Origin of the sequence: Exiguobacterium sp. s133 (assembly GCF_018618595.1) — a bacterium.
Lineage (GTDB): Bacteria > Bacillota > Bacilli > Exiguobacteriales > Exiguobacteriaceae > Exiguobacterium_A > Exiguobacterium_A oxidotolerans.
The window spans coordinates 115,343-173,013 of sequence record NZ_JACSMK010000001.1 but is presented as its reverse complement, the minus strand read 5'-3'; the positions used below and the strand labels follow the sequence as shown (position 1 = coordinate 173,013).

The window sequence follows — 57,671 nt, the reverse complement described above, 5'->3', positions numbered from 1 at the left end:
AACAAATGTTATCCGTCGTTCTCGGACCACAAAAAGCGCTCGTGTCAGTCACGGCAGACGTCGATGTCACACAGCGCCAAGAAGAACAAAAACTAGTCGAACCCGTTGACCCTGATAAAATCGAGGGGATTGTAACTTCGGCAGAAAAGGTTGCCGAAGCCTACACGGGTGCAGCGAATGAAGGAACAGCCGGTACTGGTGAAAATGAGACCATCAACTTCCCGGCCGGTACAGGAACGACAGGTGATACGAGTGAGAAAACGCACGATATCATCAATTATGAAGTAAACCGGATTACGAAACAGATTACGGGAGCACCTTATGAAATACGTGATTTAGGTATTCAAGTCATCGTTGAACCACCAAAAGGTCAAGCTCAAATCGATCCGCAACTTCAAACGGACCTTCAAACGATGCTCTACTCGATTATTCGGACGTCCATCACGAAAACGGATGCAAAAGCGACGTTGACGGATGCCGAATTGACGAACAAGGTCGTCGTCATGTCCCGACCGTTCGCTGAAACACCAACACAAAAAGCGACGACTACAGTCACGCCGATGTGGGTTTGGTTCGCGCTTGGTGCAGCAGCACTGATCGTCATCGGCGCCATCTTCATGATGATGCGACGACGTCGTACGACGGAAGTCGAAGAATTAGAAGAATGGACACCAATCGAAACAGAGATTCCAGAACTATCGACAGAAGATACGAGTGGCGGAGCAGTCAAACGGAAACAGCTTGAAAAATTAGCATCCTCAAATCCAGATGAATTTGCGAAGTTATTACGCACATGGTTAGCGGAGGATTGATGAGATGAAGAAACTAGATATGAATAGTCGTGAGAAAGCAGCGATCTTGATGATTTCGTTAGGTCCAGAAGTGGCGGCGAACGTCTACAAACATTTGACTGAAGAAGAAATGGAATGGTTGACACTCCAAATTTCGAGCATGAAACGAATTGATCCTGAAGAAAAACTAGAAGTACTCGAAGAATTTCATGAGTTGGCAACGGCGCAAAACTACATTACGCAAGGTGGTATCGGCTTTGCGAAAAATGTGCTTGAAAAAGCATTAGGTGAAGAAAAAGCGATGGAATTGATTCATCGATTAACTTCGACCTTGCAAGTCCGGCCGTTCGAGTTTGCCCGTAAAGCAGATCCGAAGCAATTACTGAACTTCATTCAAAACGAACATCCACAGACGATTGCACTCGTCTTGGCACATCTCGACCCGGGAAAGTCCGGTCAGATTCTTTCGGAGCTTCCAGCTGAGGCGCAATCGGATGTAGCACGACGAATTGCAACGATGGACCGAATGAACCCGGAAATCATCAGCGAAGTCGAACAGATTCTTGAGCGGAACTTATCTCAAGCCGGTATGCAAGATTATGCGCAGTCTGGTGGTATCGAGGCAGTCGTTCAAGTATTGAACGGTGTCGATCGGACGACGGAACGGACAATCCTCGATACGCTCGAAATTCAGGATCCGGAACTCGCCGAAGAAATCAAAAAACGAATGTTTGTCTTCGAAGATATTGTCACACTCGATGCACGAGCAATCCAACGAATCATCCGCGAAGTTTCAAACGAAGATTTGTTGCTTGCGCTTAAAGTCTCGTCGGACGATGTCAAAGAAATGGTGTACCGAAACATGTCTCAGCGAATGGTCGAATCGTTCAAAGAAGATATGGAATTCATGGGACCCGTCAGATTGCGCGATGTCGAAGAAGCTCAAAGCCGAATCGTTGGAATCATTCGTCGCCTAGAGGATATGGGTGAAATCGTCGTCGCACGTGGTGGAGGAGATGATATCGTTGTCTAACGTCATTAAACGACAAATTGTCATCGAAGGTCATCAGCGCACAATTCTTCATCAAGAAGAGCGAGCGATTGAACGGGATGCCGAGCCGAGTATTTCTTATGAGGCGTTGATGGCAAAAGGTCAAAATGAGCTCGACGAGCAACTTCAGCTGATGCGTCAACAAGAAGAAGCGCGTCGACAGGCTTTTGAACAGGAACGTGAAATGGCTTTACAGGAAGCGAAGGAACAAGGCTATCAAGCGGGTTATGAGCGAGGGCAGCAAGACGGACTAGACGCTTATGCACGAAAACTCGAGGAAACGAATCAATTTGCAATGCGTCTTGAGCAGATGCAGACGGACCGCTTGTTAGCGATGGAAGATGAATTATGTGTATTGTCACTGCAAGTGACCCATCATTTTTTAGAAAAATTACATGATACAGATGAGGAAGCACTCTATCAATCGATTCACCAATTGATTATTCAGTTCCGTGACCGTGAAAAGATCATTGTTTACACGTCTGCAGAAGATTTTGAACGGGTTGTATTACTGGATGAACGTCTACATACGATTTTAGGTGGTGCTGCGACAATCAGCTTACGAATTGATCCGGAACTCGCGCCTCGCGATTTCCGTATCGATTCAGAAAATGGAGCGATTACGGGCGGGCTTACTTCTAGTTATGAGGCATTGATTAACCAGGTGACTGAGGTGCTACAAGATGTATAACGTGAAGCAGTTGCAAGCGGCCGTTCGAGATATTCGGACGGATGACTTAGTCCGGCATTCCGGTAAAGTCGTGCAAGTAATCGGTTTAATGATTGAATCACGAGGACCGACGGCAGTCGCAATCGGGGAACGGTGTTTGATTCAACTGCACCGAGGTCAAGAAATCGAAGCAGAGGTTGTCGGCTTCCGAGAAGGGCACGTCTTATTGATGCCTTACGGTGAAACGACAGCGATTGCACCAGGATCAATCGTCATCGCAACAGGAAAACCACTTCACGTACCCGTCGGTGAGGAACTGATCGGGAAAGTATTAGATGGATTAGGTCGAGCACTTGATGGTGAGGAGTTGACTCACCTCCGGACAACATCAATCGTGCGAAAACCACCGAGTCCACTTGAACGACCACGTATCAATGAAGTGTTGTCGACAGGTATCCGCGCCATTGATGGTCTGTTGACAGTCGGTCAAGGGCAACGCGTCGGTTTGTTTGCCGGGTCTGGTGTCGGGAAATCAACACTGCTCGGAATGATTGCAAAACGTTCGACTGCTGACATCAATGTGATCGCCTTGATTGGAGAGCGAGGGCGGGAAGTGAAAGAGTTCATCGAAGCGGAGTTGGGCGAAGAAGGGATGAAGCGTTCCATCATCGTCGTCGCGACGAGTGACCAACCACCGCTTGTCCGTTTAAAAGGAGCCTATACGGCGACAGCAATCGCAGAATACTTTCGGGATCAAGGTAAGAATGTCGTCTTGATGATGGACTCCGTTACGCGGTTCGCGATGGCGCAACGTGAAATCGGTCTAGCGACAGGAGAACCGCCTGCTTCAAAAGGATACACGCCGAGTGTATTCGCTCTACTACCTCAGTTACTCGAACGAAGCGGAAAGACGACAGCCGGGTCGATTACAGCTTTTTATACCGTACTCGTCGATGGAGACGACATGAACGAACCGATTGCGGATGCAGTCCGCGGGATTTTAGATGGTCACTTTGTCCTTGATCGAAGTTTGGCGAACAAAGGGCAGTATCCGGCGATTCATGTTTTACGTTCGATTAGCCGGGTTATGAATCAAATCACATCGACGGAACATAAAGACAGTGCGATCGTCTTTCGGCAATTGCTCTCGACATACTTAGATGCAGAAGACTTGATCAATATCGGTGCATATAAAAGTGGGACAAACCCTGAAATCGATCGTGCCGTCGAAAAATATCCGGAATTAATCGGCTTTTTGAAGCAACGTGTTGAAGAAGGAAGTCAATTTGAAGAAGCCATGAACCGTTTAATCACGACGATTCGCTAAGGAGGAAAAGGCATGAAAACAATATATGAGCGAATCATTCCTTTAGCCGAGGCGGAGAAAGATCGTGTATCGAAACAAACGGCTGAAAAAAAGAAACGCTACGAGATTGAAGTCGAAAAGTTGTATCACCTGCTCGTTCGTTACGAAACATTTTTGAAGGCACAAAATGAGACGGGTACCGTCGAATTACTCGCTTCTCAATACCGTGAACGTGCGCGTGACGTCGTCAAACAGCAAATCGAACGTCAACAATTATATGTCACTCAAGCAAAAAATCAGTATGAACGCGCACAAGTCGATTTAAAAGAAGCGATGATTGAGGAAAAGAAGTTCACGCGTCTTCAGGCGAATCAACTAGAAGAAGCACGGCAAATCAATGCACTACTCGAACAAAATCAATTAGATGAACTGGCACTGTTACAGTTTGGAAGAGGGCGGACATCATAAGTAATTCAAAATCATCGAAACAATGGATTTTACCGTTGTTGATCATTCCCTTGATCTTAATCTTAGGTACAGCCTATCTCGTGCTCAATTATGCTAACGGTCGTCCGATGCTTGCACTCCCGTTTTCGACAGAGGAAACGTCGAAACAAACGAAGGGAACGCCTGGTAAGGAAACGTCTGATTTAGAAAATCGATTAAAAATAGCGAATCAAGAAATTAAAAAATTGCGAAATGAAGCGACGGAACAAGCGGATACACTCAAAGTGAAAGAACAAGAGATTACGCGATTAATCGCGGAGCGCGATCAATTAAAACAAACGCCTTTCCCGGATAAAACAACCGAGGAAGACAAGAAGACAACAAAAACGGCAAGTGTGACCGATGTTTATGCAGAGATGTCGCCTAAGGAAGCAGCGACAATCTTAAATGAACTCAGTCCGACAGAGGTCGTTCCTATCATCGAGACTATCGATGCGGAACAACAAGCAGCCATCATCGCAAAAATGGATGCGAAAAAGGCTGCGGCATTGACGCAACTACTCGCGACGAAATAGAGGTGAGCGAACACGATGAATTTGACAGATGTGCAACAAAATCAAACAGTCAAAGGTACGGCGAAATCAGTCGGTCAAAGTGCTCCTTCGGCTGAAGGCATGGGGAGTTTTGCTTCTTTGCTACAACTGTTCACGACGCCAGAACCAAGTCTTCTGCCTGAGAACACCGTCCCTAGCACGACGATGCCACAATCAAATGAAGGTCAGCTGGTGAAGATGCTCACAGCACAACCCGAACAAGCCTTGCTTTTACTGGATCATCCACAATTAGAAGCACTAGAGCAGGATCCAAAAGGAATGACGGAGCTCGTACAACTCGTAAAAACGATCCAAGAAGGAGATGCGGAACAAGCGACGGCGATGTTGCAACAATTACCGGCGTCCGTCGGTCAATTGATTACGGCGACAATCGTGTCGATTCTTGGTGTTACAAAACCGGTAGCAGGTCAACTGCAACCAGTAGCAGATATGCCCGTCGGAAAAGGTGTTAAGACAGCGGAAGGTGAATTGAAGACGGGGAGGGTCGTGCAGACGGTTCTTCCGGTGACACGACAAGTCGCCATGGCTCAAACCTTACCGGCTTCGATGAAGTTAGGCGAAGGCTTGACGCGTAGTGAGCCGTTGAAAGGAACAGTTGATTCGGAAGGGACGGCGTTACCGCTCGCCTTTTCTTCGACACTGTTCGTGAAAAGCGATCGTACCGTTACGATGCCTCCCCTCGTTCCGCAAAGTAATGTCGATGAACAATTGGCAAAACGAATCGAAGCAGCACTCCAACAAGCCCCGTTCTTAAAAGGAGCAGACGGTTCGACACGAATGTCGATTCGTTTATACCCAGAACAGCTAGGTGAAGTCGTCGTTCAACTCGAGCGCAAAGAAGGTGTGTTGACAGTGAAGTTGTTTGCGGGCACCGAGCAGGCAAAACAACTGATTGAGCAACAGCTAGGTAAATTACAAGGTTCGCTGCAACATCAAGCGCCGCTCGTTAAAATCGAGACGGGATTACTTGCCTCGACCGTAAAAGAGTTTGATACATCGACACCACAAGAGCGGCAAGAGACAGCGCAAGAGGAACAACCGAAACCTCAAGATGAGGAGTTAGAGGAGGAAGAAGATGACTGATTCCATTAATGCGGCATCGTCCTACCAGTTGCCGGATAAAACGACAGCTGTCCCGAATAATTCGATGGACAAAGACATGTTCATGAAAATCTTGATTGCCCAGTTATCGAATCAAGATCCGACTGCACCGATGGAAGATAAAGAGTTCATCTCACAAATGGCACAATTTTCTTCCCTTGAACAAATGCAAGCGATTGGAAAAGGGATGGACACGATGGTCTTGAATCAACATGCGAATTCCTTGCTGACATACAGTAATTTAATCGGGAAATCAGTTAGTTACGAAACAGATGGAACGGTTGAGGATGCGACGGGAACGGCGACGGGCGCGACGGTCAAGGAGACAGCGAATGTTATAAGCGTCAAGCGAGACGGAATTGACGTCATCGCGGAACTCTCGAACGGGAAGCAAGTCAGTGTCTATGAATTAACGGAGATTAAAACAAAGGAGGAAAAATAATGTTACGTTCAATGTATTCAGGAATCAGTGGGTTAAAGAACTTCCAGACAAAGCTTGACGTCGTCGGGAATAACATCGCAAACGTCAATACGTTCGGTTACAAAAAGGGGCGGGTTACCTTTAAAGATCTCGTTAACCAATCAGTCGGTTCAGCTTCAGGAGCAGGTGGCGGTGTCGGTGGTACAAACCCGAAACAAGTCGGACTCGGGGCATCAATGTCGACGGTCGATAACGTCTACAACCAAGGCGCACTTCAAAACACGGGACGGACACTCGATGTCGGGATTTCAGGCGAAGGGTTCTATCAAGTGCTTACAGCAGATGGCGTTCGTTACTCGCGTTCAGGAAACTTTTACACGGACTTGCAAGGGAATATCGTCACGGGAGACGGGAACTACCTCGTCGGACTATCTGATCCGCCACCAGCGAATCCAGGACAGCCACCAGCGAACCAAGCAAACTTACCGGCAAACCAGTACGATGCACAAGGACAAATTACGACAAAAGTGAATGATGGCTACATGAAACTCCAAATTCCGACTGGCGCGCAGAACTTAGCAATCGGAAAAGATGGATTGGTCACATTCGTTGATGCGACAGGTGCGTTGCAACGCGTCGGTTACGTCTCGATGGCAAACTTTGCGAACCCGGGTGGACTTGAAAAATCAGGGGTGAACCTCTTTTCAGCCTCACAGAACTCAGGGATTCCAGCAACAGGGACGCCAAGCACGAACGGACTTGGGCAACTGACGTCTGGGACGCTCGAAATGTCGAACGTCGACTTATCGGAAGAGTTTACGGAAATGATTATCGCGCAACGTGGATTCCAGGCAAATACACGGATTATTACGACATCCGACCAAATCTTAGAAGAACTCGTTAACTTGAAACGATGATTACACTGACGACGTTACGTCAAGCACCGCTCGTATTGAATGCTATATTAATCGAATCGATTCGATCGACACCAGATACGACGATTCAACTCGTTGGAGGGCAGACATACATCGTCAAAGAATCGTTAGAAGAGGTAAAAGCGGCAACAATCGATTTTTACCGACAAGTCGGACTAGCGGGCTTGAACAGCATTAGGAGGCTCGAAGATGGCAGAAGAAAAGAAGAAGAGTAAGTTAAAAATACCGTTGATCATGGTTATCGTGGCCCTCATGATGATCGGCGCAGGGTATATGCTCACGAAGTATTGGTTAGTCGGAGATGAAACGGAAGCAAAAGTTGAACAACCGACAGGTGCCGAGCTCGAAGAACGAAGTTTTCAAACAGATGACTTGACGACGAACATCGCAGACGAACGGTTTTTGAATGTTCAGTTTACGATTGTCACGGATGATGTGAAAACGAAGGAAGAGTTAGAACTACGTAAGTTTCAAATCAACAACATCATTCTTGGTGATTTAGCATCGATGAAAAAGCAGGACTTGGATTCAAAACAAGATATGGCAAAGCTTGAAGAAAAATTACGTGGTCAATTCAAAAAACTTCTTCAAGAAGGCGATGTTCAACGCGTCTATACGACGAAAAAAATCATCCAGTGAGGTGGCAGCATGAGCGAAGTATTATCACAACATGAAATTGACGCCTTGCTATCAGCCATTTCGAGCGGAGATATGGAAGTCGAGGAGATACGAAGTCAAGAAGAGGAACGGCGTGTCAAAGTGTATGATTTCAAACGGGCACTTCGTTTCTCAAAAGATCAAATGCGGAACTTGACTCGAATTCATGAGCAATTCGCACGTGTACTGACAACACACTTTTCAGCGCAGCTGAGAACGTACGTCCAGTTCACGGTCAATACGGTCGAACAGTTGCCATACGATGAATTCATCCATTCCATTCCGAACATGACCTTAATCAATCTAGTTAACCTGAAACCGCTCGATGGTAAAGTTATCTTTGAAGTCAACCCGAACATCGCCTATGCAATGCTCGATCGTCTCCTCGGTGGTCCTGGCGAAGGGATGAATAAGATTGAAAATTTGACTGAAATCGAGACACGCATTTTGACACAATTGTTTAAGCGGGCATTCGTACAATATGGCGAAGCTTGGGAGTCAATCACAGAACTAGAAGCAGAGTATGACGATTTAGAAATCAATCCGCAATTCCTTCAACTCGTTTCGCCGAATGAGACGGTAATCCTCGTCTCGATTTATGTGACGGTTGGAGAAGTCAGTGGGACGCTCAATGTCTGTCTTCCGTTCGTCACACTCGAACCGATCATTCCGAAGCTATCGAGTCATTTTTGGATGCAACAAGAAAAACGTAAAGCGGTCGATAACCAAGAATCTGAACAGATGCAAACTCAGTTGATGGGGTCAATCGTCGATTTAAAAGCTGTGCTCGGCCAAACGGAATTGTCGTTTGGAGAATTGTTACACCTCGAGGTAGGCGACTGCCTGTCCCTGAAGACACGTACATCCGACCCGGTTGAATTGTTTGTTGATGATCGGAAAATGTTCAAAGCGCGACCTGGTCTGAATGGGAAGCATCTCGCTTTACAAGTCATACAACGAATTGAGGAGGAATAACATGAGCGATATGCTTTCGCAAGATGAAATCGATGCGTTATTACGCGGGACCCCGTCGGACGACGAGCCGACTGATACAAGTTCGGATGATGGATTAGAAGAATTAGACGAGATGGAAATTGATGCCTTAGGTGAAGTAGGAAATATTTCACTCGGGAATTCAGCAACAGCGTTATCTGCATTACTCAACCAAAAGGTCGAGATCACGACGCCACATGTGCGGATGATCACGATGGACGAATTACGCAGTCGCTATCCGATTCCGCACGTTGCTTTGCGCGTCGGGTACACAGAAGGCTTCAAAGGTGAAAACGTCTTAATCTTGACGCAACGTGACGCATCTGTCATCGCGAACTTGATGATGGGCGGCGACGGGATGGTCGAGGAAAACCATGAAATGGAGCCAATCGCCCTTTCTGCCGTTCAAGAAGCGATGAACCAAATGATGGGAGCAGCGGCGACGTCGATGTCAACGGTCTTCTCGATGCGAATCGATATTTCGCCACCAGCCGTTGAAATTTTCGACTTTTCGCAAGAGAAAAGTATTGTCGACAGCTTTTCTTTATGGGAAAGCATGGTCATCATCGAATTCGATTTAAAAATCGGGACGTTGATCGATTCGAAAATCGTTCAGCTTGCACCACTCGAATTTTCAAAGCAGTTGATTCAGAAATTATTCAGCGCAAGTACGACGACGACTGAAGAAGCAAAAGGTGCGACGCATGAACCGGTTCAACCGTCGCCACAAGTAGCACCGCAACAAACGCAACAAACGCAACAAATGCCACAGCAGGAACAACGTTATGAAACGCCTGTTGCACCGAAGAAGGAACCGGTAGGTGTCAGCCCGGTCCAGTTTGGTCAATTTGAAGAAGTGCAACAAGAAGGCGTACCGGGTAACATCGGGATGTTGTATGATGTACCACTGAATGTAACCGTCGAACTCGGCAGAACACGTCGCTCTGTACGCGACATATTGGAATTGACACAAGGTTCAATCATCGAACTCGATAAGTTGGCTGGAGAGCCGGTTGATGTTTTTGTCAACAATACATTGATTGCGACAGGTGAAGTCGTAGTCATTGAAGAAAACTTTGGAGTACGAATTACAGAAATCGTAAATACAAAAGAACGTCTTCGGATGTTCTAAGGAGGAAATAAGATGAGTGCAAAAGTATTGATCGTAGATGATGCAGCTTTCATGCGAATGATGATTAAGGAAATTTTATCGAAGAATGGGTATGACGTCGTCGGTGAAGCAGAAAATGGTCGCGAAGCCGTAGCGAAATACAAAGAATTAACACCGGATCTCGTCACGCTCGATATCACGATGCCAGAAATGGACGGCATTTCAGCACTAAAAGAAATCAAAGCCTTTAACCCAGCAGCAAAAGTCATCATGTGTTCGGCAATGGGACAACAGTCGATGGTTATCGATGCGATTCAAGCCGGTGCAAAAGACTTCATCGTTAAACCGTTCCAAGCAGACCGTGTGCTTGAAGCCGTTTCGAAAACTGTTTCGTCATGAAAAGACTGACCTTTTTGACCTGTCTCCTGTTGTTCCTGCTCTCAGCACAAGTTGGGGCAGAAACAGTGGAAGAGAATTTGAATCCATCTAAGAAGAGTGAACCAACAACTCAACAGGTCGATGGGTCGTCGACGATTGTGACGGTCATTAAAGTCATCGTCACGCTCGTGGTCTTAATCGGGGGATTTCTCCTGGCTGTCCGATTGATCAATGATCGGACGCGAGGTGTCCGCCAATCCAATCAACTTTCCCATCTCGGAGGTGTGCCGCTCGGAAAAGATCGATCGGTGCAACTCGTACGCGTCCACGATAAAGTTTACGTCGTCGGTGTCGGGCAAAACATTGAGCTACTCGACACGCTCGAAGCGGATACGGAATGGTCGACTGAAGAGATGCATGACATGAAACAGTCGACGAGCGAATCGCCTTTCTTGGAGTCGTTCAAGCAACAACTTGATCAATTCCAGAAGAAACGAGGTCGTTCATGACAACGATTGAAAGTCTGATTTCTTTAGACACACCATCAGGAACAGCGACATCAGTTAAGTTACTTGTCTTGTTGACTTTATTATCCTTAGCACCCTCGTTATTGATTTTGATGACATGTTTTACGCGCGTTGTCGTCGTCTTATCCTTTGTACGTTCGGCGCTCGGGACACAACAGACACCACCGAACCAGTTGCTAGTCGGTCTTGCCTTATTCATTACATTATTCGTCATGTCACCGGTGCTGACGGAACTCAACACGACGGCACTTCAACCATACATGGGTGAAAAAATTAGTCAGGACGAAGCGTTTGATCGAGCAGGTGGAACGATGAAACGTTTTATGTCAAAACATACACGTACCAATGACTTAGAATTATTTTTGAAGTATGGAAATTACGACAAGCCGGAAAAAGTCGAAGACATTCCGCTTGTCGCGTTAGTTCCTGCTTATGCCATCAGTGAGTTGAAAACGGCTTTTCAGATTGGGTTCATGATTTTCATTCCATTTCTCGTCATCGACATGGTCGTCTCAAGTGTGTTGATGTCGATGGGGATGATGATGTTACCGCCTGTCATGATTGCTTTACCGTTTAAATTATTACTATTCATCCTCGTCGATGGTTGGCATTTAATTGTCGAGTCATTGCTTGTCAGCATGAAGTAGGGAGGAACGATATGACGCAGGAAATGATTATTCAACTAGCGAGTTCGGCCGTCTGGACCTTGTTAAAGGTATCGGCACCGCTCTTGCTCGTCTCACTCGTTGTTGGTCTGCTCGTCAGTATTTTACAAGCGACGACACAAATTCAAGAGCAGACCCTCTCGTTCGTCCCGAAAATCGTTGCTGTATTTTTAGCACTCGTCTTTTTCGGACCATGGATCATGGAAGAATTAAAAACGTTTACGATTGAAATCTTTAAACAGATTGCTGAGGTTTCAAGGAAATGACGTTATTGTCTTTTGTCAGCGTATTTTTACTCGTATTTGGTCGCATCGTCGGATTTTTGGTCGCGGCACCGTTGTTTTCATCAAAACAACTGCCGGCCCAACATAAATTAGCCTTAGCTGCCGGTCTTGCCTATTTTGCGAGCTATGCCGTCAAAACGACCGTTGAAGTCGATGATTTCAATTTTTTCTTTCGGATGGGTACGGAAGTCATTGTTGGATTATCGCTTGGCTTGTTAGCTAGCTTCCTTTTATTTGCCCCACAAATCGCCGGTTCCATCATCGATTTACAGATGGGACTCGCAATGGCATCAGCTTATGATCCGATGTTCGGTGGTCAATCACCAATCATTGGCCGGTTTTATTACATGTTGACACTACTCGTGTTACTTGCCTCCGACATGCATTTGATTTTACTCGATGGCATTTACACCAGTTTTCAAATCTTTCCACCCGGCAGTTCGATTGCAGTTTCAGGCGAGGCGGGTATGAGTCTTGTCGTTCGAGTCGTCGGTCTGGCGATGTTAACGGCACTTCAAATGGCGATGCCGCTCATCGTGTCCTTGTTCCTGGTCGATCTTGCACTTGGATTTTTAGCAAAGACAGCACCGCAATTCAATATTTTTGCGATTGGTTTTTCAGTCAAATTACTAATGGGCTATGCGATTTTATTTTTACTTGCCGGTTCGACGATTACCGGGATTTCAAAGTTCATTCCGCTACTGCAAGATGTTTTAGCGGATGCCATTCGATTACTGGGAGGTTGAGATGAATACATATCGTTTAAAACTCGACCTCCAGTACTTCGCTGGTGAAAAAACAGAGAAAGCCTCACCGCGTAAGCGGGATGATTCGAGAAAAAAAGGGCAAGTCGCAAAATCTGCTGATTTAACGAGTAGTTTAATGTTATTCGCGATGTTCCTCGTCTTGTTTTTCTTTGGACCGTTTCTCGGCAAACGTTTCGTCTTGGTTTTAGAAAATGGATTGAGTGCAAGGACCGTCCTTGTTTCAGTAGAGGAAGGGCGTGTCGAGCAGATATTAATTGAGATGTTAGGGCAAATGGCGATTCTCGTCGCCCCGTTTTTTTTAACGGCTGTCACCATCGGGATTTTAGGAAACTTCGTCCAGATTGGTGCTTTACTCAGTGCAGAATCGATTCAACCAAAGTTAGATCGAATCAATCCACTCCAAGGGGTCAAGCGCATCGTCAGTATGAAAGCACTGATCGAATTTTTAAAGTCTGTTTTTAAGTTACTTGTCATTGGGATGACGAGCGGGACGATCTTATGGAACAACAAGGTCGAAATCTCACGGTTGACGTCTGAGCCGATTGGAGATGCGTTAGCCATCATTGGTCATTTGACCTTTTTACTGGGTCTCTCGGTCAGCATCGCGTTGATTGCACTTGCCGTTTTAGATTTTGCCTATCAAAAGTTTGATTTCGAAAAATCGATTCGGATGAGTAAACAGGACTTAAAAGACGAACATAAGAACACGGAGGGTGACCCTCAAATCAAAGGTAAAATCAAACAGCAACAACGGGAGATGGCGATGCGGCGGATGATGCAAGAAATACCGAATGCAGACGTCGTCATTACGAACCCGACCCACTATGCAGTTGCCATTCAATACGATGATGGAAAACACACGGCACCAATCGTCGTCGCAAAAGGTGTGGATGCTGTCGCATTCCGTATTCGGGAGAAGGCGACAGCAGCTGACATCCCAATCATCGAAAACCGTCCGCTCGCGCGGGCCTTGTTCGCAAAATCAGAGATAGGTATGGCAGTGGATGAATCATTTTATCAGGCACTCGCTGAAACACTCGCCTTTGTCTACCAAATGAAACAAGCAAAATGAAAGGATGAAGCATCATGACTATTTCAACAAGAGATCTTTCCGTACTGCTAGGCGTCATCATGATCGTCTTCATGCTGGTCATTCCACTGCCAGGCTTTTTACTCGACTTTTTAATCATCATCAACATCTTGATTGCTTTGATGGTCTTACTCGTTTCGATGAATGCCAAAGAAGCATTGGAATTTTCAGTTTTCCCAACTTTATTGTTAATCGTCACCCTGTTTCGTCTCGCATTAAATGTCTCGACGACCCGCTCGATTCTCTCGAACGGGAATGGGGGCGAAGTGATTGAAGCATTTGGGAGCTTCGTCGTCGGCGGGAACGCACTCGTCGGGTTCGTCGTCTTCTTGATTCTCGTCTTGATCCAGTTTCTCGTCATTACAAAGGGGTCGGAACGGGTTTCGGAAGTATCGGCCCGATTTACACTGGATGCGATGCCAGGGAAACAGATGGCGATTGATGCCGATTTGAACTCTGGCATGATTGATGAACTCCAGGCACGGACACGCCGGCAAAAAATTCAATCCGAAGCCGACTTTTACGGGGCGATGGATGGGGCGTCAAAGTTTGTAAAAGGAGACGCAATCGCCGGCATCATCATCGTCATCATTAACTTGATTTTCGGGATGGTCATCGGAGTCGTCCAACAAGGGTTACCGATGACAGAATCAATCAACTTATATACGCTCTTGACAGTCGGAGATGGATTAGTCAGTCAGATTCCAGCGCTGTTGATTTCTGTCGCAACCGGGATTATCGTCACACGCTCGACGTCGGACGGCAATCTAGGTGAAGACATCATCGGTCAGTTAACGCGGACGCCATTGCTCGTCATGATTGGTGCAGGCGCGATTTTCCTACTCGGTCTGTTCACGGCGATTCCAGACTATGTGACAATTCCTGTCGCAGCAGCAGCCGGCTTCTTTGCTTGGCAAATGAGACGGACGCCAAAAGCGACCACGGAAGAAGTCGCCGTCGAAGAAGAATCGACGGAAAACCTACGCTCAAGTGAATCGGTCATTTCGCTTTTAAATGTCGATACGATTGAGTTTGAATTCGGTTATGGATTGATTCCACTTGCTGACGAAGCACAAGGTGGCGATTTACTCGACCGTGTCGTCATGATTCGTCGCCAGTTAGCATTGGAACTTGGTTTCGTCCTCCCGACCGTTCGGATTCGCGACCACTTACAACTCCCGCCGAATCATTATCGGATTAAGATTCGCGGCAGTGAGATGGCGACGGGAGAACTCTTGCTCGATCATTATTTAGCAATGAGTCCCGGAGTCGATGATCCTGAAATCCAAGGCATCGAAACGGTCGAACCAGCATTTGGAATGCCGGCGCTTTGGATTGATGAAAAGACGAGAAGTCGGGCAGAAATGTCTGGTTATACGGTCGTCGATCCACCATCGGTCGTCGCAACGCATTTAACGGAGCTGCTTAAAAAACATGCTGCAGACTTGCTGGGACGAGAAGAGACGAAGCAACTCGTTGATCACTTGAAAGAAACACATCCAATTTTAGTCGATGAAGTCACGCCGCAACTCTTAACGATTGGAGAACTGCAAAAAGTCTTCGTTCAATTACTAAAAGAAAAAATATCGATTCGCAATTTGCCATTGATTTTTGAAACACTAGCTGATTATGCGGCCGTGACGAAAGATAGCGAATTGCTTGCTGAATACGTCCGCCAAGCCTTATCACGGCAAATTACGGAACAGGTGCTGCAAGGGGATGTCTTACACGTCGTGACAGTATCGAGTGAAATGGAAATCGATATTCAGTCCGCGATTCAAAAAACAGAGTTCGGAAATTATCTTGCGCTTGACCCGGAAAAAGCGACACGGTTCATCGAGTCGTTTAATGAACTGTCGTCAGAGTTCGAACGTTACGGAGTACAACCGATCATCTTGGCTTCACCAAGCATTCGGATGTTTGTTCGTCAGTTGACGGAGCGCTATTTCCCAGATGTACCTGTCCTGTCATACAACGAATTAATTCCGACGATTGAAGTCAAGAGCATTGGGGTGATTTAACACATGATGGTTAAAAAAATTATTGCAAATTCAGTCAGTGAAGCAATGGAACTTGTCAAACGTGATTTAGGCGAAGAGGCGATTATTTTAAACACACGACATATCAAAGTGGGTGGACTCTTCGGATTGTTTGCACAAAAAAAGGTCGAACTCGTTGCTTCTGTTGACGAACATCCAATCATTCATGAAAAAGATGTCCAGCAACCGGCTCCTAAACGGACCCCGCAGCTTAAGAAAACGATTGAAATGCCAGTCCCGAAAATCATTTCGTTTTCCTCTCGACGTTTACCGGAAGAGTTAGGGGCATATGAAGCGATTTTGTCCGAACCGGCTTTACAGGCACGGGTGGAGCAATTGCACGACGTTTTGTTATCGACGTATTACAAAACAGACGATCTTGAACAAGTTCAACAAGCGTTCGCCCAAACGATTGAACATGAGTTACAAGTAACGACCGTGACATCACGTTACGTGATGTTGACAGGACCGACAGGGGTCGGCAAGACGACGACAATCGCTAAACTTGCTGCTTACTACCGATTGACGGAAGGTAAGGCGGTTGGATTGATTACAACGGATACGTACCGGATTTCGGCAATCGAACAGTTGCAAACCTATGCTGAAATCATCGATGTTCCGCTACATATCGCCTACGATTTAGCAGAGTTTGAACGAGCGAAAGAACAATTAGCAGATTGTGACATCGTTTTGATTGATACAGCTGGACGGAACTTCTTGGACGCAGGTTATATCACACAGCTTGAATCACGTCATGATTTTTCAAATACGGATGTTTTTCTTGTTTTAAGCTTAACGGCAAAATACCGGGACTTAGAGCAGATTAGACGACGTTTTGAACAAGTTCCACTCAACGGGTTTATCTTTACGAAAGCAGATGAAACGACGGAGTTTTGGTCCATCTACGGTCTAGCCGTGGAAGCGAAGCTGCCGGTGCTCTGCATCACGACGGGTCAAGAAGTACCAGAAGATATCACGTGGGTCGATCAATCCGACATGTCTCGAATGATTGTAGAAAGAGGGGGCAGGTGATGCGAGATGATCAAGCGCGTGTCTTACGTTCAAAAGTGTCAGTCAAAGAAACAAAAACGATTGCGATCGTCAGTGGTAAAGGGGGCGTTGGAAAAACGAATGTCGCCGTAAACTTGGGTGTCGCCTTATCGCTTCAAGAAAAACGTGTCCTCATCATCGATCTTGATATCGGGATGGCGAACGTCGGGGTGCTGTTAGGAAAATCATCGAAGACGTCGCTCATGGATTGTGTCAAGCGTCGTGAATCCTTGGCAGATGCAGTGGTTGAAGTTTCACCAACCTTACATTTCATCCATGGTGGAAGTGGTTTTACTGAATTAACGAATTTAACGGATCCGGATGTTGCGTTCATGATGAAAGAATTTCGTTTTTTCTATGAATACGACTTTGTCATCCTCGACCTGGGTGCTGGAGCAACACACCAGACATTCGATTTCATTAGTAGTGCCGATGAAGCCTGGCTCGTTGTTACACCAGAGCCAACATCGATCATGGATGGTTATGCGTTCGTTAAATTGTCGCACCATCATGCAACGGAGTTACCGATCGGGGTCATCGTCAATCGTGCTATGAACGGTGAAGAGGCACTCGAAACATTTGATCGTCTCGAACTGGTCAGTAAACAATTTTTGAACAAACCTTTACGATTCGCTGGGTTTTTACCAGATGACCCAACAGTCGTCAGAGCCGTCAAAGCACAAAAACCGTTCTATCTTTTTGATCGGACGAGTGATGTTAGCTGGCGACTCGATCATATTACCACCGCATTAACAGGTCTTCGCGTGCAGGAACGGAAATTTTTAGATCGATTGGTAAGTCGCTTGAAAAATCGAAACAATCGTGTGCGCTAATCATGAAGGAGGGTATCACCAATGGATTTAAATGAATATTTAGGATTGTTTCTAGACGAATCGATTGAACATTTGCAAGCTATCAATTCAAGTCTGCTCATTTTTGAACAGCGTCTCGATGATGAAGCCGTCATCGATCAGATTTTCCGCTCTGCCCATACATTAAAAGGAATGTCCGGTACGATGGGGTACGATGCCATCGCGGATTTAACACACGAAATGGAGAGTGCGCTTGACTTAGTGCGCTCAAAGACGCAACCTGCTACACCAGAGCTGATTGATGTTTTGTTCATCGCGGCGGAACAACTCGAAACGATGGTTGAGGACATCAGTCAAGGTGGAACCGGAAAGCTCGACGTGAAAGAAACGGTCGTACGATTAAAACGATTCATTCAAGCAGAAGAAACTGCTGTAGAGACGACTGAAGAAGCGACGGCTGTGGCGACGAAACGTAATTTTGAATGTGATGTCTATTCAGAGTCTGTCGTTAAACAATCGATTGCGTCCGGTTACCATGCATACGTCATCACGGTCGAACTATCGGCAGATGTCATTTTAAAAGCGGCGCGTGTCTACATGGTGTTCGACCGTCTTCAAAGTCTAGGCGATGTCATCCTTTCGAATCCGACTTCAGATGAATTAGAGCAAGAACAATTCGAAACAAGCTTCGATGTCTTGTTCGTCACGATGAAATCAGAGGAAGAAGTGACTGAAGGCATCCAGTCAGTGTCGGAAGTGGCACACGTCTCGATTCAGCCTTTTGAAACAACGATAGAAGCCGAAGTTGCGACATCCACGTTAGTTGAACCTAAATCAACAGTCGAGTCAGAAACGAAAGTCGTCAGCGAAACAACAGACGTAACAGCACCGGTCGCCTCGAAAACGATTCGTGTCAACTTGGAACGAATTGACCGTTTGATGAACTTATTCGAAGAATTCATCATTGATCGTGGTCGTTTAGAACGAATTGCTGCCGAAGTCGGTTCATCTGAATTGACGGAAACCGTCGAACGCATTAAACGCGGCACGAATGAATTACAATCGCTGGTCTTGACGTTACGCATGATGCCGATTGAACAGGTCTTCAATCGTTTCCCACGGATGGTCCGATCGGTTTCAAAAGATGTCGGTAAAAATATTAAATTGCATATCACGGGTGCAGAGACGGAGCTTGATCGAACAGTGATTGACGAGATTGGTGATCCCCTCGTTCACTTAATCCGTAATGCCGTCGATCATGGCATTGAAAGCAAGACGGATCGAATTTTAGCCGGGAAACCAGTCGAAGGCAATCTGTCGTTACGTGCTTATCATTCTGGAAACCGGGTCTTCATTGAGATTGAAGATGACGGGGCAGGAATCAACCATGAGCGGGTCACACGGATTGCGATTGAGAAAGAGTTGCTAACGGAAGAAGAAGCTGCTGTCTTAACACCGGAAGAAGCGTCGATGCTACTATTTGCACCAGGCTTCTCAACGGCAGAAACAGTAACCGATTTGTCGGGACGTGGCGTAGGTCTTGACGTCGTCAAATCGAAGATTGAGTCGCTCGGTGGCGAAGTTTTCGTCGAGACGAAACGTGGCGAAGGGACAATCTTTAGAATCAGTCTTCCATTGACGCTCTCAATCATTTCCGCGATGCTTGTTGAGCTCGGTCAAGAAACGTATGCGATTCCGCTGACGGCAATCATCGAAACGACATCGCTTCGACAAGATGCCATCTTACAAGCGCATCGTGAAAAGGTGTTTGATTTCCGTGGACAACTCGTTCCATTGATTTCGTTGAATGAAGTGTATGGTCTTCCACAAGTAGAAGCAGAAGCCTACTCAGTTGTCGTCGTTCGAAGTGGTGAAAAATTAGCCGGATTGATGGTCACTGAATTAATTGGTCAACAGGAAATCGTCATGAAGCCGCTCGGAAGTTATTTAGAAGGAATTCGCGCGATTTCTGGCGCGACGATTCTTGGGGACGGCCAAGTCGCGTTAATCATCGATAGCAATGCACTGCTACGAAAGTGAGGGAATAGATAATGGAACAAAAATGGGTCGTTTTTCAACTGGAACAAAATGCTTACGGGATTGATGTTCAATCGGTCCGCTCCATCGAACGCGTGATTCCGATTACACGAATCCCGAACGCTGCACCTTACGTAAAAGGCGTCATCAATTTGCGCGGGGTCGTGACACCGGTGATTGACTTACGGACACGTCTTGGTTTTGAGGAAATCGAAGGAACGGAAGAAACACGAATCATCATCGCGACGCTCGAACATGGAGATGCCGGGTTCATCGTCGATCGGGCGAATGAAGTCGTCGAAGCAATCGATGTCCGGATTGAACCGTTGACTGATCAAAAACAAGAAGAAACCAATTATTTGACAGCAATCGCTAAAGGGGAAGATCAATTGTTCTCCTTACTTGAGCCGAACCGTTTATTCGAGGACATCGTTCATGCTTAATCGGATGGAACAGGACATTTTCAAGGAAGTCGGAAACATCGGGGCAGCGCATGCAGCTACGGCATTATCGACACTTCTTGGACAGCCTGTTGAAATTGAAGTACCGTCAGCAGAACTCGAACACTTTTCGACGATTATTGATCGTGTAGGCGGAGCGGAAGCTTACACTGCCGGAGCCTTACTTCGCTTTACAGGAGATATCAAGGCGTCTCTACTCTTTTTGATGCCGCTCCAAGATGCGGAAAAACTGATTTCTCAGTTGATGCAACAGCCGTTTCAGTTTTTTTCGGAACATCATGCGATCGGTGTTTCCGCTTGGGAAGAAATCGGCAATATCTTAATCGGCGCTTACGCTCGCGCGATTTCTGACTGGCTGGATTTATCCGTTCATGTGACGGTTCCTGCCTCCGCTTTTGATATGGTTGGAGCAATTTTGGAAGTTGCCTTACTTGAGTCGACAAAATTTGGTAACATGGCAGTATACATCGATACGCGTCTTTCAAGTTTAGGCAACGACTTAAACGGTCATTTATTATTATTGCCAGAAGCAGATGCTTTTGCAGCGGTCTTTCAACGATTGGGTGTGGAAGTTGATGGATGAAGTCATTCGGATTGGAATAGCGGAATATGCCGTTAGTCGAAAACCGGTCGTCCTTCGTACTGCAGGATTAGGTTCCTGTGTCGGCGTCATCATTTATGATCAAGAACGTGGTCTATCGAGCATGGCACATGTCATGCTCCCAGACTCGGCAATCAGTCGCGATATCACCGTTGAAGTCGGGAAATTCGCAGATACTGCAGTAACTGAGCTTGTAAAGCGCTTACGACAAGGTGGCGCGATTCGGTTACGGGCAAAGATTGCCGGGGGAGCGCAAATGTTTCAATTCAAATATGAACATGAATCGATGCGTATCGGTGAACGGAACATCGCTGCTGTTAAAGCAGCATTGCAACAAGCGAAAATCCCACTCGTCGCGGAAGATGTTGGTGGAACGAACGGTCGGACGATCGAGTTCCATTCAAGCTCTGGTCGTCTCGTCATTCGGACGGTCAACGTCGGAACGCTGGAAATTTAGAGGAGGAATGGTCATGCGTGAGGAACTACAACAACTTTGGGATAAATGGCTATCGACGCGCGATATAGCGGTAGCTGACCTATTACTTCTGAATTATGAACCTCTAGTTCAATACCACGTTCAACGTCTTAGTGCGACACTTCCGAAAAGTGTCGATCGTGATGAGTTAAAAAGTCTAGGTATGATGGGTCTTTACGACGCACTGCAAAAGTTCGATCAAAATCATAACAATAAATTCGATACATACGCGGCCTTTCGAATTCGTGGAGCCATTTTAGATGGATTAAGAAAAATTGACTGGCTGCCACGCTCTTTGCGTGAAAAATCGAAACGTGTCGAGGCGGCCGTCGAAATTCTCGAGCAGAGCTTACAACGGACGCCGACGCTTGATGAAGTATCGTCCATCGTCGAAATGAGTCCGGACGAAGTCAAGACGGCGCTTGCAGAAAGTTACTTTGCGAATGTCCTCTCGATCGACGAGGCGGTGACGCTCCAAGATGAGGGAAAAGCAATGGCTGTATCGTATCTCGACCCGGAAGCAGCGACGCCGGAAGATACGTTACTGATGCGTGAATTGATTTCGAAGCTTGCAGAAGAAGTCGAGCAACTATCGGAAAAAGAGCAATATGTTGTGTCCCTTTTCTACTTTGAAGAACTGACGTTAACGGAAATCGGAGAAGTGCTAGGATTGTCGACTTCACGAATCTCACAAATCCACTCGAAGGCGTTACGTAAATTAAAGCAAGCGCTAGGAAGTGCCTATTTGTCTGATCGTGTCGCGATGTGAAAGGAACTACTATGACAATTTTTTATATTTTACTGGCGGCGGTCGTTAGTTATGGTCTGTTGCTTCTATTTAAACAACAAGCATTGCTAAAAGATCGTGTGACTGATCTTGAACGTCAAAAACAAGAGACGGAAGAAATCTTGCTTCGCTTCATGGAACAAGTGAACGGATTGGCAGAACGCGAGGAGCAACCGACTGCTGAGGCTGCTCCTACCCAGTCCTCATATGAAACGGTCGTCAGTCCTGATGTAACAGAACTCCCACAGTTCGAACAGGCGCAGGAAGAATCGGCTGAATCCGTTCAGCCAGTACTGACAGATGTGAAAGATCAACTTGCGGCAGGGGCCGATCTGGATCAACTCGCGCGTTCTTTAAATCGAGGAACGGGTGAAGTGGCATTGATTGCGAAACTTTCTTCAAAAACGAAGGTTGCCCGACGGTAAAGTTTATGCTATATTAGTCTACGGTGTTAATTACGCACGCATGTATCGCCGGCTGCGGTGCCTTTAATAGGTTAGCTGGGACAACGATCATCGCGGAGGACATCCAAAACCCAAAAGGAGGAATTCATCATGGCAGTAATCTCGATGAAACAATTGTTAGAAGCTGGTGTACACTTCGGTCACCAAACACGCCGTTGGAACCCAAAAATGGCAAAATACATCTTCACAGAACGTAACGGAATCTACATCATTGACCTACAAAAAACGGTTAAAAAAGTAGACGAAGCTTACAACTTCATCCGTGAAGTAGCGTCTGAAGGCGGAAACGTTCTTTTCGTTGGTACGAAAAAACAAGCTCAAGACACTGTGAAAGAAGAAGCGATCCGTGCTGGTCAATACTTCATCAACGAACGTTGGTTAGGTGGAACACTCACGAACTTCTCTACAATCAAAAAACGGATTAACCGTTTGAAACAACTCGAAAAAATGGAAGAGAACGGTACGTTCGAAGTTCTTCCTAAAAAAGAAGTCATCATTCTTAAAAAAGAAATGACTCGTCTTGAGAAATTCCTCGGCGGTATCAAAGATATGCCAGGCGTTCCAGATGCACTCTTCATCGTTGACCCACGCAAAGAGCGTATCGCGATTGCAGAAGCACACAAACTCAACATCCCAATCGTTGCGATCGTTGATACTAACTGTGATCCAGACGAAATCGACTACGTCATCCCAGCGAACGACGATGCGATCCGTGCAGTCAAATTGCTCACTGGTAAAATGGCTGACGCAATCCTCGAAGTTAAACAAGGCGAAGATAACGTAGCACCTGAAACTACTGAAGAAGTAGTAGCAGACGCTGAGTAATTCGTGATGCCAGGTGATAAAGGGAATTGACCTTTTATCACCTTTTTTTTGAAAATAAGGACGTTATAAGGAGGAATATCGAATGGCTATTACAGCAGCAATGGTAAAAGAACTTCGTGAAAAAACAGGTGCAGGTATGCTCGACTGCAAAAAAGCGCTCGTTGAAACGGATGGGGATATGAACGCGGCAGTTGATTTCTTGCGTGAAAAAGGGATCGCAAAAGCAGCAGCTAAAGGCGATCGTATCGCAGCAGAAGGTTTGACAGCAGTCGCAGTTGACGGAAACAAAGCAGCACTCGTCGAAATCAACTCAGAAACAGACTTCGTTGCAAAAAACGAACGTTTCCAATCACTCGTTCAAAACATCGCGGATGCAGTTCTCCGTAACGGTTCTGAAACGGCTGAAGCAGCTCTTGCTTCTGAATACGAAGCGGGTAAAACAATCGAAACGTATATTTCTGAAGAAGCTTCTACAATCGGAGAGAAAATTTCACTCCGCCGTGTAGCACTCTTCACGAAAGAAGACAACGCAGCGTTCGGTTCTTACCTCCACATGGGTGGACGTATCGGTTCTGTCGTCGTCATCGAAGGAACAACAGACGAAGCAGTTGCAAAAGATGTTTCGATGCACATCGCAGCGGCACGCCCACTTTACGTCGATCGTTCTTCTGTAACAGAAGAAGAAAAAGCACGTGAAGAAAAAGTCTTGACAGAGCAAGCAATCAACGAAGGCAAACCTGCTAACATCGTTGAAAAAATGATTGCTGGACGTATGAACAAGTACTTCGAGGAAATTTGCCTCGTCGACCAAACATTCGTTAAAGACCCAGACTTCAAAGTTGGTAAATACGTAGAATCTAAAGGCGGAAAAGTCGTTTCATTCGTACGCTTCGAAGTTGGAGAAGGTATGGAAAAACGTGAAGAAAACTTCGCTGAAGAAGTTATGAACCAACTTAAAAAATAAGAATCAGGATTTCCTGATGACAAGAGAAGGAACACGTATGCTTCAATCCACTTTCGTGTGGAAGTGGTTCGTGTTCCTTTTTTACGGAATTTAGCAAGGAGGACGTAGTCATGCAACCGAAATATAACCGGATTGTGTTAAAATTGAGCGGAGAAGCGCTCGCAGGTGATCAAGGGTTCGGAATCAACCCCGCAATCGTCAATTCAATTTCTCAACAGATTCGCGAATTGGTAGAATTGAATGTACAAGTTGCCGTTGTTGTAGGTGCAGGTAACATTTGGCGTGGTAAAACAGGGGCAGAACTTGGAATGGACCGGGCAAATGCCGATTATATGGGGATGCTTGCGACGGTCATGAACTCGCTCGCATTACAAGATAGCTTAGAGTCAGTAGGCGTTGAAACGCGCGTTCAGACTTCAATCGAAATGCGACAAGTTGCTGAACCGTACATTCGTCGTCGTGCGATGCGTCACTTAGAAAAAGGTCGGGTCGTCATTTTTGCGGCCGGAACGGGAAATCCGTACTTCTCGACAGATACGACAGCAGCGCTTCGTGCCGCTGAAATTGAAGCTGAAGTCATCTTGATGGCGAAAAACAATGTCGATGGTGTGTATTCGGCCGATCCGAACGTAGATCCGGATGCGAAAAAATTCGAGACATTGTCTTACCTCGATGTATTAAAAGACGGCTTGCAAGTCATGGATTCGACTGCAACGTCACTCTGCATGGATAATGATATTCCGCTCATCGTTTTCTCATTGATGGAAGAAGGAAATATTAAACGCGTCGTCGTTGGCGACGAAATTGGAACACTCGTAAGGGGGAAATAATATGTCACAGCAAATCATGAAACAAGCCGAAGATCGGATGGAAAAAGCGCATCTTTCACTTAAAAAAGAACTTGCGACACTCCGTGCGGGTCGTGCGAACGTTGCAATCCTTGATCCTGTTCATGTCGATTACTACGGTTCACCGACACCACTTAATCAAGTCGCGAACGTGAATACACCGGAAGCGCGCCTCATCTTAATCACACCTTGGGATAAATCGATGGTTACAGAAATCGAAAAAGCAATCCAACGTGCAGATTTAGGATTAGCCCCATCTTCAGATGGTACGGTCATTCGCTTAGCGATTCCGCCACTTACGGAAGATCGCCGAAAAGAACTTGTTAAGCTCGTCAAGAAGTATACGGAAGAAGGAAAAGTTGCATTACGTAACATTCGCCGTGATACGAACGAGCAACTGAAAAAAGAAGAAAAAGATGGAGCGCTAACAGAGGATGACTTACGTGGTTATACGGAAGATGTCCAAACATTGACGGATAAATTCGTCAAAGCGCTTGATCAAACAGCGACGGATAAAGAAAAAGAAATTATGGAAGTATGACGCGAATCGTCGTCATGTTGGGGACTCTTTGTCACACGAAGAGTCCCCTTCTTCTTATAAATGAATGAGGGGAGGAAGAAGTACATGTTTCAATGGTTAAACCAGACAAAAGAAGTGATCGAACAACACGTACCTGATCACATCGCGATCATCATGGATGGAAATGGACGTTGGGCAAAAAAACGAGGACTTCCCCGCATCATGGGGCATCGTGAAGGGATGAAATCAGTTCGCGAAGTCGTCCGTGTCGCTAATGAGTTAGGGGTAAAGAGTCTGACCTTATACGCTTTCTCGACTGAAAACTGGACGCGTCCTGAAGAAGAAGTCAGTTTCTTGATGAAGTTACCGGCTCAATTTTTAGAGTCGGATTTAAAAGACTTGAATGAACGCAATGTCAAAGTAGAAGTCGCTGGTGAAATATCGCGTTTACCCGTCTATACACGGGAGGCAGTTCAACAAGCGAAACAGGATACAGTTGACAATACTGGACTACGGTTAATTTTTGCATTAAATTATGGCGGGCGAGATGAAATCGTTCAAGTCATGCAAAAGATTGCTGAAAAAGTACAAGCCGGACAACTGCTTCCGACTGAGATTACAAATGAGGTCATCGAACACGAATTGATGACGGGTTCCATGACAGATGTCGATCTCGTCATACGAACGAGCGGAGAACAGCGGTTATCGAATTTCTTGTTATGGCAAGCAGCCTATGCGGAGTTTTACTTCACCGATGTCTTGTGGCCGGAATTTCGACGGGAACAATTTTTGACAGCAATCGAGGATTACAATCAACGGACACGCCGATTCGGCGGCGTCTGACTAAACGAGGACATAGCTTATGAAAACGCGTATTATTACAGGGATTTGGGCAGGTGCCATCTTTTTAGGGTTACTTTACTTGGGTGGTCTTCCATTTCTTGCCTTCATGGCAATCTTAACAGTGGTCGGTTATACAGAACTCGTCAAGATGAGACAACTGAGCTTTTCGTCGATTCCCGTTCTCTTGTTCGGGATTGGGACATTGCTTCCCTTCATTCGTGTCTATGAATTAACGAGTGAACAAACAGTGGTAAGCGGATTATCTCCACTTGCTTGGGGAATGCTGATTATTTTAGTCGGTCTATTTTGGACTGTATTTTCAAAAAATGTGTTCACGTTTGACGACGTGGCTTTTTTGCTACTAACGAGTGTTTATGTCGGTGTTGGTTTTGCATCGTTCGCGTTCATCCGTTTACTGGATAATGGCCTGACGCTATCGCTGTTAATCATTCTTTTGATTTGGTTCACAGATTCAGGTGCCTATTTTGTCGGGAAACGTTTCGGCAAAACAAAACTATGGCCGGCAATCAGTCCAAATAAGACGATTGAAGGGGCGGCAGGCGGAATTTTACTCGCGGTACTTCTTGGTGTGATTTTTGAAGCGATTACACCGACAATCGGGTATGCGGAAGTCGTTTTATTAGCACTGATCGTGGCTGTCGTCGGTCAACTGGGTGATCTCGTACAATCAGCATACAAACGACATTATGGCGTGAAAGATGCCGGAAGTTTACTTCCGGGGCACGGTGGGATTCTTGATCGTTTTGATAGCATGTTAATCGTCTTTACGGTATTGATCACACTCGGCATCTTCAGTTGAGGAGGAAGTTACATGAAGAAAGTCAGTATTATTGGGGGAACAGGTTCGATCGGGACACAGACGCTGGACGTCATTGCCGCCAATCCTGAACAGTTTCAACTCGTCAGTTTTGCGTTCGGGAAAAATATTGACGTTGCAGTTCCATGGTTGAATCGTTTACGTCCGATGCTTGTCTCCGTCATGGACGAAGTGACGCGCGGACAGTTGCAAAAGCTACTCGACTATCGTCCGACAATTTTGACGGGCGATCAAGGCTTGATTGACGTCGCAACAATGGAAGAAGCAGATATTGTCATCACGGCAGTCGTCGGTGCAGTCGGTCTCCGTCCGACGCTCGCAGCGATTGAAGCAGGAAAAACGATTGGTCTCGCGAATAAAGAAACCTTGGTTACTGCTGGACATCTTGTCATGAAAAAAGCACGTGAAAAAGGTGTTGCTATCTTACCTGTCGATAGTGAGCATGCAGCGATTTTCCAATGTTTGAATGGAGAACGACGTGAAGATGTCCGTCAAATTATTTTAACGGCATCTGGCGGTAGTTTCCGTGACATGACGCGCGATCAATTGGCAGATGTTACGGTCGAGCAAGCGCTGAATCATCCGAACTGGTCGATGGGGGCGAAAATTACGATTGATTCTGCAACGATGATGAATAAAGGGTTCGAAGTCATTGAAGCCCACTGGTTATTTGATGTTGCGTATGAAGAAATCGATGTCGTCATTCACCGAGAGTCAATCATTCACTCGATGGTCGAGTTCAATGATGGTGCCGTCATGGCACAGCTCGGTATGCCGGATATGCGTGAACCGATTCAATATGCCCTTACATATCCGTCCCGCCTTGAAATCAAAGGGGGAGAACGGTTAAACTTAAAAGAAATCGGACGCTTGAACTTTGCTGAAGCTTCATTTGAACGCTATCCCTTATTACGCCTCGCTTTTGAAGCGGGTAGTGCGGGGGGTTCGATGCCTTCAGTACTTAATGCCGCGAACGAACAAGCAGTTGACCGCTTTTTAAAAGGGGAAATCAGCTTTTTAGAAATCGAAGTGAGTGTTGAAGCTGCGTTACGGGCGCATGAACTGATCAACGATCCGTCTTTGGATCAAATTTTAGAGGCGGATCGCTGGGCACGTGCGTTTGTCGCGTCACTTTCACTCGCTAACTAAGGATGGGATAGCAATGACGACCTTTATTTCGATCGTATTGATGTTCGGTGTACTTGTTGCCGTACATGAATGGGGTCATCTCGTAATGGCGAAGCGCGCTGGAATCCTTTGCCGGGAGTTCGCGATCGGCTTTGGACCGAAAATCTTCTCGTTTTTCAAAAATGAGACATTGTATACGGTTCGCCTCTTGCCAATTGGCGGATATGTTAAGATGGCTGGCGAAGAACCAGAGTTCGTTGAAGTCAAACCTGGTCAGGCTGTTGGCTTAGGCATGAACGAGGGCCTTGTCGACGCGATCTATTTAGATGCAAGCCATCCGAAGGCAGACCAAGTCGTGACGGTCGAACGGATTGATTTATTGCACAAGTTAGAGCTCGTTGGGTTACAAGACGAAGTCTCGACACGATACGATATTTCAAAAACCGCCTTCCTCGTCGAAGGGCAGACACGAACACAAATTGCGCCGTACGACCGGACATTTGGTTCGAAATCCGTTTTTAAACGGGTACTTGCGATTGCTGCCGGACCAGCGATGAACTTTGTTCTCGCCTTCATCATCTTATTTGGATTAGCGTTGTACAACGGTTCTCCAACAGGTGAAAGTGTCATCGGGACCGTTCAAAAAGATTCGCCGGCGGACCAAGCAGGACTCGTCGAAGGCGACCGGATTGTTTCCGTCAACGGAGACGAGACGACAAAATGGGAAGACCTTCGTGCTGGATTCCAAGATGAAGCTGGAAAAGAAACGACCGTCGTCTATGAGCGGGATGGTCAAGAAACAACAACACAAATCACGCCGAAAATTCAACAACAAGGCGATCAAAAAGTCGGAATCATCGGTGTGACGAATGAGACGGAAAAGTCGTTCGGGACGGCACTCGAAACGGGTGTAACGGAAACATGGCGGATGTCGACGTTAATTGTCGGCGCAGTTGGTGACTTAGTGACGGGGGGCGTTGGTGTCGATCAACTATCAGGTCCTGTCGGAATCGTCAAGATGACGGACCAGGTAGCGGACAGCGGATTTTCGATGCTCTTGACGTGGACAGCTCTATTGTCCGTCAACTTAGCGGTCTTTAACCTATTACCACTACCCGCGCTTGACGGTGGTCGATTACTCTTCCTCTTCCTCGAAGCGTTACGCGGCAAACCGGTCGACCCGCAAAAAGAAGGGCTCGTGCACTTCGTTGGATTTGCACTGCTCATGCTCTTGATGCTCGTCGTCACATGGAATGACATCCAGAAGTTCTTTTAATCTTTCAATCAAAGGGGTTCACGACTCATTATGAAACAATCGAAAATGTTTATGCCAACATTGCGTGAAGTACCATCAGACGCAGATGCTATTAGCCATCAACTATTATTACGTGCGGGTTTTGTCCGTCAAAATGCAGCAGGAATTTACTCATACTTGCCACTTGCGAAACGTGTCTTAGCGAAGATTGAGACGATCATTCGTGAAGAGATGGATGCGGCTGGGGCACAAGAGCTATTGATGCCAGCTATTCAACCGGCAGAGCTATGGGAAGAAACCGGGCGCTGGGACATTTACGGACCTGAATTGATGCGCTTGACAGACCGTCATGATCGACGGTTCGCGCTCGGTGCGACACATGAAGAATTAATTACGTCAATCGTTCGGGATGAGTTGAACTCGTACAAAAAATTACCGGTCAATCTGTTTCAGATTCAAATGAAGTATCGTGACGAACGTCGCCCACGGTTCGGTCTCTTGCGCGGACGTGAGTTCATCATGAAAGATGCGTATTCGTTCCATGCGACACAAGAAAGCCTGGATGACGAATACCAAAACATGTTTGAAACATACAATAAAATCTTTACGCGTGTCGGATTAGAGTTCCGCCCTGTCGTTGCCGATTCGGGTGCGATTGGTGGAAGTGGCACACATGAATTCCATGCACTTGCAGCAATCGGTGAAGATACGATTGTTTATTCCGATCAGTCGGATTACGCAGCAAACCTGGAGATGGCAGAAGCTGTTGACGCGTACGACGTACAAGGCAAAGCACCGGAAGCACTGGAAACCGTTAATACAGGAGAAGCGAAAACGATTGAAGCGGTAGGCGAGTTCCTGCAGGTACCGGCAACCGAATCAATCAAGACGGTCGTCTTCAAGACGGAACAAGGTCTCGTCATGGCCCTCGTCCGGGGTGATCACGAAGTCAATGACATTAAATTGAAAAACTACCTTGGTGCGCTTGATATCACGATGGCTTCTGATGAGGAAATCGAACAAGCACTGCATTCGAAACCGGGCACGCTCGGTCCGATTGGAGCAGACATGCAGGTCGTGGCGGATTATGCTGTCCGCGCTTTGACGAACGCAGTTTGTGGAGCGAATAAAGCGGAAACGCATTACATCCATGTAAATCCAAGTCGTGATTTCGAAGCGGAATATACAGATTTACGCTTCGTCGAAGAAGGCGATGCTTCACCAGACGGCGAGGGGCACGTCAAGTTCGCCCGCGGTATCGAAGTCGGACAAGTCTTCAAACTCGGGACACGCTACTCGCAAGGAATGGGTGCGACGTTCCTTGATGAAGGTGGAAAAGCGCAACCCCTTATCATGGGTTGTTACGGCATCGGTGTTTCACGGACACTTTCTGCCGTCGTCGAACAGCATTATGATGAGCGTGGTATCATTTGGCCGAAAGCGATTGCTCCGTATGATGTGCATTTGATTGCCGTCAATGGGAAAAACGCTGAGCAAATGGAAGTGGCAGAAAACGTCTACCGTCAACTGACGGCTGCTGGATTCTCTGTTCTGTTTGACGATCGGAAAGAACGGGCTGGCGTGAAATTCGCAGATGCTGATTTAGTTGGCTTACCTGTTCGAATCAACGTCGGGAAAAAAGCGGCAGACGGAATCGTTGAGCTGAAAGCACGCCGCGGCGGCGAAGCAGAAGAAATTGAACAAGGAAATCTCGTTCAGGCTGTTCGTTCGCTGTATGAAGGTTTAGAATAAGTAATGGGAACGGTCACTTAAAACGTTTAAGTGACTGTTTTCTTGTCTCACACCCATTCGCCCCTTGGGCAATCTGCAAGAGGAGGAGGAGTTGCTGTCACGGTGTGATGCGATAGGACAGCACAATTGCGAGTGGATACACAACAACGCATGTCGCTTTTAATGAGTGATTTAGATTTACCGACAGGAATTACTGAAGAATATTTTACGGGGGCTACCCTTGAGAAGCTCCGTGTCAATAAAAGCAATTCAACGTGGACGTTCCAAATTCGAATTCCGAAGATTTTGCCGCAAAACGTCTATCAGATGTTTTTCAGTCGTTTGACGAGTCGTTATCAACAATTTGCGGAAGTCAAATTAAACCTCGTTTCGGACGATCGTCCGGAAAGCAAACTTTTCATCGACTATTGGCCATACGTCGTTCAGGATTTAGCTGATGCGTCTGCAGCGATGCGGACCCAGCTCAGTCGTGTTTTGCCAGAGTTTAGGGAAAATAAACTCTTCATCCCTGTTCGGAGTGAACCGGAAGCTGGTTTTTTAAAGAATGATCTGTGTGGAGAGATGCAATTATTATACGGTGCCTATGGATTTCCGAAGTTTGTTTGTGAACCGATTGTCCAGATGGATCAATCGACACAAGAGGCGTTACGCAATCAAGTCAAACAAGAGGACATCGAGGAAGCGAAACGGATGCTCGAGCTTCAATTCAAACGTGAGCAGTCGCGCGATGATGATGAGGGACCGGTCGACATTCGGATCGGAAAACCGATTCAAGATGAAATCGTGCCGATTAAGACGATTCAAGATGAAGAACGTCGGATTGCGATTCGGGGACTTGTCTTCTCAGCAGAGAGCCGGGAATTACGAAGTGGAAAAACGATCTTTACTTTTAAATTGACCGACTATACCGATTCGCTTGTCGTCAAGATGTTTGCACGAGATGAAACGGACGTCAAAGTCCTATCAGCAATCAAAAAGGGCATGTGGATTCAAGTGGCTGGACGAGTCGAGTTCGACACCTTCCTCCGCGATCTCTGTATGATGATTGCACAATTGTCTGAAGTGAAGGTTGAACTTCCGGGTGACCCTTGGACAGGTGAGAAGCGTGTCGAATTGCACGCGCACTCGCAAATGAGTCAGATGGATGCTGTCATGAACGTGACGAAGTACGTCGAACGTGCTGCTGCTTGGGGACACCCGGCCGTCGCCATCACAGATCACGCGGGAGCGCAAAGCTTCCCGGATGCCTATTATGCCGGAAAGAAAAATGACATTAAGGTATTGTATGGAATCGAAGCGAACGTCGTCAATGATGGTGTCCAAGTTGCCTATAACCCGGTCGATCGCAGTCTTGAGGACGCGACGTTCGTCGTCTTTGACGTCGAGACAACCGGATTATCAGCGATGTATAACAAAATCATCGAATTAGCTGCCGTAAAAATTTATGACGGAGACGTGATTGATAAATTCGAAGCATTCGCTGATCCGAAACACTTATTATCTGCGACGACGATCGATTTGACGGGCATCACCGATGACATGGTCCGTGGGAAACCGGATCCGGAACAAGTCGTCAAGGAATTCATGGACTGGGCGGGGGATTCGATTCTTGTCGCCCATAATGCGGCCTTTGACATCGGATTTTTGAATGCGACGCTTCGTTCTGGTGAACATGACGAATCGACATTGCCCGTTATCGATACGCTTGAACTGGCACGTGTCTTGATGCCGACACTGAAGAATCACCGTTTGAATACGCTCGCGAAACGATTTGATATCGAACTGACACAACATCACCGTGCGATTTATGATGCGGAAGCAACCGGCTATTTGATGTTGAAGTTATTGCAAATGGCAGATGAGATGTTCAACATGACAACGCACTTGTCGCTCAACCGGGAGATGGGAAAAGACATTTCTCGGACGCGTCCATATCATGCGACCGTCTATGCTAAAAATCGGACGGGGCTAAAAAATCTCTACCAGCTCATCTCGCTTGCGCATACGAAACACGTCCATCGTGTCGTTCGGACGCCACGTTCGCAGCTCGTTGCGCACCGGGAAGGTTTAATCATCGGCTCTGCGTGTGACAATGGAGAAGTGTTTGATGCGGCGCTCAATAAGTCGGATGAAGATTTAGCGAAGGTCATGCAGTTTTATGATTTCATCGAAATTCAGCCGCCGGCGATGTACGGTCATTTAATCGAGCGAGAAATCGTTCAAAATGAACTCGAACTTCGTGAGTTGATCAAAAAAGTCATCCGGGTCGCAGAAGAAAACGACATCCTGCCGGTCGCGACAGGGAACGTACATTATCTCGATCGCCATGACGCGACGTACCGTGAAGTTTTGATTCGGACGCAAGGTGGGGCAAATATGCTCAACATGCGGAAACAGCTTCCCCCGGCTCATTTCCGGACAACGCAGGAAATGATGGAAGACTTCCGGTTCCTTGCACCGGATCTTGCAGAACGCCTTGTCGTCACGAATAGTCAGAAAGTCGCTGAGATGTTCGAAAACATCGATATCATCCCGAAAGATCTCTTTACTCCTAAAATTGACGGTGCTGATGATGAGGTTCGCAATCTGTCCTACGACATGGCACATAAAATTTATGGGGAGACGTTACCGGAAATCGTCGAAGCCCGACTCGAAAAAGAATTGAAATCAATCATCGGCCATGGTTTTGCCGTCATCTATTTGATTTCGCATAAACTCGTAAAAAAATCGCTTGATGATGGGTACCTTGTCGGATCGCGTGGTTCTGTCGGATCGAGTCTCGTCGCGACGATGACGGAAATCACGGAAGTTAATCCACTACCGCCGCATTACGTCTGTCCGAACTGTCAAGAATCCGAGTTCTTCGATGATGGGTCGGTCGGATCCGGATTCGATTTACCGGATAAGGAATGTAAGACGTGCCAAATTCCATTGACGAAAGACGGACACGACATCCCGTTCGAAACGTTCCTTGGGTTCAAGGGGGATAAAGTACCGGATATTGATTTGAACTTTAGTGGGGAGTACCAGCCGAAAGCCCATGCCTATACGAAAGTCTTGTTCGGGGATGATTATGTCTACCGGGCAGGGACGATCGGGACGATCGCCGAAAAAACAGCCTATGGGTATGTGAAGGGGTATCAATCAGAAAATGATTTAAATTACCGTAACGCGGAAGTCGACCGGCTCGTCAGCGGGGTGACAGGTGTCAAGCGAACGACAGGACAGCACCCCGGCGGTATCATCGTTGTCCCGGACTACATGGACATCTATGATATCAGTCCGATCCAGTTCCCGGCGGACGATATGGGATCGGAATGGAAAACGACACACTTTGACTTCCACTCGATTCACGATAATCTGCTGAAACTTGATATTCTCGGACACGATGACCCGACGATGATTCGGATGCTGCAAGATTTATCCGGGCGTGATCCGAAAACGATTCCCGTCGATGACGCCGAGGTCATGAAAATTTTCAGTTCGACGGAATCGATTGGTGTCACACCGGAACAGATTGATTCGAAAACCGGAACGCTCGGGATTCCAGAGTTCGGGACGAAGTTCGTTCGACAGATGCTTGAAGAAACGAAACCGACGACGTTCTCGGAACTCGTCCAGATTTCCGGTCTGTCGCACGGAACGGACGTTTGGCTCGGGAATGCCAGTGAGTTGATTTATAACGGAACCTGTGAACTGAAAGACGTCATCGGCTGCCGGGATGACATCATGGTCTACTTGATTTATGCCGGTCTTGAGCCGTCGCTTGCCTTTAAAATCATGGAATCCGTCCGTAAAGGAAAAGGGCTCTCGATTGAGATGGAAGAAGCGATGATTGAAAACAGTGTACCCCTTTGGTACATCGACTCGTGTAAAAAAATCAAGTACATGTTCCCGAAAGCCCACGCTGCAGCTTACGTTTTGATGGCGGTCCGGATTGCCTATTACAAAGTCCACCATCCGATGTACTACTACGCATCGTATTTCACGGTCCGGGCGGGTGATTTTGACATCGGTGCGATGAACAAAGGGACAGCCGCCGTCCGAAAAGTTTTACAAGATATCAAAGATAAAGGATTCGAGGCGACGGCGAAGGATAAAGGACTTTATACGGTTCTTGAAATTGCGCTTGAGATGATTGAACGCGGCTTTACGTTCCAAAAAGTCGATTTGTATAAGTCGAGCGCCAGTGAATTCCTAATCGAAGGTGATTCGCTGTTACCACCGTTCGACGCCGTGACCGGGCTCGGAACAAATGCGGCAAAACAAATCGTCGAGGCCCGAAAAGGTGGCGAGTTCCTGTCGAAAGAAGATTTACAGAAACGTGCCAAATTATCGAAAACGATTATCGAAACGCTCGACAATCTTGGTTGTCTCGAAGGTCTTCCGGACGAGAACCAGCTTTCGTTATTTGACCTGTAAAGCCAGGCGGAGACTTGCTTAGAGCGGTTCATTATGCTATATTGAGTGAGGAAATGTTTTTTATACTACGACTTGGAAGGAGTAGGGGGACCTGCTCCTTTCTTGTTTGTTTTTTGAAGGAGGATGAAGATGACGAACGTAACTGAGAAGGTCGAGGCGCTCGCAAAACCAATCGTGGAACGAGAGGGGATGGAGCTTGTCGACGTCGAATTCGTCAAAGAGGGGGCGGATTGGTTCCTACGTGTCTCCATCGATAAGGAAGGTGGCGTTGACCTTGAAGATTGTGTCAACATCAACGAACAGTTATCGGAAGCATTGAATAATGATGATCCGATTGACGAACCCTATTATCTAGATGTTGCCAGTCCAGGTGCAGAACGACCACTCAAAAAAGCGGAAGATTTCGAAAAGGCGATTGGTAAACATATCTACGTCAAAACGAATGATCCGGTTAAAGATGCTACCGAATTTGAAGGAACGTTACTTGCGTATAACGACGAAATGCTTGAAATCGAAGTCCGCGTAAAAACACGAAAATTGAAAATTGAAATACCGGTGACCAAGATCGCGATGGCGCGACTTGCGGTACTGTTCTAAGGAAAGGAAGAGAACGATGGGACCACAGTTACTCGAAGCAATCGAGCAAATTGCAAAAGAAAAAGAAATCGATAAGAACATCATCATCGATGCGTTAGAACAAGCATTGATTTCAGCTTACCGCCGGAACTTCGGTAAAGAGTCGGAGGCAGTCAAGGTTGAGTTCGACCAAAAAACAGGAGAGATTCGTGTCTTTGCACTGAAGGAAGTCGTCGAACGGTTGACACAACCGGAAGAGCAACTTTCGCTAGAAGAAGCGCATGAAATCGATCCGACCTATGAACTAGGAGACTTCCATAAAGTTGAAGTCACACCGGGAGATTTCGGACGTGTCGCGGCACAGACGGCAAAACAAATCGTCACACAAAAAATGCGTGAAGCAGAGCGCGAGCGCATCTACAATCACTTTGCGGATCGTGAAGATGAAATCATGACGGGGATGGTCGAACGCCAAGACGCACGTAACCTCTATGTTAATCTCGAGGGAATCGAAGCGGTTCTATCAACACATGAACAAATGCCGAATGAACGGTTCGGTATTCGGGAATACATCAAAGTATACGTGACGAAAGTCGACCCAATGGTGAAAGGGTCTGGCGCATCGATTCTTGTATCACGGACACACCCTGGCTTACTCAAACGCTTGTTTGAGATTGAAGTGCCGGAAATCGCTGATGGCGAAGTCGAAGTGAAATCTGTTGCGCGTGAAGCCGGAGATCGCTCAAAAATCGCGGTCGCGTCAGATGATATCGACCCGGTTGGTGCATGTGTCGGTCAAAAAGGGGCACGTGTTCAAAACATCGTCAACGAGTTGAACGGTGAAAAAATTGATATCGTTCGCTATTCCGATGATCCGAAAGAATACGTGGCCAATGCCTTGAGTCCTGCTCAAGTCGTAGGCGTGTATGTCAACGAACCGGCGAAGGCGACAATCGTCGTCGTGCCTGATTTCCAATTGTCACTCGCAATCGGGAAACGCGGACAAAATGCACGTCTTGCGGCGAAACTGACGGGATGGAAAATTGACATCAAGAGTGAGTCAGAAGCAGAATCGATGGGTCTTCGTGATGTGTTCCTTAAAGATGAAGCAGTTGACGTGGAAGCGGTCCAAGTCGAAGGCGAGGAATAATTCGTGCAAAAGAAGGTACCTTTACGTAAATGCGTCATCACACAAGAAATGAAAACCAAAAAAGAGCTAATTCGCGTCGTTCGAACACCTGACAGTGAGGTTGTCATCGATCTTAATGGTAAGATGAATGGGCGAGGTGCCTATTTAACGAAAGATGTAGCTGTCATTACTAAGGCGAAAAAGAAGCGAACGCTCGATCATCATTTAAAAGTCAAGACGACAGATGAATTGTATGATCAATTGCTTGAGATCGCGGGAGGTATACATGAGTAAATGGGAATCGCTACTTGGTCTCGCGAACCGAGCGCGGAAAGTGACGACTGGAGAAGAACTCGTGCTGAAAGAAGTACGGGGAGGACAAGCGAAGCTTGTCCTCTTAGCAGCAGATGCGGGGGCTGCCACGCGTAAAAAGGTTACGGATAAATGTACAAGTTATCATGTCCCATATCTTGAAGTCGGGGATCGTTCGATTCTTGGCCATGCACTAGGAAAAGATGCGCGTGTTGTCGTGTCAGTCAATGAAGCCGGATTTGCGAAAAAGCTAACTGAACTCCTCTCGAACGACTAATTGGAGGTGGATCCTTTGGGTAAACGTGTATACGAATTCGCTAAGGAACAAAACGTAACAAGTAAGCAGGTCATCGCACAGCTTGAAAAGCTTGAGAAACCCGTCAAGAATCATATGGCAGTATTAGATGAACAGACAGTACAGCAACTCGACAAAGTATTTAATCCCGAGAAACATCGGGCTCAAAAAACGGAGGCTCCAAAACAAGTGAAATCAGACAATAAACCGAACAGACCAGGAACTACTACTAATAAACCAGCAGGCAATCAATCACGTAATACAAAAGGCGGACGTCCAGAATTCGGAAACCGCAACAACCGCGGTGGAAAACGTCGTCCGAACCAGAAAAAAGCAGAACCACGCAAGTTAGAAGTCGCTGACCCGAACTCGAAATCAAGTCAACGGAAAGCAGCACGCCGTGCACAAGAAGAAGCGATGGCGAACGTCGTTCAATACGCGGATAACTTGACGGTCGGTGAACTTGCTGAAAAAATGGCGAAAAAACCAAACGAACTCATCATGAAATTGATGGGCATGGGCGTCATGGCGACAATCAACCAAGATCTCGACGATGAGACGGTTGAATTGTTAGCATCAGACTTCGGTTTCGAAGTTGAAAAATCAGTCCAAGTCGACGAAACCGATTTCGATGCGTATGAACTCGACCTTGATAAATACGAACTCTCGGAACGTCCTCCTGTCGTTACGATCATGGGTCACGTTGACCATGGTAAAACAACACTTCTTGACTCGATCCGTAATACGAAAGTAACAGCGGGCGAAGCAGGTGGGATTACGCAGCACATCGGAGCATATCAAGTTGAAATCGATAACAAAAAAATCACATTCCTCGATACACCAGGTCACGCAGCGTTTACAACGATGCGGGCACGTGGTGCAGATGTGACGGATATCGCAATCATCGTAGTTGCAGCAGATGATGGTGTCATGCCACAGACGGAAGAAGCGATTAGTCACGCTAAAGCAGCAGGCGTACCAATCATCGTTGCCGTCAACAAGATGGATAAAGAAGGAGCGAATCCGGACCGCGTCAAGCAAGAATTGACAGAGTTCGAACTCGTTGCGGAAGATTGGGGCGGCGATACGATTTTCGTACCGGTTTCTGCTCTTAAAGGCGAAGGAATCGATGAGTTACTCGAAATGATTCTTCTCGTCTCAGAAGTTCAAGAATACAAATCAACACCAGAAATGCACGGGCGTGGTACGGTCATCGAGGCGAAACTCGATAAAGGTCGTGGACCGGTTGCGACGTTACTCGTCCAGCACGGGACACTTCGCGTTGGAGATCCAGTCGTCGTCGGTCATACGTTCGGTCGTATCCGGGCAATGGTCAACGATATCGGTCGCCGTGTGAAAGAAGTCGGTCCATCAACACCAATCGAAATTACAGGCTTAAACGATGTACCAAAAGCCGGTGATCAATTCTTCGCGTTTGAAGATGAGAAAAAAGCGCGTCAAATCGGTGAAGCACGTTACCAACGTGAAATCGAAGCACAACGTCGCGATTCGGCGAAAGTCAGCCTCGAAGATCTCTTTGATCGTATCAAAGAAGGCGAAGTCAAGGACTTAAACATCATCATCAAAGGTGACGTTCAAGGTTCAGTCGAAGCCCTCGCTGGTTCACTCAAGAAAATTGATGTCGAAGGCGTTAAAATCAACATCGTTCACTCAGGTGTTGGTGCCATCACAGAAGGTGATGTCATCCTCGCTTCAGCAGCAAACGCGATCATCATCGGTTTCAACGTCCGTCCAGACGGCAACGCGAAATCAATGGCAGATCAAGAAAAAGTTGAGATTCGTCTTCACAAAATCATCTACAATGCGATTGAAGAAATCGAACAAGCGATGAAAGGGTTACTTGACCCTGAATTCGTTGAGAAAATCATTGGACAAGCTGAAGTCCGTGACGTCATCAAAGTTTCGAAAGTCGGAACGATTGCTGGTGGTTACGTGACTGAAGGTAAGCTGACACGTGCAGCAGGTGTTCGTGTCGTCCGTGACAGCATCGTTATTTATGAAGGGAAACTTGATACACTACGTCGCTTTAAAGACGACGTCAAAGAAGTCGCAACCGGCTACGAATGTGGAATCAAGATTGAGAAATATGACGACATCAAAGTCGATGACGTTATCGAAGCCTTCATCATGGAAGAAGTAAAACGGAAGTAACAGAACGGAGAATATCCGAACTGGAGGGAATTCACATGAGTGTACGTTCAAATCGTGTTGCAGAACAAGTTCGTAAAGAGATTACGCAAATGCTCATCAAAGACGTCAATGATCCCCGTGTCAAAGCGATTACCGTAACAGGTGTCGAAGTGACGGGTGATTTACAGCAAGCAACGATTTTTTATTCAGTGCTTGGTGACGAGAAAGTACGCGAAGAGGCACGGATCGGTCTTGAAAAATCAAAAGGATTCATGCGTAAAGAAATTGGGTCACGCATCCGGTTACGCAAAACTCCTGAATTGATGTTCGAGATTGATACATCGGTCGAGTATGGATCGCGGATTGATGAGTTGCTCCGGAACTTGAACAAGGATTGACACATGAACAGGGCAACCACAGGCGTGGTTGCCCTTTTTTTAGGAGATGATGAGAGATGGAACCGATTGGTGTACTACCGTTAGACAAACCAGCGGGTATGACGAGTCACGATTGTGTATTTAAATTGCGCCGTTTGTTTCAAACAAAGAAAGTCGGACATACCGGCACGCTTGATCCTGAAGTCACAGGCGTCTTACCGATTTGTTTAGGACGGGCGACAAAACTTGCACGGTTCATCACGGATGAAGGAAAACGGTATGTAGCGGAAGTGACGCTTGGTTTTTCGACGACGACAGAAGATGCCCATGGGGAAACGGTCGAGACGACTGGCGTGATGCAAGGGGCAGTGACGGAAGCGCAAATCGATTTAGTTCTCGGGCAATTGACTGGGCAAATCGAACAGACCCCGCCGTACTACTCTGCTGTTAAAGTCAATGGAAGAAAGCTATACGAATATGCACGAAAAGGAATCGAAGTCGAACGACCAACGCGCATCGTTGAGATTCACGAATTAAAACGAACGTCTCCTTTGACGTTCGATCACAACACGTGCCGCTTTCACATGGAGATTGCCTGCGGAAAAGGAACATATATCCGGACGCTCGCTGTTCAAATCGGAGAGTTGCTCGGTTATGCAGCGCACATGAGTCACTTGCGACGAACAGCGTCGGGTGCGATTGAAGAGGGTGATACGGTCACACTTGCGATGCTCGAAGGCTGTGAGACGGTCGAGGAGCGGATGGCGTACGTTTTACCAATTGAACAAGTCATTCAAAAGTGGCCACGGATGACTGTTGACGCTGAAACGGCAGCTCGGGTTTTAAACGGAGCAAAGCTTGCAAGCATTCCGGATGAATTCGAACTGTTTACTGTCTATAATGAAGAGGACGTACCGTTAGCGATTTATCGCCGAGACCCTGAAATCAATATGGGGCGTGTCGAGGTCATGTTACAAATCGATTAAGATCGGAGAGATAGGGATGGAAATCATTCATTTAACATATCCGGAAAAACCGGTAGCGGAGTCGGGAGTCATTGCACTTGGATTCTTTGATGGGGTTCACCTAGGGCATCAACATGTCTTGCAAACGGCAATCGAGAAAGGCGAGGAGCTCAATCTCCCTGTCACTGTGATGACGTTTGACCCGCACCCGAAGCAGGTCCTCGGAAAAAGTGACGATCAAATCCGTTACATCACCCCGCTTGATCGAAAGCTCGAGAAGATGGCGGACCTCGGAATCGACCGGGCTTACGTGATTGAGTTCACGATTGCGTTTTCCGAGTTGTCCCCGCAAGAGTTCGTCGATACGTACTTGATTGCGGCGGGTGCGAAACATATCGTCGCCGGATTTGACTATTCTTACGGACGATTCGGAGCTGGAAAAATGGCAACACTCGATTTCCATAGTCGCGGTCAATTCACACACACGACTGTCGCTGAACAGCAAGCAGATGATGAAAAAGTCAGTTCGACGCGGATTCGAAAGCTGTTAGCGGCTGGTGAAGTCGAAGCGGCAGCCAGTTTACTCGGGGAACCGTATCAAATTAAAGGGACAGTCATTCATGGAGATGCACGAGGAAGACAAATCGGCTTTCCGACTGCTAATATCCGTCCGGAGTTTGCGTATGTCATTCCGAAACTCGGGGTATACGCGACACATGTCCATTTAGAAGATGGACGGACATTCCCCGCGATGACGAACATCGGACGGAGACCGACCTTTTATGAAACAGGAGAAGTCAGTGTGGAAACCCACTTACTTCAGTTTGACGAAGATTTATACGGTCAAGAATTAAAACTCGAGTGGATCGCCTATTTACGTGACGAACGGGCATTCGACGGGATCGAGAGCTTAAAAGCACAACTCGCTCAAGATAAAATCGAAGCGGCACGTCGTTTAAACGTTTGACAGAAGAATAGCGGTTCGTTATGATAAGTCAGTACGATCACGTACAGCCGATTGACTTGGCATCAGGTCTCACCATCCGATGCTCGGCAATACGGTCATTCAAAAGATGGAGGTGGAGTGACAATGGCACTCACTAAAGAACGTAAAAACGAAATTATCGAAGCTTATGCTACGAAACAAGGCGATACTGGTTCGCCGGAAGTACAAGTTGCTGTTTTAACTGAACAGATCACAACTTTGAACGATCACTTACGTACACACAAAAAGGATCACCACTCACGTCGTGGTCTCTTGAAAATGGTCGGTCGTCGCCGTAACTTGCTCACATACCTTCGTAACAAGGATGTTGCTCGTTACCGTTCATTGATCGAGCGTCTTGGTCTTCGTCGCTAATCCGACTAAAAGGACAAGTGGAAGCAGGAGCATTGTCTCCTGTTTCTTTTTTTTGCCGATTCGTGGACATTTGGCGCAAGAACCTACATAATTAGATTTGAATGAAAAAACGGATAGTAGTGAGAGGAGATTTGTGCATGTCACAAACAAAACAGACGTTTTCGACCGAACTCGGTGGACGTACTTTAACAATTGAAATCGGTCAACTGGCCAAACAAGCGAACGGGGCAGCGATGATTCGCTATGGCGAGACAGCCGTCCTCGCAACAGTCGTTGCGTCGAAGCAACCGAAAGACTTGGATTTCTTCCCATTAACAGTGAACTATGAAGAAAAATTATACGCAGCAGGTAAAATTCCAGGAGGTTTTTTAAAACGTGAAGGCCGTCCTGGAGAAAACGCGATTTTAACTTCACGATTAATTGACCGTCCGATTCGTCCACTCTTCCCAGAAGGATTCCGTCATGACATTCAAGTCGCGACGACAGTTCTTTCTTCAGATGCGGACAACTCGTCAGAAGTCGCAGCGATGATTGGTGCTTCGATTGCCCTTTCCATCTCGGATATTCCGTTTGACGGTCCAATCGCTGGTGTGACGATTGGTCGCGTTGATGGAGAGTTCATCATCAACCCAACGGCAAGTCAGTCGGAAGCAAGCGATATCGATTTACAAGTCGCAGGGACAAAACATGCCGTCAACATGGTCGAAGCCGGTGCGAAGGAAGTACCGGAAGAAGCGATGCTCGAAGCGATTCTTCTCGGACATGACGTCATCAAAGAATTGATTGCGTTCCAAGAGGAAATCGTTGCTGCCGTCGGGAAAGAGAAATTTGCCTACACGGTGTCATCATTTGATGAAGCACTTGTTGCGCGTCTGAAGACGGAAGCATTAGCAGAAGTCACGACAGCGGTTCAAGTCGAAGAAAAACAAGCGCGTGACGTTGCGATCAACGAAGTCATCTCAAAATATATTGATCTTTACGCAGCCGACGAGTCGGTCACGGAAGCACAACTTGCTGAAGTTTCTGGTGTATTGAATAAGTTCGTCAAAGCGGAAGTTCGTCGTCTCATCACAGAAGATAAAGTACGTCCGGATGGTCGTGGACTTGCTGAAATTCGTCCGCTCGACTCAGAAATCGGTCTCTTGCCACGTGCTCATGGTTCTGGACTCTTTACACGTGGTCAAACACAAGTCTTGTCTGTCGCGACGCTTGGTGTCGCTGGAGACGCACAAATCATCGATGGACTTGGTTTGAAAGAAGAAAAACGGTTCATGCACCATTACAACTTCCCGCCGTTCTCAGTCGGGGAAGCGCGTCCAATGCGTGCACCAGGTCGTCGTGAAATTGGTCACGGAGCACTTGGAGAGCGTGCCTTACAGCCTGTCTTGCCATCAGAAACAGATTTCCCGTATACGATTCGTCTCGTCTCGGAAGTGCTTGAATCAAATGGATCTTCATCACAAGCCTCAATCTGTGGATCAATCCTCGCGATGATGGATGCCGGTGTCCCGCTTAAAGCACCAGTTGCAGGAATCGCGATGGGATTAATTAAAGAAGGCGAAAATTATTCAATTTTAACAGACATTCAAGGTATGGAAGATCACCTCGGCGACATGGACTTTAAAGTCGCAGGAACAAAAGATGGCGTAACTGCTTTACAAATGGATATGAAGATTGGCGGCATCACGCGTCAAATTCTTGAAGAGGCGCTCGAACAAGCACGCCTTGGCCGTTTGCACATTCTTGAACACATGAATTCGATCATTGCAGAACCACGTGTCGAGTTATCGAAATATGCACCGAAAATCGTTACCCTCAAAATCAATCCGGATAAAATCCGTGATGTGATTGGACCCGGCGGTAAAGTCATCAATGCAATCATCGATGAAACAGGCGTCAAGATTGATATCGACCAAGATGGTACGGTCTTTATCGCATCGACAGATCAAGATGGCATTAATCGTGCACGTCAACTCGTCGAGGACATCGTTCGTGAAGTCGTCATCGGTGAAGAGTTTGACGGGACAGTCCGCCGGATTGAGAAATTCGGAGCGTTCGTTGAGTTGTTCAAAGGAAAAGACGCACTCGTCCACATCTCTGAGCTTGCACTTGATCGTGTCGGTCAAACGGAAGATGTCGTCAAACTCGGCGACAAGCTGAAAGTCCGTGTCACAGAAGTTGATGATAAAGGTCGTGTCAACGCCTCACATAAAATCCTTCTCGTTGAAGGAATGAGCGCGGAAGACCGTGCAGCATACGATGAAAAGAAAAAAACAGAGCGTGACAACCGCCCGCCACGTCGGGATACAGGATCTCGCCCACCACGTGACGGACAACGTCCACCACGTCGTAACTAATGAAAACAAGGTGGCTCAACGGTGCGGATGTCGCAACGAGGGCCACCTTGTTTCCGATTCAGGAGGAAACTATTATGGTCGAACGGATACAGCTACAAAACGGAGTACGAATCATCATCGAACGGATGCCGAGCGCGCGGAGCGTAGCAACAGGAATTTTCATCAAGGCCGGCTCACGAACAGAAACGCTTGAGGAACATGGGATCAGTCATTTAATCGAACATATGGTCTTTAAAGGGACAGAACAGTTCTCAGCGAAAGAGATTGCGGTTTACTTCGACCGACTTGGTGGAAATATTAATGCATTCACAAGTAAGGATCAAACGTGTTATTACGTTAAGACATTAGATGAACATGCAGCGACGGCATTTGATGTCCTAGCGGATATGTTCCTCGACTCGACGTTCGACGAAGAAGAACTCGAAAAAGAGAAACGGGTCGTCATCGAAGAAATCAAGATGTACGAAGATACACCAGATGATCTCGTCCATGAACTGCTCGCGATCGCAGCCTATGGCGAGGATGTCATGGCACGACCAATCCTTGGGACGGAAGAGAGTGTTCTTAAAATCAATCGGCAGATGATTACGGAATACATGAAACAGGCGTATGCACCGGACCAAATCGTCATCTCGATTGCGGGTAACGTATCGGATGCTTTAGTGGAACAAGTGAAGGAGCGGTTCAGTGTCATGACACCGAGTGAAACCTCGCGTCCGATTCAGCTTCCCGAACTAAAAAATGATGTAATCCGTAAGGAAAAGGATACAGAACAGGTCCATCTTTGTTATAATTTCCGTGCAATCGATTCTACGGACGATCGTTTACCGGGACTTGCATTATTGAATAATGCCTTTGGAGCGACGATGTCTAGCCGCTTGTTCCAATCCATTCGTGAAGAACGCGGACTGGCGTACTCTGTCTTTTCGTACTACACGACATTTGACGACCATGGGACGTTCACGATTTACGTCGGTACTTCACACGAAACACTGAGGGAAGTCGAAGATGTCTTAGAAGCAGAAATCAAACTGTTGCTCGCGAATGGTTTGACGGATAAAGAAGTTGAAGATGGCATCGAGCAACTGAAAGGTTCACTCATTCTCGGGAATGAAGGAACATCAAGTCACATGAACCGAAATGCACGAAATGAACTTCATCTGGAAAAACACCCGACGTTAGAAGAAGTCATCGAAGAGGTGGAGCGCGTCACTAAAGAAGATATTCAAGGATTGATCACACATATCTTCGAAGAACCACCAGCAAAAGCGTATATCTTACCGGAAATGGAAGAAGAAACCGTGTGAGAGAAGCTCTCAACTAAAAAAAACCATACAGAAAACATGTTGTCGAGAAAGAAGGAATACCCTTGAATTTAGCTGAATTAATCGAAGCCATCCAAATTCAAAAAATTGAACGGATGGTAGATGCGGAAGTCGTCTCTTTGACGACAGATTCACGTGACGTGAAGCCTGGGACATTATTTGTCGCGATTAAAGGATATACAGTAGATGGACACGATTACGCTCGACAGGCTGAATCGAGCGGAGCAATTGCAATCATCGCTGAACACGCGCTCGATGTGACGATTCCTGTCATTCTTGTCAGAAGTACGACGCGGGCAATCGCTGAACTTGCAGGGAAATTCTATGATTATCCTTCCGAAAAAATGCGGATGATTGGCATTACAGGAACAAACGGAAAAACGACGACGACGACGATTGTTCGTGACGTCTTGGCGCGCCTAGGGCGTAAGACAGGAATCATCGGGACCGTCGAAGTGAAGATTGGTGACCGTGTCGTTCCAAGTCGGAATACGACGCCACAAAGCTCGGAACTGCAAGCATTTTTCCATCAGATGTACCAAGAGGGCGTTGAAGACGTCATTATGGAGGTATCGTCGCATGGATTAGAGCTAGGACGTGTCACGGGCGCAGATTTTGATGTGGCAGGATTTACGAACTTAACGCATGATCATCTCGATTTCCATAAGACGTTCGAAAACTACGCCCGCGCAAAAGGGTTATTGTTTGCACAACTCGGACAGCGCCTATCGGATGAAAAAGTAGCCGTCTTGAATGCAGACGATGCGACAAGTGAATTGTTTGAGATGATGACGGGTGCGCGCGTGTTAACATATGGCATTGATCAGCCCGCGGATTTGCAGGCACACAACATTACACAGACACTTCAAGAGACGACATTTACGATGGATTATCAAGAAGAGTCGATTGAATTGACGGTCCAATTCATTGGTCGTTTTAACGTCTATAACTTGTTGCTCGCAACAGGTATCTTATTATCACTCGGCTATCGTTTACCTGAGATTTCGAACGCGATCACTCAGATTCAGCCAGCCCAAGGGCGGATGCAACGTTTACCGATCGACGGGTATAATGTCTATGTCGATTACGCCCATACACCAGATGGAATCGAGCAATGTCTGAAGGCTCTCGTCGATGTCCCGAAAGAGAAGATTATTTTCTTGATTGGAACAGGTGGAAATCGGGATGTGACGAAACGTCCGATGATGGGACAATTGGCATCGACCTATGCCGGGACGGTCATCGTCACGACGGATGATCCGCGCTTTGAGTCTTATGAGTCGATCACATCAGGGATTGCGTCAGGGATGCTTCATGACCAATTCGTCGAAATTGGCGATCGAGTCGAAGCCGTTCGATATGCAGCGAGTCTTGCACGTCCCGATAATATCGTCATTCTCGCAGGAAAAGGTCATGAAAAATATCAAATCATTGGTGACGAAAAAACACCACTCGACGAAGAACAAATCGTCAAAGAGATGATACGCCAATTGGAGGAAAAGCAGTGAATTATCAACCACTTGAATTAACGACAGAACGATTTGAAGCGTTTGTTAAAACACATCCAAAAGGGGACTTATTACAGTTGCCGGCATGGGGAGACGTCAAACAGGCGACAGGATGGACCCATCAGCGGATTGCTGTTGGAACGCCGGACGGTCAACCAATCGGTGTCGCTTTACTCTTATTTAAGCAAGTGCCGAAACTACCGTTTACGTTATGTTACGCACCGCGCGGATTTGTCGTCGATTATGCAAATAAAGAAGCCGTCACAGCACTGCGTGATCTCGCGATTAAGGTGGCAAAACAACATAAAGCCATCGCCATCAAATTGGATCCGAACATTGATCGTGATGAAGACCCGACACTGCTGACAGAAATGATGGCCCTCGGATTTAAGCATAATGGTTTTGGTGGCGGCTTCGATCATGCGCAACCGCGTTTTACGATGGAGACGAGCCTTGAAGGAACGGAGAAAGAAATCTTTGATCGGTTTCATTCAAAGTTTCGCTACAACGTCCGACTGGCTGAACGAAAAGGAATTGTTTGCTATGAAGCGAGTCGTGAAGAACTGAAAACGTTCGCGAAGTTGATGGTCGAAACGGGCGAACGGGACGGATTCTCGATCCGTGGTCTTGACTACTTCGAAAATCTCTATGATCATTTGCGTCCGAACGGGGATGCGGCACTCTTTTTAACAAAACTTGATGCGGCGAAGGCACTTGAAAGCACGGAAGCATTATTGTTACAAGCTGATCGCGAATTAGCAAAAATCCACCGACAGCTTGAAAAGGAGACGACGGAGAAAAAAATCAAGAGTCTGAACAATCGTCTCGAACAGACGACAGCACAAATCGACAAGGCTGAGAAATCAAAAACTGAGTTGATGGCAATTGCCGCGAAGCATCCGGACGGCGTCATTCTCTCAGGTGGATTATTGACGCTTGCCGGTCGTCGTTCTTACTATTTATATGGTGCGTCGTCAAATGAGTATCGTGAGTTCATGCCGAATCACTTGATGCAGTGGACGATGATGCAATATGCCAAAGCGCACGGCGCCGTATCGTATGATTTTGGTGGCGTCAGTGGATCGACGGACCCGGATGACCACTATGCTGGGTTATACGCATTTAAGTCGGGCTGGGGCAGTACGATGATTGAAAAAATCGGAGAATTTGATTACGTTCTCAACAAACCTCTTTATCTTGTGCTTGAAACAGGTCTACCGATTCTGAAGCGATTACGGAAGAAGTTCCGTCGCTAATGAAGAGAGGGACAATCTTTGCCTGGATCTTGTTTTTATTCGCGATGTTCGCGGTCGGGTTGTTTCTTGCCGCTTCAACAAATCGTTTACCGTCTGTTCTACTAGACCAACCAGATTTAGGAATTGACAGCTGTCCCCGGGATGTAGCAGGGGAGAACCGTTTGATTAATGCTAGTCGCGACAACCTCAAACAGCTCCACCCGGCAGTCGAAGCAGGGGCAGAGGATTTGATTCGAATTAGCCACTCTTGCTACGATATAGATATTCGAATCACGCAAGGTTATCGCACTGAAAAACAACAGGATGCCCTCTATGCACAAGGTCGTTCAACGCCTGGTGACATCGTAACAAATGCGCGTGGCGGGGAATCAATGCATAACTACGGTCTAGCGATTGACTTCGTACAAATGATTGATGGCGGGATTTCATATGACATTGACTACGATGGCAATCAATCAGGCAAGAGTGATTGGCGAGAGGTCGCCGATGTTGGTAAAGCCCTTGGATTTGAGTGGGGTGGCGACTGGAAGCGTTTTGTTGATTATCCGCATTTCGAGATGAATTTCAATTATTCTTTAAGTGAATTGAAGTCCGGTGCACGACCGAGTAAGCAAGAAAAGGCCAATCGAACTGAGGAAATCGAGCACTTGCTTGAATCCTGATGAAGCGTCATACCGGACATGTTCTGATTCGGTATGACGTTTTTTTTTAATTTTCCTAGTCCCGTTGTTGGCAGGAAGGCAAAGTTCGGCTAGAATAGTGATAGTGATAAGTGGACGGCTCACGAAAAGTGAATACAAATAGGAGGTCATGTTGTGTCAAAGAAAAAGACGGAAAAAGTAAGCGTCTTTGCTCTTGGTGGGGCTGGTGAAATCGGTAAGAACATGTACGTCGTCGAACTCGACGAGGACATCTTCGTAATCGATGCTGGCTTGATGTTCCCAGGAGATGAGATGCTTGGAATTGACAAAGTCATTCCAGACATAAGTTATCTGAAGGAAAACAAAGAACGGATTCAAGGGATTTTCATCACGCACGGTCACGAAGACCATATCGGCGCACTCAGTTACGTCTTACGTGACTTGAAAGTGCCTGTATACGGGACACGCCTGACACTCGGATTGATTGAAATCAAATTAAAAGAAGCCGGTTTATTGAAGAAGGCAGATCTTCGTCCAATTGATGCCAAGACGAAATTAACCGTTGCGGGACATTTCATTACGTTCTTCCGCGTCAACCACTCGATACCGGATGCGGTCGGGGTTTGTATCCAAACATCACAAGGAGCCATCGTTCATACGGGGGATTTCAAGTTTGACTACACACCAGTCGACGGGAAACAAGCAGATTTCGGTAAGATTGCAGCAATCGGGCAACGGGGCGTTTTATGTCTTCTATCTGATTCAACGAATGCAGAGCGGCCAGGGATGTCCGGTTCAGAGTCGACGGTCGGGTCCGAATTGAACGACGTCATCTATGAAGCACCAGGTCGTGTTATCGTTGCATCGTTCGCATCGAACGTTCACCGCTTGCAACAAGTATTCGCAGCGGCCGAAGCGAATAACCGGAAAGTTGCAGTCGTCGGACGAAGTATGGTCAACATCGTCGAAGTCGCGCAACGTTTGAACTATTTACGGTTCAAGCAAAAAACATTGATTGAGTTATCAGAAATCAATCGCCTCGATGATAACCAAGTCGTCATCTTGACGACCGGTTCACAAGGCGAGCCGATGGCGGCATTAACACGGATGGCACGCAATGCACATAAACAAGTCAACATCCGTCTTAACGATACAGTCGTCGTCGCAGCGTCACCAATTCCAGGGAACGAGAAATCGGTTTCGAAAACAATCGATCTGTTGTTCCGTGCCGGGGCGAACGTCATTTATAACCAACGTAAAGTTCACGTGTCTGGTCACGGTCACGCAGAAGACTTGAAGTTGATGCTCAACTTAATCAAACCGAAGTTCTTTATTCCGATTCACGGAGAATTCCGGATGCAAAAAGCGCATAGTCGTCTCGCACAGACGGTAGGTGTCAATGCAAACAACATCTTCATTATTGAAAATGGTGATGTGGTCGAATTTGAAAAACGTAAAGCACGCATGTCACGTAAAGTGAATGCCGGAAATGTGTTGATTGACGGGATTGGTGTAGGAGATGTCGGGAACATCGTCTTACGTGACCGTCGTCTCTTGTCTCAAGATGGTGTCGTTCTCTGCGTCATCACGATTAGTCGGAAGAACAAAACGATCGTGTCAGGCCCAGAAATCATCTCACGTGGATTCGTCTACATGCGTGAGTCAGAAGATATGATCAATGAGGCTAACCGAATCGTCGCGAAACAACTCCAAGGAAAATTAACGGGAGAACTCGATTGGACTGAAATGAAGTCGTTGATCCGAGATAAGCTGAGTTCTTATCTATATGAACAGACAAAACGTCGTCCAATGATTTTGCCGATCATCATGGAGATTTAACAAGAAGAGCGACTCAGATCGACCAATTCCTGGTCAGCTGAGTCGTTTTTTTATCAGGAGGTAGTATAGATGGCGACGACAAAAAAGAAACCTGTTCGCAAACAAACGACGGCACGGAAACGACCGCCGGCTAAAAAACAACGCCCTCCGATTCAATATCGTACATATGTAGGTGTTTTCGCTGTTTTGTTATTACTAGCCTATCTTCTTGCGTTAGGAGAATTTGGACGAGTCGGTGAGAAGTTCGCCGAGTTCGCTTTTGATACGGTCGGTCAATTCGGCTCGTTGCTTTATGGCTTGTCAGGGAGTTTGCTCCTCTTGTTCCTATCGCAACTCGAGCGACAAAAAAAATGGGCGATCAGTTTACTCGCAGCCGGTCTTTTAATTTGGATTGATTTAATATTAGGAGAGCCGAGGGGTACATTAAATGCTTGGCTCTATCAAGGATCGGCCTATTACATTTCGAGTTTTGGTGCCTTCTTGATTGGGTTGTTTTTAATTGGCACAAGCGTGCACCTGCTTCATCCGTTATTCTTCAGTGAACTGGCGCATGGAATGCTCGAGCGGGTGGAAGCGTTTCGAAATCGTGAGCGATCTTTACCTGAACGCAAGGAGCGTCCTGTCAAAGAGGCTAAAAAACAAAAAGAACGTAAACCACTCGAACGGCAAGCAAAACCAACGACAGCTAAACAGGAGACTGCTGTGCCGTCACTTCCGGAAAACGAACCAGAAGATGCAGTGGAGAGTATTCAAGACGTCCCGATCATCGGGTTCGCGGACCATGTCGAACCGCAGGCGGCTGAACTACAAGGTCCGTTGACGATGACTGAAACACCGGACGGATACCAATTGCCTTCTCTTGAATTATTGATGGAACCGACATCAAAAGATTTATCAGGTGAGAACAAACGCCTCAAGGACAATGCAACGAAATTGATTGCGACTTTAAAGTCGTTCGGGATTGGGGCAAAGGTCTTAAAAATTCATTTAGGTCCAAGTGTCACGAAGTATGAAATTGAACCGCATCAAGGAATCAAGCTCAGTCGGATTACGGGACTCGCAGATGACCTGGCGCTCGCGCTCGCTGCGAAGGACATTCGAATCGAAGCACCGATTCCGGGAAAGGCAGCGGTCGGGATCGAGGTGCCGAATCGTGAAGTGGCGATGGTCTCACTTCGGGAAGTCCTCGGAGCAGAAAGCGTTCAAGCCGATCCTGATCGATTACTTGTCGCTCTTGGACGGAGTATCTCGGGAGAGACCGTGACGGCGAAGTTAAACAAAATGCCACACGTGTTAGTCGCAGGATCGACGGGATCCGGGAAGTCAGTCTGTATCAATGGGATGATCGTCTCGATATTGATGCGGGCACGACCGGATGAAGTCCGTTTGATGATGATCGATCCGAAAATGGTTGAGTTGAATGTCTACAATGGTATTCCGCATCTTCTTGCACCCGTCGTCACCGATCCGAAAAAAGCTGCGCAAGCCTTAAAACAAGTCGTTTCAGAGATGGAACGGCGGTATGAAATCTTCAGTCAGAACGGCGCCCGCAACATCGAAGGCTACAATGCATTGATTGATAAGATGAATGCGGAAGAAAAAGTCCATCAGCGTTTACCGTACATCGTCGTCATTGTCGATGAGTTAGCAGATTTGATGATGGTCGCTTCAAACGAAGTCGAAGATGCCATCATGCGTCTTGCTCAGATGGCACGGGCAGCCGGCATTCATATGGTCATCGCAACACAACGGCCAAGTGTCGATATCATCACGGGTGTCATCAAAGCGAACATACCGTCTCGGATTGCTTTCAGCGTATCAAGTGGAACGGATTCTCGCACCATCCTCGATACGAGCGGGGCAGATAAGCTACTCGGACGAGGGGACATGCTGCTCCTTGGAAATGGGATGAATAAACCTGTTCGTGTCCAAGGGGCGTTCTTATCGGACGAAGAGGTTGAAAAAGTCGTCAACCATGTCATCAGTCAACAAAAAGCACAGTACGTGGAAGCGATGATTCCAAAAGATGTTCCTGAGGGTGAATCTGACGTCGACGATCCGTTATATGATGAGGTTGTTCAGTTCATCTTGACGCAAGATACAGCCTCGACGTCAATGATACAGCGGAAGTATCGGATTGGTTATAATCGCGCTGCACGACTGATCGATGCATTAGAAGAGAATGGTCTCGTCGGTCCGTCAGAAGGATCGAAACCACGCCGAGTCATCGGACGTTAAGTAATAACAGAGAACCAGCGTTCACATAATGAGCGTTGGTTTTCTTTACGTGTAAGAAAATATAAAAAAAAGTCTAAATGAGAACGGTTTCAGGAAAATAGTTGTCAGACGTCTGTTGATTTTATACGCATGTTTTGTCATACTCAGTCATATGAGTTGACCTACCTCTCACAGAGGTAAGTGAGCGACTTTTACACAAATAGATAATGAAAGCGCTCACATAGTTGGAAGAGGAGATGAATGACAATGAAGAAAAAACAGGTACTTGTGTCAGCAATGACGGTAGCAACAGTGGGACTCGCAGCATGTGGAGGTTCAGATGATAGTGCAAAGGGAAACAAGGACGAGTTTTCTGTCGCAATGGTTGCCGATAAAGGCGGAATCGATGATAAATCGTTTAACCAGTCGGCGTGGGAAGGTCTGCAAGCGTATGGAAAAGAAAACGACCTTCAGAAAAATGAGGGTTATTCGTACCTTCAATCAAAATCGCAACAAGATTACCAACCGAACTTATCGCGTCTTGCACGAGCGGGAGAAGATTTGATTTTTGGGATTGGAAATACGTTTAATGAAGATATCAAAACGGTTGCCGATCAGTTTAAAGATACACAGTTTGCAATTATCGATAACGTCGTCGAAGGAGACAACGTGACATCGATTACGTTTAAAGAAAACGAAGGTGCCTACCTTGCGGGAATCGTTGCCGCGATGGAAACGAAAACAGATCACATCGGCTTTGTCGGTGGAATGAAGATGGATGTAATCGAACGCTTCCGGGCAGGCTTTGAAGCTGGGGCAAAATCCGTTAATCCGAACATCAAAGTCGACGTACAGTACGCAGAAGATTTCGCTGCACCTGAAAAAGGACAAGCAATCGCAGCAGGCATGTATGGTAAAGGGGCAGATATCATTTTCCCGGCAGCCGGTGGAACAGGAAACGGCGTCTTCACAGAAGCGAAAAACCGGAAGAAAAATGGAGAAGAAGTTGCTGTCATCGGTGTCGATCGTGACCAACAAGAAGAAGGCATGCCAGAAGATGTCACGTTGACATCTGTCATCAAACGAGTGGACTTAGCGGTCAAAGATACAGCGAATGAAGCGAAAGCTGGAAAACTCACAGGTGGAGAGACGATTCGTTACGGTTTGAAAGAGCAAGGCGTTGACATCATTGAGTCAGAAAAAATCTCGAAAAAGACACTCGACATGCTCGAACAAGCGAAAGAAAAAGTCATTTCAGGTAAAACAGAAGTACCTGAACAATAAGCGTCAAAGGAAGAGCGGGCATTCTTAGGTAGAACGCCCTATTTTCTTCCAACAATAGATACGATATGAAAAGGGTTACAAAAGCGCCAGAAGTCAGACTTCTAACCTGTTACAAAATGATTGCAGGATTGTGTTCGACGTCATATACTTATCTTGGCTGGAGTTCTCATACGTCAGAAGTCTGAGCACTGGTTACAACTAGATAGAGGATGGAGATGCGTCATGTCGATTAAATTAGATCATCGTTTGCTTTACTTACGAGTGATTGAAAAGATTAAGTCTGACATCGATGACGGCGTTTACAAGGAAGGCGAGAAACTACCTTCAGAGTTTGAACTTTCAAAGCAACTTGGCGTTAGTCGAGCGACTCTTCGGGAGGCTTTACGAATTCTTGAAGATGAGAACATCGTCATCCGTAAACACGGTGTCGGTACGTTTATCAATGCAAGACCACCATTCACGTCGGGGATTGAAGAATTGTACAGTGTGACGGAGATGATTGCGCGCGCTGGGATGATTCCAACGTCTGAAGTCTTATCTTCAGAAATGGTTCAACCGACAGAACGTGACCGAGAACGTTTCCAACTTGGTCCGGATGAACTGGTTTATCGAATCGAACGAATCCGACTTGCAGGAGATGTTCCTGTTGTCTATTGCGTCGATAAGATTCCAAGCCATTATATTAAAAATGAAGAACAGTTTACGTCTTCGACTTCACTGTTCGACGCACTAGAAAAAGAACTAGGTCGTCGGGTCACACATGCGGTGACGCATATCGAACCTCGAATCGATCCGAAAATCGCTGAACAATTACATACGGACCAACCCTTGCTCGCGTTGCGACAAACGCATTATGATGAGCTCGACCGATCCGTTCTTTATTCAGCGAACTATTTCCGTGCGGATAAGTTTGATTTCCATGTCATCCGTAAACGTGTATAATCGATTGTTTTAGGAGTTTTACTGAAAGCGCTTCCGCAAACCTACGTAACGCTCCTCATCACCAGCCTCAGGTGCTTGACGTAGTCAGGAACTTTGTATGACCATATTCGAAAGGGGATTATTTCAGATGAAAAAGAAGTCACTTCTCGCATTAGCAGCAACAGGTTTAGCAATGAGTTCGGTACTCGCAGCATGTGGTAGCAACGATGATTCTAAAGATTCAGGAAGCGGCGAAAAAGACGGCTTCAAAGTAGGTATGGTCACAGATACAGGCGGTGTTGATGATAAATCATTCAACCAATCTGCATGGGAAGGCATTCAGAAGTTCGGTAAAGATAACGATTTGGAAGAAGGAACTGGTTACAAATACCTTCAATCAGCAAAACAATCGGATTATCAACCGAACTTACAACAATTAGCACGTGCGAACTACGACTTGATTCTCGGAATCGGGTTCTTGATGGCAGAAGACATCGGTAAAGTAGCGGATCAGTTTGACGACAAGAACTTTGCACTCGTCGATATGGTCGTTGATAAGCCGAACGTCGCGTCAATCGTCTTCAAGGAAAACGAAGGTTCGTTCCTCGTCGGTGTCGTCGCGGGTCTTACTACGAAAACAGATAAAGTCGGATTCGTCGGTGGCGTAAACTCAGACTTAATCAAAAAGTTTGAAAGTGGATTTAAAGCAGGCGTCATGGCTGTCAACCCAGATGCAAAAGTTGAAGTTCAATATGCAGAAGATTTCAATGCTGCTGAAAAAGGACAAGCAATCGCTTCAGGGATGTACGGCAAGAAAGTTGACGTGATTTATCACGCAGCTGGTGGTACAGGACAAGGTGTCTTCACAGAAGCGAAAAACCGTAAGAAAAACGGTGAAGATGTTTGGGTCATCGGTGTTGACCGTGACCAAGTCGAAGAAGGTATGCCAGAAAACGTTACATTGACGTCAATGGTCAAGCGTGTTGATACAGCAGTTGAACAAGTTGCGAAAGATACGAAAGATGGCAACTTCCCAGCAGGTAAAGTCGTAGAATTCGGTCTTAAAGACGGCGGCGTTGATATCGCACCTTCACAAGACAACATTGAAAAAGACGTCTTGACGAAAGTCGAAGACTACAAAAAGCAAATCATCGATGGAAAGATCACAGTTCCAGCAACTGACGATGAGTATAAAGAGTACGAAGCATCACTTTAATAAAATGGAAGCG

57 protein-coding genes (1 of these 57 cut by a window edge) are annotated in these 57,671 nt (G+C 46.6%); all 57 read left to right on the top strand.

Annotated elements, in window-relative coordinates; genetic code table 11:
* On the top strand, positions 1–812 hold the 3' portion of the coding sequence (gene fliF / locus KNP96_RS00860) for a flagellar basal-body MS-ring/collar protein FliF (protein ID WP_214768593.1). It extends 757 nt beyond the left edge of the window; the window shows 812 of its 1,569 coding nt (coding positions 758–1,569); its start codon lies beyond the left edge, outside the window; it ends in the stop codon at positions 810–812.
* Between the two features lie 4 nt (positions 813–816).
* A complete protein-coding gene (fliG, locus tag KNP96_RS00855; protein ID WP_029330812.1) occupies positions 817–1,824 on the top strand; it encodes a flagellar motor switch protein FliG in 1,008 nt (335 codons plus the stop codon).
* Positions 1,808–2,533 (top strand): FliH/SctL family protein, encoded by a 726-nt coding sequence (locus KNP96_RS00850; protein WP_214765148.1) that lies wholly within the window; start codon positions 1,808–1,810, stop codon positions 2,531–2,533. Before fliG ends, KNP96_RS00850 begins: the two co-directional genes overlap by 17 nt.
* Complete coding sequence (gene fliI, locus KNP96_RS00845) at positions 2,526–3,839, top strand: flagellar protein export ATPase FliI (RefSeq protein ID WP_088837364.1); 1,314 nt, start codon at positions 2,526–2,528, stop codon at positions 3,837–3,839. Before KNP96_RS00850 ends, fliI begins: the two co-directional genes overlap by 8 nt.
* 12 nt (positions 3,840–3,851) lie before the next feature.
* Positions 3,852–4,286 (top strand): flagellar export protein FliJ, encoded by a 435-nt coding sequence (locus KNP96_RS00840; protein WP_088837363.1) that lies wholly within the window; start codon positions 3,852–3,854, stop codon positions 4,284–4,286.
* 35 nt (positions 4,287–4,321) lie between these two features.
* On the top strand, positions 4,322–4,840 hold the full coding sequence (locus KNP96_RS00835; protein ID WP_251131908.1) for a MotE family protein: 519 nt from the start codon (positions 4,322–4,324) through the stop codon (positions 4,838–4,840).
* A gap of 15 nt (positions 4,841–4,855) precedes the next feature.
* Positions 4,856–5,962, top strand: coding sequence for a flagellar hook-length control protein FliK (locus tag KNP96_RS00830; RefSeq protein WP_214768592.1), 1,107 nt, complete (start codon positions 4,856–4,858; stop codon positions 5,960–5,962).
* Positions 5,955–6,422: a flagellar hook capping FlgD N-terminal domain-containing protein gene (locus KNP96_RS00825; protein WP_029330801.1), complete on the top strand. Its 468-nt coding sequence runs from the start codon at positions 5,955–5,957 to the stop codon at positions 6,420–6,422. The genes KNP96_RS00830 and KNP96_RS00825 overlap by 8 nt, the downstream gene beginning before the upstream one ends.
* Entirely contained in the window at positions 6,422–7,318 is an 897-nt protein-coding gene (gene flgG / locus KNP96_RS00820; RefSeq protein WP_088837360.1) for a flagellar basal body rod protein FlgG, read from the top strand. Before KNP96_RS00825 ends, flgG begins: the two co-directional genes overlap by 1 nt.
* Positions 7,315–7,551 (top strand): flagellar FlbD family protein, encoded by a 237-nt coding sequence (locus tag KNP96_RS00815; RefSeq protein ID WP_088837359.1) that lies wholly within the window; start codon positions 7,315–7,317, stop codon positions 7,549–7,551. Before flgG ends, KNP96_RS00815 begins: the two co-directional genes overlap by 4 nt.
* Complete coding sequence (locus KNP96_RS00810) at positions 7,526–7,975, top strand: flagellar basal body-associated FliL family protein (protein WP_029330792.1); 450 nt, start codon at positions 7,526–7,528, stop codon at positions 7,973–7,975. Before KNP96_RS00815 ends, KNP96_RS00810 begins: the two co-directional genes overlap by 26 nt.
* A 9-nt stretch (positions 7,976–7,984) precedes the next feature.
* Positions 7,985–8,968, top strand: coding sequence for a flagellar motor switch protein FliM (gene fliM, locus KNP96_RS00805; RefSeq protein WP_088837358.1), 984 nt, complete (start codon positions 7,985–7,987; stop codon positions 8,966–8,968).
* 1 nt (position 8,969) lies between these two features.
* Positions 8,970–10,118, top strand: coding sequence for a flagellar motor switch phosphatase FliY (gene fliY / locus KNP96_RS00800; protein WP_214768591.1), 1,149 nt, complete (start codon positions 8,970–8,972; stop codon positions 10,116–10,118).
* 12 nt (positions 10,119–10,130) lie between these two features.
* The gene (locus KNP96_RS00795; RefSeq protein WP_029330789.1) at positions 10,131–10,496 is read left to right on the top strand and encodes a response regulator; all 366 of its coding nucleotides are present in this window, start codon (positions 10,131–10,133) and stop codon (positions 10,494–10,496) included.
* Between the two features lie 65 nt (positions 10,497–10,561).
* Positions 10,562–10,984, top strand: a complete 423-nt coding sequence (locus KNP96_RS00790; RefSeq protein WP_239456731.1) for a flagellar biosynthetic protein FliO — start codon at positions 10,562–10,564, stop codon at positions 10,982–10,984.
* Complete coding sequence (fliP, locus tag KNP96_RS00785) at positions 10,981–11,649, top strand: flagellar type III secretion system pore protein FliP (RefSeq protein WP_029330785.1); 669 nt, start codon at positions 10,981–10,983, stop codon at positions 11,647–11,649. The genes KNP96_RS00790 and fliP overlap by 4 nt, the downstream gene beginning before the upstream one ends.
* Positions 11,650–11,660: 11 nt before the next feature.
* On the top strand, positions 11,661–11,933 hold the full coding sequence (fliQ, locus tag KNP96_RS00780) for a flagellar biosynthesis protein FliQ (RefSeq protein ID WP_012370733.1): 273 nt from the start codon (positions 11,661–11,663) through the stop codon (positions 11,931–11,933).
* Positions 11,930–12,697 (top strand): flagellar biosynthetic protein FliR, encoded by a 768-nt coding sequence (gene fliR, locus KNP96_RS00775; RefSeq protein ID WP_029330783.1) that lies wholly within the window; start codon positions 11,930–11,932, stop codon positions 12,695–12,697. The genes fliQ and fliR overlap by 4 nt, the downstream gene beginning before the upstream one ends.
* Before the next feature lies 1 nt (position 12,698).
* Positions 12,699–13,790 (top strand): flagellar biosynthesis protein FlhB, encoded by a 1,092-nt coding sequence (flhB, locus tag KNP96_RS00770; protein WP_214768590.1) that lies wholly within the window; start codon positions 12,699–12,701, stop codon positions 13,788–13,790.
* A 14-nt stretch (positions 13,791–13,804) separates the two neighbouring features.
* A complete protein-coding gene (flhA, locus tag KNP96_RS00765) occupies positions 13,805–15,829 on the top strand; it encodes a flagellar biosynthesis protein FlhA (RefSeq protein ID WP_214768588.1) in 2,025 nt (674 codons plus the stop codon).
* A gap of 3 nt (positions 15,830–15,832) precedes the next feature.
* Complete coding sequence (locus KNP96_RS00760; protein ID WP_214768585.1) at positions 15,833–16,879, top strand: flagellar biosynthesis protein FlhF; 1,047 nt, start codon at positions 15,833–15,835, stop codon at positions 16,877–16,879.
* A complete protein-coding gene (locus KNP96_RS00755) occupies positions 16,879–17,730 on the top strand; it encodes a MinD/ParA family protein (RefSeq protein WP_034800809.1) in 852 nt (283 codons plus the stop codon). The genes KNP96_RS00760 and KNP96_RS00755 overlap by 1 nt, the downstream gene beginning before the upstream one ends.
* A 21-nt stretch (positions 17,731–17,751) precedes the next feature.
* Positions 17,752–19,749, top strand: coding sequence for a chemotaxis protein CheA (locus KNP96_RS00750; protein ID WP_214765134.1), 1,998 nt, complete (start codon positions 17,752–17,754; stop codon positions 19,747–19,749).
* An 11-nt stretch (positions 19,750–19,760) separates the two neighbouring features.
* Positions 19,761–20,189: a chemotaxis protein CheW gene (locus tag KNP96_RS00745; RefSeq protein WP_029330774.1), complete on the top strand. Its 429-nt coding sequence runs from the start codon at positions 19,761–19,763 to the stop codon at positions 20,187–20,189.
* Positions 20,182–20,790 carry a chemotaxis protein CheC gene (locus KNP96_RS00740; protein WP_029330772.1) on the top strand — a complete coding sequence of 203 codons (609 nt, stop codon included), beginning with the start codon at positions 20,182–20,184 and terminating at the stop codon, positions 20,788–20,790. The genes KNP96_RS00745 and KNP96_RS00740 overlap by 8 nt, the downstream gene beginning before the upstream one ends.
* Positions 20,783–21,265, top strand: a complete 483-nt coding sequence (locus tag KNP96_RS00735) for a chemotaxis protein CheD (RefSeq protein WP_029330771.1) — start codon at positions 20,783–20,785, stop codon at positions 21,263–21,265. Before KNP96_RS00740 ends, KNP96_RS00735 begins: the two co-directional genes overlap by 8 nt.
* A gap of 13 nt (positions 21,266–21,278) precedes the next feature.
* On the top strand, positions 21,279–22,052 hold the full coding sequence (locus KNP96_RS00730; protein ID WP_029330769.1) for a FliA/WhiG family RNA polymerase sigma factor: 774 nt from the start codon (positions 21,279–21,281) through the stop codon (positions 22,050–22,052).
* A gap of 11 nt (positions 22,053–22,063) precedes the next feature.
* Positions 22,064–22,495: a hypothetical protein gene (locus tag KNP96_RS00725; protein WP_214768583.1), complete on the top strand. Its 432-nt coding sequence runs from the start codon at positions 22,064–22,066 to the stop codon at positions 22,493–22,495.
* A gap of 129 nt (positions 22,496–22,624) precedes the next feature.
* Positions 22,625–23,359, top strand: a complete 735-nt coding sequence (rpsB, locus tag KNP96_RS00720) for a 30S ribosomal protein S2 (RefSeq protein WP_012370721.1) — start codon at positions 22,625–22,627, stop codon at positions 23,357–23,359.
* An 82-nt stretch (positions 23,360–23,441) separates the two neighbouring features.
* Positions 23,442–24,323, top strand: a complete 882-nt coding sequence (gene tsf / locus KNP96_RS00715; protein ID WP_214765130.1) for a translation elongation factor Ts — start codon at positions 23,442–23,444, stop codon at positions 24,321–24,323.
* Positions 24,324–24,433: 110 nt separating this feature from the next.
* Positions 24,434–25,153: a UMP kinase gene (pyrH, locus tag KNP96_RS00710; protein WP_088837351.1), complete on the top strand. Its 720-nt coding sequence runs from the start codon at positions 24,434–24,436 to the stop codon at positions 25,151–25,153.
* Between the two features lies 1 nt (position 25,154).
* Complete coding sequence (gene frr, locus KNP96_RS00705) at positions 25,155–25,712, top strand: ribosome recycling factor (RefSeq protein WP_029330759.1); 558 nt, start codon at positions 25,155–25,157, stop codon at positions 25,710–25,712.
* A gap of 84 nt (positions 25,713–25,796) precedes the next feature.
* On the top strand, positions 25,797–26,534 hold the full coding sequence (locus KNP96_RS00700; RefSeq protein ID WP_029330752.1) for an undecaprenyl pyrophosphate synthase: 738 nt from the start codon (positions 25,797–25,799) through the stop codon (positions 26,532–26,534).
* A gap of 19 nt (positions 26,535–26,553) precedes the next feature.
* Positions 26,554–27,354 (top strand): phosphatidate cytidylyltransferase, encoded by an 801-nt coding sequence (locus tag KNP96_RS00695; protein ID WP_214765128.1) that lies wholly within the window; start codon positions 26,554–26,556, stop codon positions 27,352–27,354.
* A 12-nt stretch (positions 27,355–27,366) separates the two neighbouring features.
* Positions 27,367–28,521 carry a 1-deoxy-D-xylulose-5-phosphate reductoisomerase gene (locus tag KNP96_RS00690; RefSeq protein ID WP_214765126.1) on the top strand — a complete coding sequence of 385 codons (1,155 nt, stop codon included), beginning with the start codon at positions 27,367–27,369 and terminating at the stop codon, positions 28,519–28,521.
* A gap of 13 nt (positions 28,522–28,534) precedes the next feature.
* Entirely contained in the window at positions 28,535–29,776 is a 1,242-nt protein-coding gene (gene rseP, locus KNP96_RS00685) for an RIP metalloprotease RseP (RefSeq protein WP_214768581.1), read from the top strand.
* 30 nt (positions 29,777–29,806) lie between these two features.
* Positions 29,807–31,507 carry a proline--tRNA ligase gene (locus KNP96_RS00680; RefSeq protein WP_088837347.1) on the top strand — a complete coding sequence of 567 codons (1,701 nt, stop codon included), beginning with the start codon at positions 29,807–29,809 and terminating at the stop codon, positions 31,505–31,507.
* A gap of 150 nt (positions 31,508–31,657) precedes the next feature.
* Entirely contained in the window at positions 31,658–35,929 is a 4,272-nt protein-coding gene (locus tag KNP96_RS00675; protein WP_371816403.1) for a PolC-type DNA polymerase III, read from the top strand.
* A 129-nt stretch (positions 35,930–36,058) separates the two neighbouring features.
* On the top strand, positions 36,059–36,526 hold the full coding sequence (gene rimP / locus KNP96_RS00670) for a ribosome maturation factor RimP (protein ID WP_088837345.1): 468 nt from the start codon (positions 36,059–36,061) through the stop codon (positions 36,524–36,526).
* 16 nt (positions 36,527–36,542) lie between these two features.
* Entirely contained in the window at positions 36,543–37,655 is a 1,113-nt protein-coding gene (gene nusA, locus KNP96_RS00665) for a transcription termination factor NusA (protein WP_029330738.1), read from the top strand.
* Positions 37,656–37,658: 3 nt separating this feature from the next.
* Positions 37,659–37,928: an RNase P modulator RnpM gene (gene rnpM / locus KNP96_RS00660; protein WP_029330736.1), complete on the top strand. Its 270-nt coding sequence runs from the start codon at positions 37,659–37,661 to the stop codon at positions 37,926–37,928.
* The gene (locus tag KNP96_RS00655; RefSeq protein ID WP_029330734.1) at positions 37,921–38,223 is read left to right on the top strand and encodes a YlxQ family RNA-binding protein; all 303 of its coding nucleotides are present in this window, start codon (positions 37,921–37,923) and stop codon (positions 38,221–38,223) included. The genes rnpM and KNP96_RS00655 overlap by 8 nt, the downstream gene beginning before the upstream one ends.
* 15 nt (positions 38,224–38,238) lie before the next feature.
* Positions 38,239–40,413, top strand: a complete 2,175-nt coding sequence (gene infB, locus KNP96_RS00645; RefSeq protein ID WP_251132574.1) for a translation initiation factor IF-2 — start codon at positions 38,239–38,241, stop codon at positions 40,411–40,413.
* A gap of 35 nt (positions 40,414–40,448) precedes the next feature.
* A complete protein-coding gene (rbfA, locus tag KNP96_RS00640; RefSeq protein ID WP_029330730.1) occupies positions 40,449–40,790 on the top strand; it encodes a 30S ribosome-binding factor RbfA in 342 nt (113 codons plus the stop codon).
* A gap of 56 nt (positions 40,791–40,846) precedes the next feature.
* Positions 40,847–41,755, top strand: a complete 909-nt coding sequence (truB, locus tag KNP96_RS00635) for a tRNA pseudouridine(55) synthase TruB (RefSeq protein WP_214768577.1) — start codon at positions 40,847–40,849, stop codon at positions 41,753–41,755.
* Positions 41,756–41,771: 16 nt separating this feature from the next.
* On the top strand, positions 41,772–42,701 hold the full coding sequence (locus KNP96_RS00630; RefSeq protein ID WP_159172422.1) for a bifunctional riboflavin kinase/FAD synthetase: 930 nt from the start codon (positions 41,772–41,774) through the stop codon (positions 42,699–42,701).
* 123 nt (positions 42,702–42,824) lie between these two features.
* Positions 42,825–43,094 (top strand): 30S ribosomal protein S15, encoded by a 270-nt coding sequence (rpsO, locus tag KNP96_RS00625; protein ID WP_023468676.1) that lies wholly within the window; start codon positions 42,825–42,827, stop codon positions 43,092–43,094.
* 137 nt (positions 43,095–43,231) lie between these two features.
* The gene (gene pnp, locus KNP96_RS00620; RefSeq protein WP_088837342.1) at positions 43,232–45,451 is read left to right on the top strand and encodes a polyribonucleotide nucleotidyltransferase; all 2,220 of its coding nucleotides are present in this window, start codon (positions 43,232–43,234) and stop codon (positions 45,449–45,451) included.
* 74 nt (positions 45,452–45,525) lie between these two features.
* Complete coding sequence (locus KNP96_RS00615) at positions 45,526–46,758, top strand: M16 family metallopeptidase (protein ID WP_214768575.1); 1,233 nt, start codon at positions 45,526–45,528, stop codon at positions 46,756–46,758.
* A gap of 62 nt (positions 46,759–46,820) precedes the next feature.
* Positions 46,821–48,284, top strand: coding sequence for a UDP-N-acetylmuramoyl-L-alanyl-D-glutamate--2,6-diaminopimelate ligase (locus KNP96_RS00610; protein WP_088837340.1), 1,464 nt, complete (start codon positions 46,821–46,823; stop codon positions 48,282–48,284).
* Positions 48,281–49,540, top strand: a complete 1,260-nt coding sequence (locus KNP96_RS00605; protein ID WP_029330720.1) for a lipid II:glycine glycyltransferase FemX — start codon at positions 48,281–48,283, stop codon at positions 49,538–49,540. Before KNP96_RS00610 ends, KNP96_RS00605 begins: the two co-directional genes overlap by 4 nt.
* Positions 49,540–50,202 carry a M15 family metallopeptidase gene (locus tag KNP96_RS00600; RefSeq protein ID WP_251135700.1) on the top strand — a complete coding sequence of 221 codons (663 nt, stop codon included), beginning with the start codon at positions 49,540–49,542 and terminating at the stop codon, positions 50,200–50,202. The genes KNP96_RS00605 and KNP96_RS00600 overlap by 1 nt, the downstream gene beginning before the upstream one ends.
* A gap of 153 nt (positions 50,203–50,355) precedes the next feature.
* Positions 50,356–52,020 (top strand): ribonuclease J, encoded by a 1,665-nt coding sequence (locus tag KNP96_RS00595; protein WP_029330716.1) that lies wholly within the window; start codon positions 50,356–50,358, stop codon positions 52,018–52,020.
* A 69-nt stretch (positions 52,021–52,089) separates the two neighbouring features.
* Complete coding sequence (locus KNP96_RS00590) at positions 52,090–54,258, top strand: DNA translocase FtsK (protein WP_214765120.1); 2,169 nt, start codon at positions 52,090–52,092, stop codon at positions 54,256–54,258.
* Between the two features lie 246 nt (positions 54,259–54,504).
* Complete coding sequence (locus KNP96_RS00585; RefSeq protein WP_214765118.1) at positions 54,505–55,521, top strand: BMP family lipoprotein; 1,017 nt, start codon at positions 54,505–54,507, stop codon at positions 55,519–55,521.
* A gap of 222 nt (positions 55,522–55,743) precedes the next feature.
* A complete protein-coding gene (locus KNP96_RS00580; protein ID WP_029330710.1) occupies positions 55,744–56,463 on the top strand; it encodes a GntR family transcriptional regulator in 720 nt (239 codons plus the stop codon).
* Positions 56,464–56,590: 127 nt separating this feature from the next.
* Positions 56,591–57,658 carry a BMP family lipoprotein gene (locus tag KNP96_RS00575; protein ID WP_029330708.1) on the top strand — a complete coding sequence of 356 codons (1,068 nt, stop codon included), beginning with the start codon at positions 56,591–56,593 and terminating at the stop codon, positions 57,656–57,658.
* The last annotated feature ends 13 nt before the right edge of the window (positions 57,659–57,671 follow it).

What these genes read in the sequence shown, in the direction of transcription:
- fliG (WP_029330812.1), top strand. Translation starts at nt 817, where the DNA reads ATGAAGAAACTAGATATGAATAGTCGTGAGAAAGCAGCGATCTTGATG.
- KNP96_RS00850 (WP_214765148.1), top strand. Translation starts at nt 1,808, where the DNA reads ATGATATCGTTGTCTAACGTCATTAAACGACAAATTGTCATCGAAGGT.
- fliI (WP_088837364.1), top strand. Translation starts at nt 2,526, where the DNA reads ATGTATAACGTGAAGCAGTTGCAAGCGGCCGTTCGAGATATTCGGACG.
- KNP96_RS00840 (WP_088837363.1), top strand. Translation starts at nt 3,852, where the DNA reads ATGAAAACAATATATGAGCGAATCATTCCTTTAGCCGAGGCGGAGAAA.
- KNP96_RS00830 (WP_214768592.1), top strand. Translation starts at nt 4,856, where the DNA reads ATGAATTTGACAGATGTGCAACAAAATCAAACAGTCAAAGGTACGGCG.
- KNP96_RS00825 (WP_029330801.1), top strand. Translation starts at nt 5,955, where the DNA reads ATGACTGATTCCATTAATGCGGCATCGTCCTACCAGTTGCCGGATAAA.
- flgG (WP_088837360.1), top strand. Translation starts at nt 6,422, where the DNA reads ATGTTACGTTCAATGTATTCAGGAATCAGTGGGTTAAAGAACTTCCAG.
- KNP96_RS00815 (WP_088837359.1), top strand. Translation starts at nt 7,315, where the DNA reads ATGATTACACTGACGACGTTACGTCAAGCACCGCTCGTATTGAATGCT.
- KNP96_RS00810 (WP_029330792.1), top strand. Translation starts at nt 7,526, where the DNA reads ATGGCAGAAGAAAAGAAGAAGAGTAAGTTAAAAATACCGTTGATCATG.
- fliM (WP_088837358.1), top strand. Translation starts at nt 7,985, where the DNA reads ATGAGCGAAGTATTATCACAACATGAAATTGACGCCTTGCTATCAGCC.
- fliY (WP_214768591.1), top strand. Translation starts at nt 8,970, where the DNA reads ATGAGCGATATGCTTTCGCAAGATGAAATCGATGCGTTATTACGCGGG.
- KNP96_RS00795 (WP_029330789.1), top strand. Translation starts at nt 10,131, where the DNA reads ATGAGTGCAAAAGTATTGATCGTAGATGATGCAGCTTTCATGCGAATG.
- fliP (WP_029330785.1), top strand. Translation starts at nt 10,981, where the DNA reads ATGACAACGATTGAAAGTCTGATTTCTTTAGACACACCATCAGGAACA.
- fliQ (WP_012370733.1), top strand. Translation starts at nt 11,661, where the DNA reads ATGACGCAGGAAATGATTATTCAACTAGCGAGTTCGGCCGTCTGGACC.
- fliR (WP_029330783.1), top strand. Translation starts at nt 11,930, where the DNA reads ATGACGTTATTGTCTTTTGTCAGCGTATTTTTACTCGTATTTGGTCGC.
- flhB (WP_214768590.1), top strand. Translation starts at nt 12,699, where the DNA reads ATGAATACATATCGTTTAAAACTCGACCTCCAGTACTTCGCTGGTGAA.
- flhA (WP_214768588.1), top strand. Translation starts at nt 13,805, where the DNA reads ATGACTATTTCAACAAGAGATCTTTCCGTACTGCTAGGCGTCATCATG.
- KNP96_RS00760 (WP_214768585.1), top strand. Translation starts at nt 15,833, where the DNA reads ATGATGGTTAAAAAAATTATTGCAAATTCAGTCAGTGAAGCAATGGAA.
- KNP96_RS00755 (WP_034800809.1), top strand. Translation starts at nt 16,879, where the DNA reads ATGCGAGATGATCAAGCGCGTGTCTTACGTTCAAAAGTGTCAGTCAAA.
- KNP96_RS00750 (WP_214765134.1), top strand. Translation starts at nt 17,752, where the DNA reads ATGGATTTAAATGAATATTTAGGATTGTTTCTAGACGAATCGATTGAA.
- KNP96_RS00745 (WP_029330774.1), top strand. Translation starts at nt 19,761, where the DNA reads ATGGAACAAAAATGGGTCGTTTTTCAACTGGAACAAAATGCTTACGGG.
- KNP96_RS00740 (WP_029330772.1), top strand. Translation starts at nt 20,182, where the DNA reads ATGCTTAATCGGATGGAACAGGACATTTTCAAGGAAGTCGGAAACATC.
- KNP96_RS00735 (WP_029330771.1), top strand. Translation starts at nt 20,783, where the DNA reads ATGGATGAAGTCATTCGGATTGGAATAGCGGAATATGCCGTTAGTCGA.
- KNP96_RS00730 (WP_029330769.1), top strand. Translation starts at nt 21,279, where the DNA reads ATGCGTGAGGAACTACAACAACTTTGGGATAAATGGCTATCGACGCGC.
- KNP96_RS00725 (WP_214768583.1), top strand. Translation starts at nt 22,064, where the DNA reads ATGACAATTTTTTATATTTTACTGGCGGCGGTCGTTAGTTATGGTCTG.
- rpsB (WP_012370721.1), top strand. Translation starts at nt 22,625, where the DNA reads ATGGCAGTAATCTCGATGAAACAATTGTTAGAAGCTGGTGTACACTTC.
- tsf (WP_214765130.1), top strand. Translation starts at nt 23,442, where the DNA reads ATGGCTATTACAGCAGCAATGGTAAAAGAACTTCGTGAAAAAACAGGT.
- pyrH (WP_088837351.1), top strand. Translation starts at nt 24,434, where the DNA reads ATGCAACCGAAATATAACCGGATTGTGTTAAAATTGAGCGGAGAAGCG.
- frr (WP_029330759.1), top strand. Translation starts at nt 25,155, where the DNA reads ATGTCACAGCAAATCATGAAACAAGCCGAAGATCGGATGGAAAAAGCG.
- KNP96_RS00700 (WP_029330752.1), top strand. Translation starts at nt 25,797, where the DNA reads ATGTTTCAATGGTTAAACCAGACAAAAGAAGTGATCGAACAACACGTA.
- KNP96_RS00695 (WP_214765128.1), top strand. Translation starts at nt 26,554, where the DNA reads ATGAAAACGCGTATTATTACAGGGATTTGGGCAGGTGCCATCTTTTTA.
- KNP96_RS00690 (WP_214765126.1), top strand. Translation starts at nt 27,367, where the DNA reads ATGAAGAAAGTCAGTATTATTGGGGGAACAGGTTCGATCGGGACACAG.
- rseP (WP_214768581.1), top strand. Translation starts at nt 28,535, where the DNA reads ATGACGACCTTTATTTCGATCGTATTGATGTTCGGTGTACTTGTTGCC.
- KNP96_RS00680 (WP_088837347.1), top strand. Translation starts at nt 29,807, where the DNA reads ATGAAACAATCGAAAATGTTTATGCCAACATTGCGTGAAGTACCATCA.
- KNP96_RS00675 (WP_371816403.1), top strand. Translation starts at nt 31,658, where the DNA reads ATGTCGCTTTTAATGAGTGATTTAGATTTACCGACAGGAATTACTGAA.
- rimP (WP_088837345.1), top strand. Translation starts at nt 36,059, where the DNA reads ATGACGAACGTAACTGAGAAGGTCGAGGCGCTCGCAAAACCAATCGTG.
- nusA (WP_029330738.1), top strand. Translation starts at nt 36,543, where the DNA reads ATGGGACCACAGTTACTCGAAGCAATCGAGCAAATTGCAAAAGAAAAA.
- KNP96_RS00655 (WP_029330734.1), top strand. Translation starts at nt 37,921, where the DNA reads ATGAGTAAATGGGAATCGCTACTTGGTCTCGCGAACCGAGCGCGGAAA.
- rbfA (WP_029330730.1), top strand. Translation starts at nt 40,449, where the DNA reads ATGAGTGTACGTTCAAATCGTGTTGCAGAACAAGTTCGTAAAGAGATT.
- truB (WP_214768577.1), top strand. Translation starts at nt 40,847, where the DNA reads ATGGAACCGATTGGTGTACTACCGTTAGACAAACCAGCGGGTATGACG.
- KNP96_RS00630 (WP_159172422.1), top strand. Translation starts at nt 41,772, where the DNA reads ATGGAAATCATTCATTTAACATATCCGGAAAAACCGGTAGCGGAGTCG.
- rpsO (WP_023468676.1), top strand. Translation starts at nt 42,825, where the DNA reads ATGGCACTCACTAAAGAACGTAAAAACGAAATTATCGAAGCTTATGCT.
- pnp (WP_088837342.1), top strand. Translation starts at nt 43,232, where the DNA reads ATGTCACAAACAAAACAGACGTTTTCGACCGAACTCGGTGGACGTACT.
- KNP96_RS00615 (WP_214768575.1), top strand. Translation starts at nt 45,526, where the DNA reads ATGGTCGAACGGATACAGCTACAAAACGGAGTACGAATCATCATCGAA.
- KNP96_RS00600 (WP_251135700.1), top strand. Translation starts at nt 49,540, where the DNA reads ATGAAGAGAGGGACAATCTTTGCCTGGATCTTGTTTTTATTCGCGATG.
- KNP96_RS00590 (WP_214765120.1), top strand. Translation starts at nt 52,090, where the DNA reads ATGGCGACGACAAAAAAGAAACCTGTTCGCAAACAAACGACGGCACGG.
- KNP96_RS00585 (WP_214765118.1), top strand. Translation starts at nt 54,505, where the DNA reads ATGAAGAAAAAACAGGTACTTGTGTCAGCAATGACGGTAGCAACAGTG.
- KNP96_RS00580 (WP_029330710.1), top strand. Translation starts at nt 55,744, where the DNA reads ATGTCGATTAAATTAGATCATCGTTTGCTTTACTTACGAGTGATTGAA.
- KNP96_RS00575 (WP_029330708.1), top strand. Translation starts at nt 56,591, where the DNA reads ATGAAAAAGAAGTCACTTCTCGCATTAGCAGCAACAGGTTTAGCAATG.